Genomic DNA, 45,121 nt, shown 5'->3' with positions numbered 1-45,121 from the left:
AGCTGGGACACGAGAGGGTCTCACACGCCTGCGTGGCCGTTACCCGATCGTGTTCTGCGAATGTGACAGACCGCACATTACGGTCAGGTAAACTCGCTGAACCGGAGGGCGGCAACGGAGCCGCGGCCAAGGGGGGAGCGGCGATGAGTGCTCGAAAGTCCAGTGCGCTGGCCGAACTGATGCCACCGGGCCGCGCCATGACGGTCCGCGCCGCCGACGGAACCCCCTTGCACGCCCAAGTATTCGGTCCGCCGGACGGCTACCCGATCGTCCTGACGCACGGCTTCGTCTGCGCCATTCGCGCCTGGGCTTTCCAGATCGCCGATCTGGCAGGCGAATACCGGGTGATCGCCTTCGACCACCGTGGACACGGTCGCAGCGGCCTGCCGCGCCGCGGCGGTTACAGCCTCAAACACCTTGCGTCGGACCTGGATTGCGTGTTGGAGGCGACGCTGGCCCCGCACGAGCGCGCGTTGATCGCCGGGCACTCGATGGGCGGGATGACCATCCAAGCCTGGTCGCAGCGTTACCGCCACAAGGTCGCTCGACGCGCCGACGCCGTCGCGCTGATCAACACGGCCAGCGGTGACCTGCTGCGCCAGATCAAGCTGCTGTCGGTACCGCGGGGACTGTCCCCGGTCCGCGTGATCGCCGGTAGAACGCTGATCAACGCCATCGGCGGGTTGCCGCTGCCCAGCGCGGTCCGGATACCCAGCCAATACATGGTCGCGCTGATGGCGACCGGGGCCGAGGCGGACCCCGGCGTCGTCGAGTTGGTCTACGAGTTGTTCGCCCAGACGTTGCCCGCCGGGCGCGGCGGCTGCGCGCGGATGCTCATCGACGAGATGGGTTCGCGCCACCTGAGCCTGGACGGGCTCACGGTGCCGACGCTGGTCATCGGCAGCAAGCGCGACCGGCTGACACCGATCAGCCAGTCGCGCAAGATCGCCGGCGCCGCCCCCAACGTAGTGGGTCTCGTCGAGCTGCCCGGCGGGCACTGCTCGATGCTGGAACAGCCCGAAGCGGTGAATCAGCAGCTGCGCGGGCTCGCCGAGTCGGTGCGGGCCCGGCACGACCGGATCCGTCTGATCAGCTCATAGCAGCGCGGCCACCTCGGCGGCCGCACGCCGCCCGGACCGCACGGCTCCGTCGAAATAGCCGGTCCATTCGTCGGCCGTCTCGGTGCCCGCCCAGTGGATCGGGCCGACGGGCTTGCGCAGCACTCGACCGTACTTCGTCCAGGATCCCGGCGGCACCGCCGCGGTAGGGCCGCCCGGTGCGAATTCCTCGGTCCCCCAACGGAAATCGGTGTAGTCGATGGGTGTCAGAGCTTCGTCGCCGTACAGCGAGGCGAAGCACCGCAGCGCATCACCGCGACGCTGCTCGAAGGTGAGCGAGTCGAACGCGCGCGGGTCGACGAAGCCCAACAGGATGCCGGGCCCGTCTTGCGGGCTGACATCGAAGGTGATGAACACCGGGCCCTTGTCGAGCAGCGCCGAACCGGAAAATCCCCTGGCCCGCCAGAACGGCGTCTCGTAGGCCGCATACGCCTTGCTGAGTCGGCCCTGCGGCCAATGCTCGGCGAGCTCGGTGTATTCGGGGGGCAGCGGGGGAGTGAATTCGATCGCGGCGCGATGGGCGGGTGGGATCGCGACGATGACGAACCCTGCCTCGGCCTGACCCTGGTCGCTGGTGACGGTCACACCCGAGCCGTGCCGTTCGATGCGCCGCACCGGTGCGTCCAGCACCACTCGATCGCCGAGTTCGGCGGCCGCCCGGTCGGCGATCTGCTGCGTGCCGCCGGGGATGAGGTCCTGCTGTGCGCCGTTTTCGGTGTCCAGCAGTCGGTTCAGGCCGCCGGCCGCGCGTACGTACCGGGCCGCGTGCAGCATGGATACGTCGTCGGGTTCACAGCCCCAGGTGACCCGGGTCATGATCGCCATCAGATCCTGCGAGGATTCGGTGGCACGTACCGCGCGTAGCCACTGACCGAGGGACACACTGTCCAACTGCCCGGCCTGTCTTGCCGTCCACGGCGACGTGACGGGAACCGTGCGGGAGATCCGCTCGAACTGCCATTGCAGGCGGGCGATATCGAGCAGGCCGATCAGCGAGAGCCGGGGAATGGTTCCGCTGTATGCGCGCGCCGCGCCGCGCCAGTGGATCACGTTGTTGCCGTCGTGATAGGTCGGCACCGTCGGCAGCCCGAGTTCGTCGATCAACGCCAGCACGGCATCCTGGGTGGGGCCGACGAACGAACCGCCCCGGTCGATCGGCAGTCCCGCGACCGTGCCGGTGAACGAGCGGCCCCCGACGCGGTCTCGGCCCTCCAACACCAGCACGTCGTGCCCCTGCCGGGTCAGCTCGCGGCCTGCGGTCAACCCGGCGAAGCCGGCGCCCACCACGACAACGTCGACATTCCACGCCGGGTTCGTCACGTCTGTCAGTGAACCGCACGTCAGGGAGCGACCGTCAACCAGTCGGCGAATCCCGACGGGTCGTGGCGGCCCAGTGCCCCGTGCTCGTACAGACCCCAACCTTCCACCGGGTCCGCGTCGCCCTCCCGGCATACCGCGCGCCCCACGTGGTCGATGACGCCGAATCCGGACCGCCCGATGATGGCCGCGTCGGTCATGTCGTAGGTCAGGCGCTCGACGAACTTCTCGCCCTTCCAGGTGCCGTGCAGCCAGTCCGAGTCGCCGCCGTACCCGCCGCCGACGTGAATCGGCACCGGCAGTTTGGACTCGACGTCGAAATGGACGGGGGTGCCGTCGCAGGCGGTGGCGTCGATGGTCGCCCCGGTCGGGATGCGGGTGCCGGAACGGTAGTGGATCTTGACCCGCGGCCAGCCCAGCTGCTCGACCCGTCCGTCGCGCCAGACCCGGGTGCAGTCGTTGAGCGAGCGGAACCCGTTCGGCTCCTCCTGGATGATCAGCACGATCGCGAAGTCCTCGAACGCCATCGGGACATAGAGCCACCACATGCCCTCGAACGGCGGGTCGGCCGGCCGGCCGGCCGGCTCGGCCTCCCCGATCGGGCGGATACCCCAGGACCGGTCGCGGCTGCCGATCCAGGTCGCCGGGTCGACATCGATGGTTTCGCCGTCGATCGCCAGGTGCCCGCTCCAGCTGCCCAGCTGCGCGAACCGTTGGGCATGCAGCGTCACCCGGTTACCGGTCCGCAGGATGTGTGGCTGCTCCTGCACGACGTCGAACAGGCCTTCCCAGGTGAGATCGGCTGCGACGCCTTCTGTTTCGTCGAGCACGATCCGAATCTTGCGTAGCGGCTCGATGACCTCGACCCGGTAGCCGTTGACGTGCTGGTGCAGCCGGTCCTGATCGATGGCGTCCGAAACGTGCACCGCGGTTTGAGTGTCGCCGCGGCGGACGAGCAGGAAGGCGTCCTTGACCCCGAGGTTGGGGTAGTAGCCGATGCCGGTGATCACGAAGATATCGCCGGTGCGGTCGTGGGCGTTGAAGTAGGAACGGTCGTAGAAGTTGCGGTCCGAGGAGCCCGGCCACGCGATCGGCTGCGGGACCTGGTGTACCGGGTATTCGTCGAGTGGGCCGAGCATTATTGCTCCTCTCCGATAAGGCGTTTCATCAAACCGGCGTGATAGAACAGCGACTCCACCTCGTCGGGTTTCTCGGTTTCGCCGAAGTGAATGCGCCGCGCTCCGGTGCGCATGAAGACGCAGGCCCACATGATGCCGCAATACACGTAGAACCACTGCAGGTCGTCGAGTTGCACGCCGGTGAGCCCTCGATAGGTGTCGCGCACGTCTTCCTCGCGCATCACCTGCGGCAGTCCCGGCAGCGTCGCCAACCCGGCAAGTTCCTCGAACACCTTGTGCGCGAATATCATCCACGCCACGTCGAGTTCACGTGGACCCAACGTCACCATTTCCCAGTCCAGCACCGCCACCGGGGCGAAGTCGCGGTACAGCACGTTGCCCACCCGGGCGTCCCCCCACAGCAGGACGGGCTCGCGCTGGTCGGCTCCGGCGGGCCAATTGGCTTGCAGCCATTGGAGACTGCGCTCCACCAACGGCGAACGCCCGATGTCGGGGACGGCGAAGTCGTACCAGGACTTGACCCAGTTGAAATGCCTGCGCAGCGCGGTGTCACCGGTCAGTCCCTCGGCGAGGAAACCAAATGTCTTCTCCGCGTCGGGGATCGAGTGCAGGGTCGCCAGAATCCCTACCGACGCGTCCTGCAGCTTCCGTTGTTGCTCGACCGGCGCGTCGGCGAACCAGTTCCCGCCGAACGTATACGGCATCACATCGGGCGGGACCACGCCCTCGACGTAATCCATCAGAAAGAACGGCGCACCGAGCACCTCGCCGGTGTTCTCGATCCAGCGCACCTGCGGGACCGGCACGTCGGTCAGCTCGCCGACTTGGCGAATGACCTCGAATTGGTGATCGAGGCGATAGGTCGGAAACACCGGAACGTCTTCGTTGGTGGGGGCGACCCGGGCCACTAGCTTCTGTTCCTGCCCGTCCCAGCGGGCGGTCAGGATGATCGTCTCCGATGACATTCCGGTGGAGTCGACGCCGCTTTCTACGGTTATCTCCGGTGCCGTGGGCAATTTCGTCGACAGCCACTGCGACAGCAGCTGCGGAACGGTCGTGGTGTCGCGGCTCGAGCGTTGCATGCGGCCGACATCTTCGACCGCCGGTTCATTGGCCACGGAATGCTTCCTTCGCGAGATAATTACGATACGGTAGGTAGCGTTATGAAAGCAGACGTGCCATCCCTTGACAAGGCCTCCGGCGCCGGCCGGCCGCGGGATCCGCGCATCGACTCGGCCATCTTGGCGGCGACGTCGGAACTGCTTGTGCAGATCGGATATTCGAACCTGAGCCTGGCCGCGGTCGCCGAGCGGGCCGGGACCACCAAGTCGGCACTCTATCGGCGGTGGTCGAGTAAAGCCGAGTTGGTTCACGAGGCCGCCTTCCCGGTCGCGCCGACAGCGTTGGAAACCCCGGCCGGCGACTTCGCCGCCGACATCCGGATGATGATCGAGGCGACGCGCGACATTTTCACGACTCCTGTCGTGCGCGCCGCATTGCCGGGACTTCTTGCGGACATGACCGCCGACCCGTCGTTGAACGCCCGCGTGATGGCACGTTTCGCCGGCCTGTTCGACGCGGTCCGGGTCCGGCTGCGTGAGGCGGTTGAGCGTGGAGAGGCGCACCCGGACGTCGAACCGGGCCGTCTCATCGAGTTGATAGGGGGAGCCACGATGCTGCGAATGTTGTTGTACCCCGAACTCGACGACGCCTGGGTGGACCAGACGACCGCCATCGTCGTGCACGGAGTCAACAGGTGACGGCGATCGTCACGGGCGCCAGCCGCGGGCTGGGCCGGGCGATAGCCGTGGCCCTGGCGGCCGACGGCGCTGCGGTGGCCGTCGTCGGTCGCACCGAGGAGGTCTGGGACGAGCGCCTGCCCGGAACGATCGGCGAGACGGTCGCCGAGATCGAGTCGTCCGGCGGCCGTGCGGTGGCCGTGCGCGCCGACCTGACCGACCGCGACGATGTCGCCCGCCTGGTCTCCGAGGCGCGGGAAGCCTTGGGGCCCATCACCACGCTGGTCAACAACGCGGCCTTCACCGCACCGGGGCGACCGGGTGCGCAGCGTCGCGCCAAAGCACCCAACACCAAGCCCGACTGGCCGGGCTTCGTCAGTGTCCCGTTGGCGGCCTATCGCCGGCACTTCGAGATCTCGATCTTTGCGGCGTACGAACTGATGCAATTGGTCAGCCCGGACATGATCAACGCCGGCGGCGGCTCGATCGTCAACATCACCTCGATCGCGTCGCGGCTGCCCGGCGATGGCCCCTATTCCGACCGCGGCGTCGGAGTGCTCCCTGGATACGGCGGGTCCAAGGCTGCGCTCGAACACCTGACCCAGTGTGCGGCTTTCGACCTCGCCGACTACAACATCGCGGTCAACGCGCTGGCGCCGTCCAAACCGATCATGACCCCCGGCCTGTCCTACTACGCGCGCGACTTCGACGACGTCAGCTCGGCTGACGAATTCGCCCAGGCCGCAGTGCAATTGACGCATGTCGACCCGCGCGTGATCACCGGACGCACCATCGGTCACCACCAGGTGCTCGACGGCAGCTTCACCCCGTTCAAGGTCTGACGTGTTAGGCGGCATGTCGGTCGATCAGTGTGACGGTGATGGCGGCTTCGATTTCGCTGCAGGCTGCGAGCCACCGCGGCCGGGATCGGCCCATAGCCGTCCAGGTGCGCCGCCGCGGCGCCGTCGCCGAGCAATGTCTCGGCGGACATCACCAGGTTGACGGCGACCGGGGCCGGTACCTCGGCAGGACTTCCGGTGACGCGCTCCATGAGAGTGTCGGCCATGACCTGACCTCGGGACCGGCCGTCGAAGGTGGTGTCGGCGGCGCGGCGCAGTGCGGCATAGACCCCGACGCCCTTGGCGACCGGCAAGAGAGCGCTGACGCAGACCATGGTGTCGGGTGCGGGCCGGATCGTCACGGTGCGGTCGGCCTCGGCGTTTGCGGCGCGGTCGACCACCGCACGCGGGTCGAGCCGATAGGCGATGGCTTTGGCCGCCGCCACTATCTTCCGATCACCCAGACCGTCCAAACCGGCCTGATCGGAGCACATTTCGCGGTCCAGGGTGCGCCGCTCCTCGACGTCCAGGCAGGCTGATTCGCGCACGATCAGAGTGGCCCGCCACTCCGAGAGCGCCCCAGCCTCCAGGGCGGCCAGGGTATGGGGCATTTCGTGCACCAACGCGTTGGCAAAACCCAGATGCCGGCTGCCCCGGGCCGGTGAGTCGTGGCGAGCCAGCGCGATCTCGCTGGCCAGCCCGCGGCCCTGTTTGCGGGCAGGTACACCGGCGGCGGCCTCGGCGCTGCGGCGACACGTCGCCAGCGCGGCGGTGAGGCGGGCCTGTTCGGCGGCCGCAGCGCTCTTGCCGAGTTCAAGCGCAGTGATCCGCGCGATCAGCTCGGCCTCCAAGACCTGCTGGTCGCCATCACTTAAACCGGTGCTTCGAACATATGTTCGACTATACCACCGATGTCTGCGGCCGGCACCCCACCAGGAACTCTGGTCGGCGACCGCTCTGGACCCCGGCGTCTCGTCGCGGTTAGCCTTCGGGCTATGGGGCGAGTCGACAAGCCCACGGGACGCGTCCTCACGGTGATCGCCCTGCTGATCGTGGTCGCCGCGGCACTGCGCGGATACCTGCCCGCCCAGCACGGAACGCGCCTGAGGGAAGCCGGCGGAAGTCCCGCGGCGCTGATGTTCCTCGCGGCGGCAATCGCAGCCACGGTCGGCCTGCTGGCGTTCTCGATCATCGCCCGCCTGCGCGACCCGCGCACCGCCGCACCCAGCACCGTCGACCTGTCGGAAATGCTGGGCAAGGACACCGCCCGGCCCAGTTGGCGAATAGTGCTGATCGCACTCGCGGTGATCGTGGCCTGGTTAGTGCTCGCGATCGTGCTTTCCCGCCTCTTCACCCCGCCCGATGTGGGACTGGAAGTGACGCAACCGAAGAATGTCCCGACGACGGGCAGTCCGGGCACCAACCCGCCGGTCAAGCAACATCCACAGCACAAGAACAGCGGCGACATGCTCGGCATCCTGCTTGCGACCGTGCCGGTGCTGCTGATGTTGTTCGTCGGCAGTGCGGTCGCTTCCCGACGGCGAGGAGTCGCACCGGTTGACACCGTCCGCGACGGCGACGCCGCCGAACCCCGGCCGCCGGAGAATGCCTCCGAAACATTGTTGCGCGCAGCAGAAGTCGGACTGGCCGAGATGGCAGATCTCAGCCGCGAACCACGCGAAGCGATCATCGCCTGCTACGCGGCAATGGAACGCGAATTGGCCAACGTGCCCGGCGCAGTCCCCCAGGCGTTCGACACTCCGACCGAAGTGCTGGCTCGTGCCGTCGAACACCATGCGCTGCGTGCCGACAACGCGATGCAACTGGTGAACCTGTTCGAGGAAGCGCGGTTCAGTCCGCACGTGATGGACGAAGGGCACCGTGAGACCGCGGTCCGGCTACTGGAGTTGGTGCTCGACGAGATAACACCTCGATCGGGTCTGCGGGCATGAAAAGGCTTGTGGTAACCGGCGTTTTACTCATCCTGGGAATCGAGGCACTCGCCCTGATCGTGCGCGATCGTGGTTTCGTGCTCGCCGCGACGGGAATTGGCGCGGCCTTGGTCCTGCTCAACATCCGCAGGGTCCTCGGGCACCCGAACGAGCCTGTCGCCGAACCGGACTCCGACGATCCCGGGGACGGGCTGCGCCGCTGGTTGTCCAACACCGAGACGACGATCCGCTGGTCGGAGTCCACCCGCGCAGACTGGGACCGCCACCTGCGCCCGATGCTCGCCCGTCGCTACCAAATGGCCACCGGCCAACGACACGCCAAGGATCCCACGGCGTATAGCGCAACCGGCGAGATGCTGTTCGGCCCGCAGCTTTGGGAATGGGTCGATCCCAACAACGTCGGGAATGCCGACAGCCACCGACAATCGGGACCCGGTCGCGAGGCGCTCGAAGAGATCCTGCGAAGGTTGGAGCAAGTATGACGATGCCCGCGGCGACAACCACCGCCAATTGCGAGGCGGTACTCGACGAGATCGAACGCGTCGTGGTAGGCAAGCGGCCGGCGTTGACGCTCATCTTGACCGCAGTCCTGGCCGGCGGTCACGTCCTGATCGAAGACCTACCCGGGCTGGGCAAGACGTTGATCGCGCGTTCGTTCGCCTCGGCGCTGGGGCTGGAGTTCACCCGCGTGCAGTTCACCCCGGATCTGCTGCCGGCCGACCTGCTCGGCTCGACCATCTACGACATGCAGTCCGGCCGTTTCGATTTCCGCCGCGGACCGATCTTCACCAACCTGCTGCTCGCCGACGAGATCAACCGCACCCCGCCCAAGACGCAGGCCGCCCTGCTCGAGGCGATGGCCGAGGGACAGGTCAGCATCGACGGCCAAACCCACCGGCTGCCCACGCCGTTCATCGTCCTGGCCACCGACAATCCGATCGAGTACGAAGGCACCTATCCGTTGCCGGAAGCGCAACTGGACCGGTTCTCGATCCGGCTGGAACTGCGTTACCTCTCCGAGCAGGACGAGGCGGCGATGCTGCGCCGACGGCTGGATCGCGGTTCGGCGCAGCCGACGGTGAACCAAGTGGTCGACGCACACGATCTGCTGGCGATGCGCGAATCGGTCGAGCAGGTCACGGTGCACGAGGACGTTCTGCGCTACGTCGTCTCGCTGGCCACCGCGACCCGGCACCACCCGCAGGTTTCCGTCGGGGCCAGCCCGCGTGCCGAACTGGACCTGGTTCAACTCGCCCGCGCCCGTGCGCTGCTGCTCGGTCGCGACTACGTGATCCCCGAAGACGTCAAGGCTCTCGCCACCGCCGCTGTCGCACACCGCATCACGCTGCGTCCGGAGATGTGGGTGCGCAAGATCCAGGGCGCTGACGTGGTAGGCGAACTACTGCGGCGGTTGCCGGTTCCGCGGGCCAACGGTGGATCGGTGTGATCCAGACTCGGGAAGTCGAGTTGCGCTGGCGTGCTTCGCAATTGACCCTTGCGATCGCCACCGGCGCCGGAGTGGCGCTGGCGGCCGCCGTGATCAGCGGGCGCTGGCAGTTGATCGCTTTCGTCGCACCGCTGCTCGGGGTGCTGTGCTCGCTGGGTTGGCAGCGGCCGGCCCCGAACGTGCAGGTACACGCGGACCCGGATACCCAACGGTGCTTCGAGGACGAAGACGCAAAGATAACGGTCTGGAGCACAACGGATTCCGAGGACGCGGTCATCGACCTGACGGTATCGGCGCTACCTGGCATGCAACTCGATGTGGTGGATGGCAGCCAGGGAAAATCGGTGACCGCGGTCGCCCATCGGTGGGGGCGCTATCCGATCACGGTTCGCGTGGACATGGTGGCGCGCGGTGGTCTGGTGCGGGGGACCGGGACCGCTGACGTCTCCGCCGTCATCGTATTCCCGCTGACACCACCGCAATCGACGTCGATTCCGCAGACCGAGCTGCTCGATCGGTTGGGTGCCCATCTCACCCGGCATGTCGGTCCGGGCGTCGAATACGCCGACATCCGCCCTTACGTCCCCGGAGACCAACTGCGCGCGGTGAATTGGGCGGTCAGCGCACGCCGGGGCCGACTGCATGTCACGCAACGGCTGACCGACCGCGCGGCTGACGTGGTAGTGCTCATCGACACGTATCGCCAGCCGGCGGGACCCGCGACCGAGGCCACCGAGCGCGTGGTGCGCGGCGCCGCCCAAGTGGTGCAGACGGCGCTGCGTAACGGAGACCGGGCCGGGATCGTTGCGCTGGGCGGCAATCGCCCGCGCTGGCTGGGCGCCGACATCGGGCAACGGCAGTTCTACCGGGTGCTGGATACCGTGCTCGGTGCCGGTGAGCAGTTCGACAACGCCACGGGCACATTGGCGCCCCGCGCCGCCGTCCCGGCGGGTGCGATCGTGTTTGCGTTCTCCACCTTGCTCGACACCGAATTCGCTTTGGCGCTCATCGATCTGCGCCGGCGCGGTCATGTGGTGGTGGCCGTGGACGTCCTCGACGGCTCACCGTTCGAAGGTGAACTCGACCCGCTGGTGGTCAAGATGTGGACGTTGCAACGTTCGGCGATGTACCGCGACATGGCCACCGTGGGTGTGGATGTGCTGTCCTGGCCCGGGGATCGCTCGCTGGAACAGTCGTTGGGCGGGCTGCCCGACCGCCGCCGCCGGATCCGGCGTCAACTGCAGGGCAGGCACTGAAGATGCCGTCGCGCGCACAGAGCATTGTTTCCGCGGCGTTCGGCTTGCTGATGGTGGGATTGGCCGCCGCCGGCTCGCACGGACCGGTGCTGGTGTTGGCGGCTACGGCAGTGCTGGCAGTGGGAGCAGGAACGATAAATCGCTCGGCCGCAACGATTTCCGTGCTGCTGACGGTAGCGGTCATCGTCGGCGCCGATACCCCGCAGGTATTCGCCGCGCTGTCCGGGCTGTGTGCGGCGGGTTACCTGCTGAGCCGTCATCTGGCCACATCGCCGGCGACGCTCGTCGGTGCAGTCGGGTTCACCTTCGTCGGCTTGGTCGCGACGTCGTTCCCGCTGCAACTGCCGTGGTTGCCGCTATTGGCTCCGCTCGCGGTTTTGGCGATCTACGTGGTGGCTACCCGGCCATTTCTGAATTGAGACCGGCCGGGGGCAGGATGTTGGCGCCAGACAGGCGGCGCCGATGTTCAGCCAGCGCCGGTGCGCCGGCACCTCATGCGGAGTAATTTGCTAGCCGCCTTTCCCTGCTCCAGATCCTGTTTGGACACACCGCTGGTATCAAATAATCGCAATTACAAAGGTTCTAGTACGCTCCACCGCGGAACAAAAGGCGGTCGCCCACAACCGAACATCAACTTCAAGGGTCCGGTTCGTTTGACGCCGGTCAGGCGGCAGGCATTGTGCACTCGTCCATGAAGCGAAGCGGTGTGGACGTACCCGGACGACGAGATTCCATTGATTCGCGTGCGGAAACAATTTGCCGAATTCCCGATATCCCGCCTTCGACTTTCCTAGAGTCTTCATGGTGTTCGCGTTAACCGCGATCACTTCGCTCGCCTGCTGCATTCGCCCGTTGAAGGGGGACATCGGTCATGAGTTTCTTCGTATTGCCGCCGGAGATCAATTCGTTGCGGATTTTCGCCGGTGCGGGATCCGCGCCGATGTTGGAGGCCGCAGCGGCCTGGAACGGCTTGGCTGAGGAGTTGGCAACGGCGGCACAATCTTTCGCGTCGGTGACCTCGAGTCTGGCTGGACAGGCGTGGCAGGGTGCGGCGGCGGCGCAGATGGCTGCCGCGGCGGCTCCGTACGCGAGTTGGCTCTCCGCGGCGGCGGCACGAGCGGTGGGAGCGGCCGGTTCGGCCCAGGCCGTGGTGAGCGCATTCGAGGCCGCGCAGGCGGCGACCGTGCATCCATTGGCGGTGTCGGCGAACCGAAATGCGTTCGTGCAGTTGGTGGTCTCGAATCTATTCGGCCAGAATGCGCCGGCAATTGCGGCCGCCGAGAGCATCTACGAGGAGTTCTGGGCCGCCGACGTGGCGGCGATGGTGGGCTACTACAGCGGGGCGGCTGCGGCGGCGTCGCAGTTGGCTTCGTGGGTAACGAGCTTGCCGGGTCTGGGTCAGGTCGCATCCGGAGCCGCGGCCGCGGTGGCGGCGGCGATTCCGGCGATCAACACGGGCTTGGGCAATATCGGTGCGTGGAACCTGGGCGGCGGCAACCTGGGCGACTTCAACCTGGGGAGCGGCAACTTCGGCAGTGTCAACCTGGGCAGCGGAAACATTGGCAACCTGAACTTCGGCAGCGGAAATTTCGGTTCGTACAACTTCGGTTTCGGAAATAGCGGTTACATCAACCTGGGCCTCGGAAATATTGGCCAGTCCAACCTTGGTTTTGGAAATAACGGTTTCGGCAACGTTTTCGGCTTCGGGAACTCCGGCAACGGCAATATCCTTGGCGGGAACCTCGGTAGCACGAATTACGGTAGTGGGAATTTGGGTTCTTTCAACCTGGGTAGCGGCAACCTGGGATTCAACAATATCGGGTTCGGCAACAACGGAAACCTGAACTTCGGCTTCGGCAACAACGGAAACAACAACATCGGCTTCGGGCTCACCGGCGACAACCTGATCGGCATCGGCGCGCTCAACTCGGGTGTCGCCAACTTCGGGTTCGGGAACTCGGGCAACAACAATGTCGGCTTCTTCAATTCTGGTGACGGCAACTTCGGCTTCTTCAACTCCGGTGACGGCAACTTCGGCATCGGCAACTCGGGAAACATCAATACGGGCTTCTGGAATGCGGGCAGCTTAAACACCAGTTTCGGCAATGCCGGCTTCCAAAACTTCGGTCCGGGTAACGCGGGCGACTTCAACATGGGTCTCGGTAATGCCGGCGGTGGAAACGTGGGACTCGGCAACGCGGGATCATCGAATACCGGCATGTTCAACACCGGTAACGCAAATACGGGCAGCGCCAACTCGGGCTACTTCAACACCGGGTACGGCAATTCGGGTTGGACCAATACCGGGTTGCTCAACTCGGGTGACCTGAACACCGGCCTAGGTAGCTCGATCACGCCGGCGGGCGTCACCTCGTCCGGCTTCGGCAACACCGGGTCTGGAACCTCAGGCTTCTACAACAGCGGTGATCTTTCGTCTGGCTTTCAGAACGTCGGTGCCAGCAACAACTCCGGGTTCCATAACTTCGGTGACGGCAACGTCGGCATCAACAATGCGGGCACCAACAATGTCGGTGTCTTCAACACTGGCTCGGCCTCGAGCGGCATCCTGATTTCCGGTACCGGAGGTTCGGGTGTCGGCCACGCCGGCAGCTTCAGCAGCGGCCTGTCGAACTGGGGCAACGGCAGCGCCGGAGCCTTCAACCGCGGCGACGGCCAGGCGGGGATCTTCGGTCCGGCCAGTACGCCCGCGTTCCTGCTCGACCTGGGACCGCTGGCCCCGATCGTCAGTGCAGTGTCCGCACCGGCCGCATTCGGGCTGCCCGCCATCAACACCGGCCTGGGCAATCTCGGCGACTGGAACCTCGGTGGTGGCAACATCGGCAACTTCAACCTGGGCAGCGGCAACTTCGGCAATGTCAACCTCGGTAGCGGCAACATCGGCAACCTGAACCTGGGCAGCGGCAACTTCGGTTTCTACAACCTGGGTAGCGGCAATATCGGTCACACGAATTTCGGCAGCGGCAATAGTTTCGGCATCTTCAACTTGGGCAGCGGTAACTCCTTCGGTGACGGCAACTTCGGCATGGGTAACCGTTTCGGAAGCAACAACCTGGGCAGCGGCAACTCCGGCTCCTCCAACTTCGGCAACGGCAACCTCGGCGGTTCCAACCTCGGCAGCGGCAATCTCGGCTTCGGCAATGTCGGATTCGGAAACAACGGAAACTTCAACTTCGGTTTCGGCAATTTCGGCGATAACAACATCGGCATAGGGCTCACCGGTAATAACCAGTTCGGCATCGGTGCTTTGAACACGGGGCTCGGCAACCTCGGCTTCGGAAACTCGGGCAACAACAACATCGGCTTCTTCAACTCCGGTGACGGCAACTTCGGGTTCTTCAACTCCGGCAACGGCAACACCGGTTTCGGCAACGCGGGCGACGTCAACACCGGCTTCTGGAACGGTGGCTCGGTCAACACCGGCGTCGGCAACGGGGGCAGCTACAACTTCGGTGTCGGCAATGGTGGCAACCAGAACATGGGCATCGGAAACGGCGGCCATTACAACGCAGGCTCGGGCAACTCCGGCACCAGCAACACCGGCGACTTCAACGCCGGCGGAAACGCCGGACTCGGCGGCGGCAACACCGGCTCGTTCAACTCGGGCAGCCTCAACACCGGCTACGGCAACGCGGGCAACCTCAATACCGGTCTGTTCAATGCCGGCGACGTCAACACCGCCGTCGGCAGTAACCTGAACCAGCCCGGAACGACCTCCGGGTTCGGCAATACCGGCACCGGCAGTTCGGGATTCTTCAACACCGGTGACAACGTGACCGGATTCCAGAACGCCAACGGGATCGCCGCATTGCCGTCGTCCGGGTTCATGAACGCCGGCACCGCGCTGGTCGGGTATTTCAACACAGGTACTTACAACGTCGGTTTCACCAACAGCGGCGACAACAACACCGGTATCAACCTGTCGGGCCTCACGTTCAGTTCCGGCATCGGAAATTCCGGTTCGCTCTCATCGGGATTCTTCAACCTGGGCCAAGACAGTTCCGGGGTCGGCAACCGCGGCGACAACCAAGCGGGATTCTTCGGTCAGCCGTAGTCAGTTGCGCTGCGCCGCAACGAATATCACCAAAGCCCGGAAATCCGCCGACGTGCACCCTAGAGTCTGTGGGTACAGGCCGTGGGGGCGATCGCCCGAGCTCACGAGTTCAGGCGATCGGGGTCCGGCCTGGCCTACGTGAATCAGTGCAGCAACTGGCCCGCCTGCGCGGCCAGGTCGAGCACCGGCTGCGGGAAGACGCCCAAGGCGACGGTCACCAGAGCACATGCCGCGATGGCGATCTTGCTCAGAATGCCGGGCTCCGCGACCTGAGGAGTGTGGTCGGTCGGCTCGGTGAAGAACATCGACACGATGACCCGCACGTAGAAGTAGGCGGCCACGCCGCTGGAGATCACACCGATGATCACCAACGGCACCGCGCCACCCTCTGCGGCCGCCCGGAACACCGCGAACTTGCTGATGAACCCGCTCGTCAACGGGATACCGGCGAACGCCAGCAGGAACATCGAAAGCATCACGCCCACAATGGGACTGCGTTGACCGAGGCCGGCCCAGCTGGCGAGCGAAGCGTCCTCCATCCCGTCGGCGTCCCGGATCAGCCCGACGATCGCGAACGCACCGACCGTGCTGAAGCTGTAGGCGACCAGATAGAACAACGTCGCCGACAGGCCGGCGGAGTTGTCGGCGATCACACCGGTGAGGATGAAACCCACGTGTGCGACCGAGGAATAGGCCAGCATCCGCTTGACGTCGGTCTGGTTCACCGCGGTGACGGTGCCGACGGCCATGGTCAGGATCGAGATGCCCCACAGCACCGGCCGCCAGTCGGCGTGCAGCGGCGGCAGCGCGACGTACACGACCCGCACCAGCGCGCCGAACGCGGCGACCTTGGTGGCCGCCGCCATGAACCCGGTGATCGGGGTGGGGGCGCCCTGGTACACGTCGGGAATCCAGGAATGGAACGGGACGGCACCGACCTTGAACAGCAGGCCCACCGCCAACAGCGCGACGCCGGCCAACGCCATCGTCGTATCGCTCTGCGCGGCAAGCGAATCGCGGATACCGGTCAGGGTCAGCGTGCCGGTGGCGCCGTACAGCAACGCCACCCCGTAGAGGAAGAATGCCGACGAGAACGCCCCGAGCAGGAAGTATTTCAGCGCCGATTCCTGGGACAGCAGCCGGCGGTGCCGGGCCAACCCGCACATCAGGTACAGCGGCAGCGACAGGACTTCCAGCGCGACGAACATCGTCAGCAGGTCGTTGGAGGCGGGGAACACCATCATGCCGCCGACCGACAGCATTGCCAGGGGGAACAGCTCGGTCTGCGCGGCCCCGGCCCGCTCCGCTTCGCGTTCGGTGTCGCTGCCGGGAACCGACGATGCCTGCGGGGTAAAGGAATCCAGCCCGGCGGCCACCGCGACCTTGGTTCTGGATGCGACGTGAGCGCTGCGTTCGGCCATGAAGATGACGGCCAACACCGCGACCAACAGCACGGTGCCTTGCAGGAACAGTGCCGGTCGATCCACGGCGATCGAGTCGACCACCGCACTGAGGCCGGACGCGGGGATCGACCTGGCCACCGCGACGACGGCGACGAGAGCCGCGACGAGCCCGCCGAGGGTGAGCGCCACCTGGGCGCCGTATCGGATGCGCCGTGGCAGGAACGCCTCTACCAACACACCGGCGATCGCCACACCGAAGACGATGAACATCGGTGACAGCAGGAAGTATTCGACGTGCGGGGCCTTGATCATCGGTGCGGTCCTTCGGCTCGCCGGGTTGCGCCGGTCATGGGCACCGTGGGCGCGGGATCATGCTGGCCGATGGTGCGCATGGTGTTGTCGACGGCGGGGTTGACGACGTCCAGTACCGGCTTGGGGTAGACCCCGAGCACCAGTAGCAGGGCGATAAGCGGTGCGACGACGATCATTTCGCGGCCCGCCAGGTCGCGGATCTTGTCGTTGCCCGCGGCCACCGGGCCGGTCATCACCCGCTGATACAGCCACAGCATGTAGATGGCCGCCAGCACCAACGCCGTCACGCCGAACGCCGCGGCCAGCCAGTAACGGTTGAAAGTGCCCAGCAGGACCAGGAATTCGCTGACGAACGGGGCCAGGCCGGGTAGCGAGAGGGTGGCCATGCAGGACACCAGGAACGTGCCCGCCAGGATCGGGGCCACCTTCTGCACGCCGCCGTAGTCGGCGATCAACCGGCTGCCGCGACGGGAGACCAGGAAGCCGGCGATCAGGAACACCGCCGCGGTGGAGATGCCGTGGTTGAGCATGTAGAGCGTGGACCCGCTCTGGCCTTGGCTGGTCATCACGAAGATGCCGGCGATGATGAACCCGAAGTGTGAGATCGAGGTGTAGGCGATCAGGCGCATCATGTCGGTCTGACCGATCGCCGCGATGGCGCCGTAGATCACCCCGATGATGGCCAGCGTCACGATCACCGGCCGGAAATATGTTGAGGCGTCCGGGAACAACTGCAGGCAGTAGCGCAGCATTCCGAAGGTGCCGACCTTGTCCATCACCGCCGTGATCAACACCGCGGTCGCCGGGGTCGACTCGACCGCGGCGTCGGGCAGCCAGCGGTGGAACGGCCACAGCGGCGCCTTGACCGCGAACGCGAACATGAATCCCAGGAACAGCGCCTTGAAGACCGCGGGGTCGACGTTGCTGTAGCGGCCCCACTGCACGCCGGTGACGATCTCGCGGAAGTCGAAGGTGCCGCCGCCCCCGTGCTGCGCGGTCACGATGTACAACCCGATCACCGCGGCCAGCATGATCAGCCCGCCGAACAGGTTGTACAGCAAGAACTTCACCGCGGCGCGGGAGCGTCCGGCGCCCTGGCCGAACCCGCCGATCAGGAAGTACATCGGGATGAGCATCGCCTCGAAGAAGACGTAGAACAGCAACACGTCCAGCGCCACCACCGAGATCAGCACCATCGATTCGATGGCCAATGTCAGCGCGGCGTAGGCGTGCACGCCGCGCGGGCTGTCACCCCCGTCATTCCAGCCCGCGATCAGCAGCAGCGGAATCAGCACCGTGGTCAGCAGCACCAGGATCAGCGCGATGCCGTCCACACCCAAGGTGTAGCCGGCGCCGAAAGCCGGTATCCACTCATGTGATTCGACGAACTGGTAGGTCTTGCCGCCCGGCTCGAAACCGATCACGACGACGAGCGACAGCGCCAGCGTCGCAATGCTGACCACCAAACCCGTCCACTTGGCCAGCCGCCGCAGACCCGGGGGGAGCAGGATGATCAGCACCGAACCGGCCAGCGGCAGCAGCCACAGTGCGCTCAGCCAAGGAAAGTTCACCACAGGTTCACCGCCAACAACGCTCCGGCCAACACGGCCGCGCCCAACAGCATCGACAACGCGTAGTTACGGGCGAAGCCGGTTTGCATGCCGCGCAGGCGATTCGACGTTCGGCCCACCAACGCGGCCAGCGCGTTGACCGACCCGTCCACACCGGCATTGTCGACGGCGACCGTCGCGTGCGTCAGTTGCGCACCGGGGCGCATGAAGACCTCCTCGTTGAAGGCGTCGCCGTAACCGTCGGCCCGCGCGGCCGTCGTCAACACCGACACCTGAGCCGGAGCCACCCGCGGGATCTCGGCCTTGCCGCCGTACCTCCGGTAAGCCACCGCGATGCCGACCACCACGACACCGAGGGCCAGTGATGTGCTGACCCAAGCCGGTATCGCGTGCCCGGCCTCTTCGTGCGCGCCGACCACCGGCTCGAGCCAGTGCTTGAGCGTGCCGCCGATGGCGAACAAGGCGCCGGAGAACACCGAACCGAACGCCAGCAGGATCATCGGCCCCGTCATCAACGCCGGCGCTTCGTGCGGGTGCGACCCAGGCGCCCAACGCTTCTTGCCGAAGAAGGTCATCAGCATCACCCGCGTCATGTAGAACGCGGTGATGCCGGCGCCCAGCAGGGCCGCCCCGCCGAGGACATAACCGCGGACGCCACCGGAACCCAGCGCGGCCTCGATAATCGCGTCCTTGGAGAAGAAGCCCGCGAACGGCGGCACACCGATGATGGCCAGGTATCCGAGCCCGAAGGTGATGAACGTGACCGGGAGAGCCGAACGCAGCGCGCCGTAGCGACGCATGTCCTGCTCTTCGTGCATGGCGTGAATGATGGAGCCGGATCCGAGGAACAGCCCGGCCTTGAAGAAGCCGTGGGTGAGCAGGTGCATGATCGCGAACGCGTAACCCGCCGGGCCGAGGCCGGCGGCCAGCACCATGTAGCCGATCTGGCTCATCGTCGACGCGGCCAGGGCACGCTTGATGTCGTCCTTGGCGCAGCCGATGAATGCGCCCAGCATCAGGGTGACGGCGCCGACGATGACGACGGCGAGTTGCGCGCCGGGAGCCAGGTTGAACACCGGGTTGGACCGCACGATCAGGTAGACACCGGCGGTCACCATGGTGGCGGCGTGGATCAGCGCCGACACCGGGGTGGGGCCTTCCATCGCGTCGCCCAGCCAGGCCTGCAGCGGAACCTGGGCGGATTTGGCGCAGGCACCCAGCAGCAACAGCAACCCCATCGCGTTCAGCACCCCGGTGCTAGCCGAGTGAGCGTCGGCGAACACGCCGCTGTAGGACACCGTGCCGAAGGTGGCGAACATCAAGAACATGGCCAGCGCCAGGCCGGCATCCCCGACCCGGTTCATCACGAACGCCTTCTTGGCCGCCGTGGCCGCCGACGGCTTGTGGTACCAGAAGCCGATCAGCAGATACGACGCCAGGCCGACGCCTTCCCAGCCGACGTAGAGCAACATGTAGTTGTCCGCCACCACCAGCAGCAGCATCGAAGCCAGGAACAGGTTGAGGTAGCCGAAGAATCTGCGACGATCGGGATCTTCGGCCATGTAGGCGACCGAATAGATGTGGATCAGCGATCCGACGCCGGAGATCAGCAGTACGAAACACATTGACAGCTGGTCGATCTGCAGCCCGAAGTCGACTTGCAGACCACCCACGGGAATCCAGCTGAACACGGTCTGGTGGATGGTGCGGTCTTCGGCGGCACGACCCAGCAGGTCGGTCAGCAGCGCCACGCCGACACCGAACGAGGAAAGCGCGGCCAGGGTGCCCAGCCAATGTCCCCAGGCGTCGGTGCGCCTACCGCCGAACAGCAGAATGGTGGCACCTGCCAGGGGGAGCGCCACCAGCAGCCAGGTGTAGTGAATCATCTTGGCGTGTCAGCCTTTGAGTAGATTCGCGTCGTCGACCGACGCCGATTTGCGGGCACGGAAAATCGTCATGATGATGGCCAGGCCGATCACCACCTCGCACGCGGCGACCACCATCGTGAAGAACGCGATCATCTGCCCGTCCAGCTTGCCGTGCATGCGCGCGAAGGTGACGAACGCGAGATTGACCGCGTTGAGCATCAGCTCGACGCACATGAACATGACGATCGCGTTGCGCCGCAGCAGCACACCGGAAGCCCCGATGGTGAACAGCAGTGCCGAAAGGTAAAGGTAGTTGGCCGGATTCACGATCGGGTTCCCTTGACGGATTCGGGGGACGGGGTTTCGAGTCCGTCGGCACCGCGGGTGCGCAGGATCTTCGAGACCGACAACTCCGAGTAGGAGCCGTCGGGTAGCAGCGCGGCCACGTCGACGGCGTTGTGCCGCGCGTAGACGCCCGGGTTGGGCAGCGGAGTCGCGCGACCGCCGGGACGGAAGCGTTCCTCGGCGAGTTCGCGCTGGGTCTTGCGGCGCTCGAACCGCTCGCGGTGCGCCAGGATCATGGCCCCGACCGCGGCGGTGATCAGCAACGCGCTGGTGAGCTCGAACGCCCACAGGTAGCGGGAAAAGATCAGTGCGGCAAGGCCTTCGACGTTGCCGCCGGAATTTGCAGCGCTCAGACCGGAAAAGCCGCCGGTCGCCACGTTGCCGATCGCCGCGATCAGCAGGACGCCGAATCCGACGCCGGTCGCCACGCCGGCGATCCGCTGTCCGCGCAGTGTCTCCTTCAGCGACTCGGCTGAGTCGACGCCGATCAGCATCAGCACGAACAGGAACAACATCATCACCGCGCCGGTGTACACCACGACTTGAACGACGCCGAGGAACAGCGCGTCCTGGGCGATGTAGAACACCGCCAGGATCAGCATCGTCATCGCCAGATACATCGCCGAGTACACGGCGTTGACGGCCAGCACCACGCCGAGTGCGCCGATCAACGCCACGGTGCCCAGCACCCAGAACATCACCGCTTCGCCGGTGGAGGTGCGAACAAGCGCGTCGGCCGCCAGATAGCTGATCACCGGGCATCCCCGACTTCCTGGTTCTGCCGCAGACCGTTCGCGGTCACGTTGCCCAGGTAGTAGTCCTTGTCGGTGGCGCCTTCGGTCCTGGGATGCGGCGGGGCCAGCATGTCCTGCAACAGCGGGGCCAGCAGGCGGTCTTTTTCGTAGATCAGGTCGGCGCGATTGTCGTCGGCCAGCTCGTAGTCGTTGGTCATGGTCAGCGCCCGGGTGGGGCAGGCTTCGATGCACAGGCCGCAGCCGATGCACCGCAGATAGTTGATCTGATACACCCGCCCGTAGCGTTCACCCGGCGAGAACCGCGCCTCCTCGGTGTTGTCGGCCCCCTCGACGTAGATCGCGTCGGCCGGGCAGGACCAGGCGCACAACTCGCAGCCGATGCATTTCTCCAGCCCGTCGGGATAGCGGTTGAGCTGATGACGGCCGTGGTAGCGCGGCGCGACCGGGCCGGGCTTCTCCGGATATTCCTCGGTGATGTTCTTCTTGAACATCGAGGTGAACGTCACCTTGAATCCGGCCAGGGCGTCCAGAATTTTAGCCACGTGCCGTCTCCTTGCTCGCACCAACTGGCTGTTCGAGTTTCTTCAAGGGCAGCGGCGGAACGGGGAACGCCGGTTCGGCCGGGCTCTCGTCGAGTTCCCTGCGGCGGCGCCGCTCTCGTGCCCGCGGACTGGGCGCGCTGAACGGCTTACGCAGCGTCAGCAGCAACACCACCCCGACGACCAGGCTGCTGACCACCAGCAGCGTGGTCCAATGCTCGAATCCCTGATTACGCGACCAGCGGATGACGGCTGCGATCATGATCCAGCCCAGCGAGACCGGGATCAGCAGCTTCCAGCCCAGCGCCATGAACTGGTCGTACCGGAATCGGGGCAGCGTGGCCCGCAGCCAGAAGTAGATGAACAGGAACAACCACACCTTGGCGGTGAACCACAGCAGCGGCCACCAACCGTGGTTGGCCCCGTCCCAGAGATTGATCGGCCACGGGGCGTGCCAGCCGCCCAGGAACATGGTGGCGGCCAGCGCAGAGACCGTCGTCATGTTCACGTACTCGGCGAGCATGAAGATCGCGAACTTCAGCGACGAATACTCGGTGTGGAAACCCGCGACGAGTTCACCCTCGGCTTCGGGCAGGTCGAACGGCGCCCGGTTGGTCTCGCCCACCATCGAGATCAGGTAGGTCAAAAACGACGGCAGCAGCAGGAAGATGTACCAGACCCGGTCCTGGGCGGCGACGATCTGTGACGTCGACATGGTGCCGGCGAACAGGAACACCGCCGCGAAGGACAACCCCATCGCCACCTCGTAGGAGATGACCTGGGCGGTCGAGCGGACACCACCGAGCAGGGGATAGGTCGACCCAGACGCCCAACCGCCCAGCACGATCCCGTACACCCCGATCGCCGACAGGCCCAGGATGAACAGCACCGCGACCGGAAGATCGGTCAGCTGCAACGGAGTCCAGTGGCCGAAGACCGACACCTCGGGACCCATCGGAATGAAAGCGAACGCGGTGAACGCCGGAATCGCCGAGATGGCCGGTGCCGCGAAATACACGAACCAGTCGATGCCCTTGGGGGTGATGCTTTCCTTCAGTGCCAGCTTGACGCCGTCGGCCAGGCTCTGCAGCGTGCCCCACGGTCCCGCCCGGTTCGGCCCGGGCCGCAACTGCATATAGCCCAGGATCTTGCGTTCCAGCAGGATGCCCACCAGCACCGTCAACACCAGGTACGCGAAGATGAAAAGCGCCTTGCCCAGCACCAGCCACCAGGTGTCGTGTCCGAAGGCGCCCAGTCCGGTCATTCTCCCGCTCCGATCTTGACGACGCTGCCGATCGTCACGCCCAGCTCTCGGTGCACCGCCGAACCGGGTGAGTTCAGTGGCAGCCACACCACCCGGTCGGGCATGTCGGTGACGTTGAGCGGCAACGTGATCGAGCCGCGTGCGGTACTGACGGTGACGGATTCGCCGGCGGCGGCACCGATCTCGGCCGCGGTGGCCGGCGACAACCGAACCTCGGGTTTGCGCGCGGTTCCGGCCAGATGCGGCTCGCCGTCTTGGCCTCGACCGGCGTCCAGCAGCAACCGCCAACCGGTCAGCACCGCTTCCCCCGCGCCGGGTTGTGCGGGTTCGCCGGCCTCGACGCGCGGCGCGGCGGCGTGCTTACCGTCCCAGCTGCCCAGTGCCGCCAGTTCTTCGCGGGCCGACTCGACGCTGGCGCAGCCGAGGTAGATGCCCATCTCGTCGGCCAGGGTGTCGAGCACCCGGTGGTCGGATTGCCCGGCCTGCAGGGTGGTGCCGCGGAAGACGGGTTCGAAGCCGCGGTAGCGACCTTCCCAGTTGACGAATGCGCCGGCTTTCTGCGTGGTGGGCGCGACCGGGAACACCACGTCGGCCCGCTCGGTGACCTCGCTGTGCCGCAATTCGAGGCTGACGACGAACGGCGCCGCGTCGAGTGCGTTCAAAACCGCGGCCGGGTCGGCGAAGTCGCCGGGTTCGATGCCGCCGACGAGCAGGGCACCCAGTGTCCCGTCGGACGCGGCCGCCAGGATGCCGTCGACGTCTCGCCCTGGGGTGGAAGGCAATTCGTCCACGTGCCAGGCAGCGCGGACCTGGTCGCGGGCGGCGTCGTCGGCGACGGGACGTCCTCCGGGCAGCAGTCCTGGCAGGGCCCCGGCTTCCAGCGCGCCGCGTTCCCCGGCGCGCCGCGGCACCCAGGCCAGCCGGGCGCCGGTGGCGTCGGCCAGTCGGGCCGCGGCAGACAATCCGCCCGGCACGGTGGCCAGACGTTCCCCGACCATGATGACCGCGCCGGGCGTGCTGAGCAGGTCACCCAACTCTCCGGTCGCCAGGCCGTCCAGCGCCTGCGGTTCGGCGCCCGGCGCGGTCTGCAGCAACCGGCCCGACATCTTCTTCAGCGACCGGGTGGCGAACGGTGCGATGGCGTACACCGGGACGTTGTTCTTGCGCGCGCCCTTGCGCAGCCGCAGGAATACCGAGGGCGACTCGTCTTCGGGCTCGAATCCGACCAGCAGAACCACCGGCGCCGACTCCAGGTCGGAGAAGCTGACCGTGATCGGGCGCCCGGCGATGCGCGCTGCCAGGAAATCGGTCTCCTCGGCCGAGTAGGGCCGGGCGCGGAAGTCGATGTCGTTGGTATTCAATACAATTCGCGCGAACTTGGCATAGCCGTAGGCGTCCTCCCAGGTCACCCGTCCGCCGACCAGCACGCCGGTGTTACCGCGCGCGGCTTGCAGTCCCTGTACCGCCGCGACGATCGCGTGCGACCACGACGCCGGCACCAGCTCCCCGGAGGAGTCCCGGATCAGCGGCGTGGTGAGCACGTCGCGTTGGGTGGCGTAGGTGAAGGCCCAGCGGCCCTTGTCGCAGATCCATTCCTCGTTGACCTCGGGGTCGTCGCCGGCCAGCCGGCGCATCACCTTGTTGCGGCGGTGGTCGGTGCGCTCGGCGCAGCCCCCCGCGCAGTGCTCGCACACGCTGGGGCTGGAGACCAGGTCGAACGGCCGGGCCCGGAACCGGTAGGAGGTCCCGGTCAGCGCGCCCACCGGGCAGATCTGCACGGTGTTGCCGGAGAAGTAGGAGTCGAACGGTTCGTTGGCGTAGATGCCGACCTGCTGCAGCGCGCCGCGCTCCTGCATGTCGATGAACGGGTCGCCGGCGATCTGGCTGGAGAACCGCGTGCAGCGCGCGCACAGGATGCAACGTTCGCGGTCCAGCAGTACCTGGGAAGAGATGTTGATCGGTTTGGCGAAGGTGCGTTTGGGGTCGGTGAACCGAGATTCCGCGCGGCCGTTGGACATTGCCTGGTTTTGCAGCGGGCACTCGCCGCCCTTGTCGCACATCGGGCAGTCCAGGGGATGGTTGATCAGCAGCAGTTCCATCACGCCGTGCTGGGCCTTGTCGGCGGCCGGCGAGGTCAGCTGGGTGCGCACCACCATGTCGTCGGTGCACACGGTGGTGCACGACGCCAGCGGTTTGCGTTGACCTTCCACCTCGACCAGGCACTGGCGGCACGCGCCGACCGGGTCGAGCAGCGGGTGGTCGCAGAACCGGGGGATCTGGATGCCCATCAGTTCGGCGGCGCGAATCACCAAAGTGCCCTTGGGGACGCTGATTTCGACGTCGTCGATGGTCAGGGACACCATCTCCGGCTGAGCCAGGCCGTCGCCGGTCTTGTTGGTCGCATCAGAGGTCGTGGTCATCGGGAGCTCATGCCTTTCCGTCCAGCGAGAGCATCGAGTCTCGGGGGTCGAACGGGCATCCGCCTCTTTCGACGTGTGCGACGTACTCGTCGCGGAAGTGCTGCAGCGACGACATCACCGGGCTGGCGGCGCCATCGCCCAACGCGCAGAACGACTTTCCCAAGATCGCGTCGGAGATATCGAGAAGTTTGTCGAGGTCTTCACGGGTGCCCTGCCCGTTTTCGAGCCTCGCGTAGATCTTGTCCAGCCAGAAGGTGCCCTCCCGGCACGGGGTGCACTTTCCGCACGACTCGTGCTTGTAGAACTCGGTCCAGCGCCGCACTGCCCTTACCACACAAGTGGTTTCGTCGAATATCTCCAGCGCCTTGGTGCCCAGCATCGAGCCCACCGCGCCGACACCCTCGTAATCCAATGGCACATCGAGGTGTTCGTCGGTGAGCAGCGGGGTGGACGAGCCGCCCGGCGTCCAGAATTTGAGTCGGTGCCCGGCGCGGACCCCGCCGGCATAGTCGAGCAGCTCACGCAGCGTGATACCCAGCGGCGCCTCGTACTGGCCCGGGTTGGTCACATGGCCGGACAGCGAATACAGCGTGAAGCCAGGCGATTTCTCGCTGCCCATGGACCGGAACCAGTCGACACCGTTGAGGATGATGGCCGGGACACTGGCGATGGTCTCGACGTTGTTGATCACCGTCGGGCAGCCGTAGAGGCCGGCGACGGCGGGAAAGGGTGGCCGCAGCCTCGGCTGGCCGCGGCGACCTTCCAGCGAGTCGAGCAGCGCGGTCTCCTCGCCGCAGATGTAGGCGCCCGCGCCGGCGTGCACCACCAGCTCCAGGTCGAAACCGGATCCGCCGATGTCGCGGCCCAGGTATCCGGCGGCGTAAGCCTCGGCCACCGCGTTCTGCAGGCGCCGCAACACCGGGACCACTTCGCCGCGCACGTAGATGAACGCGTGGCTGGCGCGGATCGCGTAGGAGGCGATGATGACACCCTCGATGAGCACGTGCGGGGTCGCCAGCATCAGCGGAATGTCTTTGCACGTACCGGGTTCGGACTCGTCGGCGTTCACCACCAGGTAGTGCGGCTTGGCGGCGGCACCGGTGTCGCCCTGCGGGATGAACGACCATTTGGTGCCGGTGGAGAAGCCCGCGCCACCACGACCGCGCAGCCCGGAGTCCTTGACCGTCCCGATCACGTCGTCGGGATCCATGGACAGGGCTTTCTTCATGGCTGTGTAGCCGTCGTGACGTTCGTACGTCGCAAGCGAAAACGATTCGGGGTCATCCCAATACCGGCTGATGACCGGCGTCAGCGGAGTGGTCACGACTCGGCTCCCGGGGCCGCGGGCGCCTGCATGTCGTTCTCGCGCGCCACCCGCAGACCGGCCAGGGTGGCCGCACCGGCGCCGCCCTGTCCTTCGTCGGGGCGTTCGTCGCGCAGGCCCGCCAGGATGCGCGAGGTCTCGCGGAACTTGCACAGCGGCGCCCCTCGGGTGGGCGCTACCGGCTCACCGGAGCGCAGCGAATCCACCAGCCCGCGCGCAGATTCGACGGTCTGGTTGTCGTAGAACTCCCAGTTGACCATCACCACCGGCGCGAAATCGCAGGCGGCGTTGCACTCGATGTGCTGCAGGGTGACCGATCCGTCGGAGGTGGTCTCGTCGTTGCCGATGCCCAGGTGTTCCTTGAGGTCCTCGAAGATCGCGTCACCCCCCATCACCGCGCACAGCGTGTTGGTGCAGACACCGACCAGGTAGTCACCGGTGGGGCCGCGTCGGTACATCGTGTAGAAGCTGGCCACCGCGGAAACCTCGGCGCCGGTGAGGTCGAGTTGCCGCGCGCAGAACTCCAGCCCGGCCGGTGTCAGGTAGGAATCCTCACCCTGCACCAGGTGCAGCAACGGCAGCAGCGCCGAACGCTGGTTCGGGTACTTGCCGATGATCTCCTTGGCTTCGAGCTCCAGCCGGGACTCGACCTCCGGGGGATACGACTGCGGCGCGCCTTCCACGACGAACTGGTTGGGTTCTTCGGGAGGCGGTCCGAGTCTGATGAAAACCCGTTCGCCACTGCCGGATACGTTGGGTTCGCTCAACGGTCCACTCCGCCCATAACCGGGTCGATGCTGGCGACGGCGGTGATCAGGTCCGCGACCATGCCGCCCTCACACATCGCCGCCACTGCCTGCAGGTTGGTGAAAGACGGGTCCCGGTAGTGCACCCGGTAGGGGCGGGTGCCGCCGTCGCTGACCATGTGCACGCCGAGTTCCCCGCGCGGTGACTCCACGGCCACGTAGACCTGGCCGGCGGGCACCCGGATGCCCTCGGTGACCAGCTTGAAATGGTGGATCAACGCTTCCATCGAACCGCCCATGATCTTGGCGATGTGCTCGGGTGAGTTGCCCATTCCGTCGGGGCCGACGTAAAGGTCTGCGGGCCAAGCGATCTTGCGGTCCTCGACCATGGTCGGGCCGGGCTTGAGCTTGTCCAGGCACTGTTCGACGATCTTGATCGACTCCCACATCTCTTTGACGCGAATGATGTAGCGCCCGTACGCATCACAGGTGTCGGCGGTGATGACGTCGAAGTCGTAGTCTTCGTAGCCGCAGTACGGCTCACTCTTGCGCAGGTCGTGCGGCAACCCGGTGGAACGCAGGATCGGGCCGGTGATACCGAGTGCCATGCACCCGGTCAGGTCCAGGTATCCGACGTCCTCGGTGCGGGCTTTCCAGATCGCGTTCTCGTTGAGCAGGTCGCCCATTTCGCGCAGCGGTTGCCGGAGCTGCCGAAGCGCTTCGGCGATGTCGTCCACCCCGTTGGGCGGCAGATCCTGGGCCAGGCCGCCGGGACGGATGTAGGCGCTGTTCATCCGCAGCCCGGTGATCTGCTCGAACAGGGTGAGGATGATTTCGCGGCCCCGGAATCCGACGAACATCGGTGTCATGGCGCCCAGCTCCATGCCGCCGGTCGCCAACGCCACCAGGTGCGAGGAGATCCGGTTGAGTTCCATCATCATCACCCGGATGACGTTGACCCGCTCCGGGATCTCGTCGGTGATGCCGAGGAGTTTCTCCACGCCCAGGCAGTAGGCCGTTTCGTTGAAAAACGGTGACAGGTAATCCATTCGGGTCACGAAGGTGACGCCCTGCGTCCAGTAGCGGTACTCGAGGTTCTTCTCGATCCCGGTGTGCAGGTAGCCGATTCCGCAGCGTGCCTCGGTGACCGTCTCGCCCTCGATCTCGAGGATCAGCCGCAACACACCGTGGGTGGACGGATGCTGGGGACCCATGTTGACGACGATGCGTTCGCCGGGATCCGCGTTACGGGCGGCGTCGACGACCTTGTCCCAGTCCTGCCCGCCGGCGACCACGAGCGTTTCGGTTGTACTCATCAGTTGTAACCCCTGCGCTCGTCGGGCGGAGGTATCTGCGCGCCCTTGTACTCGACCGGGATTCCGCCTAGCGGGTAGTCCTTGCGCTGCGGATGCCCATGCCAGTCGTCGGGCATCTCGATGCGGGTCAGCGACGGATGTCCGTCGAAGATGATCCCGAAGAAGTCGTAGGTTTCGCGCTCGTGCCAGTCGTTGGTCGGGTAGACGTCGAACAGCGACGGGATATGCGGATCACTGTCCGGCGCAGACACTTCCAGCCGCAGCCGCCGGTTGTGGGTGATCGACTTCAACGGGTAGACGGCGTGCAGTTCCCGCCCGGTCTCGTTCGGGTAGTGCACCCCGTTGACACCCAGACACAGTTCGAACCGCAACTCCGGTTCGTCGCGCAGCCGCCGGGCCACCTGCGGCAGCAGATCCCGGCGTACGTTCAGGGTCAGCTCGTCGCGGTAGACGACGACTTTCTCTATTGCGTCGTCGAACTCGATGCCGTCGCGTGCCAGGGCCTCGCCCAGTCGGTCGGCGATGTCGTCGAAGTAGCCACCGTACGGGCGGGGGGTGTCGCCGGGCAGGGCGATCTCGCGCACCAGCCGGCCGTATCCGGAGGTGTCACCGGTGCCGCGAACACCGAACATGCCGTGGCGAACTGCGATGACTTCCTGCCCGTCGGCCGGGAAATCGGTCTTCGGGGCGCCGGGCGTCAACGCCGCACCCTGCGGGTCTTTTTCCGGTGAGCTCATCGCAGCAGTCCGCGCATTTCGATGGTCGGGCGCGCCGACATGGCCGCCTCTTCGGCTTCGGCGATTGCGCGTTCCCGGTTGACGCCGAGCGGCATCTCCTGAATCTTCTCGTGCAGCTTCAGGATTGCGTACAACAGCATCTCGGGCCGCGGCGGGCACCCGGGCAGGTAGATGTCCACCGGCACGATGTGGTCGACGCCCTGAACCACCGCGTAGTTGTTGAACATTCCTCCCGACGAGGCGCACACGCCCATTGCCAGAACCCATTTGGGCTCGGCCATCTGGTCATAGATCTGCCGCAGCACCGGCGCCATCTTCTGGCTCACCCGTCCCGCGACGATCATCAGGTCGGCCTGGCGCGGCGTCGCGGAGAACCGTTCCATCCCGAACCGGGCGATGTCGAAACGGGGGCCGGCCGTCGCCATCATCTCGATCGCGCAGCAGGCCAGTCCGAACGTCGCCGGCCACAGCGAGTTCTTGCGGACGTAGCCCGCCACCTTCTCGACTGTCGACAGCAGAATCCCGCCGGGCAGCTGTTCTTCCAGTCCCACTTTGCTACCTCAATCCCACGTCAGGCCGCCGCGGCGCCACACGTACGCGTAGGCCACGAACACCGTCAGCATGAACACCACCATCTCGACCAGCGCGAAAGTCCCCAGCGAGTCGAAGCTGACCGCCCACGGATAGAGGAACACGATCTCGATGTCGAAGACGATGAACAACATCGCGGTCAGGTAGTACTTGATCGGAAACCGTTGACCGCTGGCGTTCGGGCCGCCCGCGGAGGTGTCCGTGGGCTCGATCCCGCACTCGTAGGCCTCCAGCTTCGACCTGTTGAAGCGGGTCGGGCCGGTGATGCTGGCCAGGAATACCGAGCCGACGGCGAAGGCTGCGGCGATGGCCGCCAGCACCAGGATGGGTATGTAGACGTTCAACTCGCTCCACGATCCGTCGTATGGGCCGCCCGCAGCGGCCAGGGCGGTGGCTGGGCTGGTTGTGACGGACCGGGCATGTGGGCCGTCACAGTGACCTTCAACATAGTCTCGCGACGGCCGAAGCTCGTGGCCGGGGTCAAGCTCTTGGACAAGTCATGGGCGTCCGGCGGCCGCGGTGGCCGGGGTCGATACCGAGCCACGTGGTCCCATGGCCCCGAAATGAGCCGCACGGTCCTGCCGACGCTCTTAACCAGGCAAAATATGGCTGATTCTTTCGACCGGCAGACTCGGCGGAGCGCTAGTTGTTACCCTTACCACTGGACTGCTGCGGGGTTCTTGCGGGTCAGCAGCAACCGCTGACGGCCGATCTGGGAGGACGGGAACTGTGAGCTTTTTCACGCTGCCGCCGGAGTTGAACTCCTTGCGGATGTTCCTCGGGGCGGGTAGCGCGCCGATGCTGGAGGCGGCTGCGGCGTGGGACGGGCTGGCCGCGGAGTTGAGCACGGCCGCCGAATCGTTCGGCTCGGTGATCTCCAACCTGGCGGGACAGGCCTGGCAGGGTCCGGCAGCGGCGGCGATGGCGGCCGCGGCCGCACCGTACGCGGGCTGGCTGGCCGCGGCGGCATCGCAGTCGCTGGGCGCGGCCGGTCAGGCGAGATCGGTCGTCAGCGCTTTCGAGGCGGCTCGGGCCGCCACCATTCATCCCTCGGCCGTGGAGCAGAACCGGAACGCGTTCGTGCAGCTGGTGATGTCGAATCTGTTCGGCCAGAACGCACCGCTGATCGCGCTGGCCGAGAGCATCTACGAGGAGATGTGGGCTCAGGATGTGAGCGCGATGACGGGGTATTACGCCGGCGCCGCGGCGGCGGCCGCGCAGGTGGTGCCGTGGCAGACGGTGCTGCAGAGCTTCCCGGCGCTGACCGCTGGTCTGGCGGGCGGACTCAGCGCAGCCGCGCACGCGGGTTCGGGGACCGGAGCCGCGGCGGGCGCGGCCGGGGGCGCCCCGGCCGCTGCCGGCCCGGTGGGCGCCGCCGGTGCCGCCGCGGCGGCGGGCGGCGGTGGCGGTGGGAGCGCTGCTGGGGGCGTCGGAAGCGCCGACGCGGGCCTGGCGCCGGCCAGCTACACCGCCGGTGACCCGTCGGCATACACCGGCGGCGGCGCGGCAGCACCCGCGGCCGCAACCAGTGCCGCGGCCACCACCGCGAATACCGGCGTCACGAGTCCGGGGTTTGCCGGCATGGGCATGATGCCGATGGCGATGGGCGGCCTCGCCATGGCCGGGTTGCTCGGCGACAGTCCGTCGGTGCCGGTTCTCGCCAAGTACGGGGACCCCGAAGAGTCCGAGAAGAAGGCCGTCGAGCAGACCTCGGAAGAAGTGCCGGCGGAGGCACCGGACGCCGCCGAAACGCCGGCGGCCGAGGTGCCGGCGATGACCGTGCTGCCGACGGCGGCACCTGGCATCGCCGCGCAGGCGGCCCCGGGCGCGGCACCGGCGCAAACCGCTCCCGCGACGGCATCCGGGATTCCGCTCGCGGGTCTACGCGCGGCAGCCAAGCCGGCCGGGGAAGCTGCGTCGCAGGACGAGGAAGCCGTCGAGAACGTGGCCACGTTGCGGCCGGCGATCGCCCCCGGTGAGTTTCACGCTCAGGCAGAAGAAGAGGAAGAAGCCCCGCGGGTTCAGCTTCGCGGCTAGTGCGTGAGCGCTCGCAGCAGGCTGAGCACCGTGCGACCCAGCACGATCGGGTCGAGGGGATGCGGCACCGCCGCCTCGGCGCGTGACCAGTTGGCCAACCAGGCGTCGTCCGGCCGTCCGGTGAGGACCAGGATCGGCGGGCAGCTGGACAGCTCGTCCTTCAGCTGCTTGGCGATGCCCATGCCGCCCGTCGGCGTCGCTTCCCCGTCGAGAATGGCGAGGTCGATGCCGCCTTCGTCCATCGTCCGGATCACCATCGGGCCGGTTGCGATCTCGATGTAGCTCAACTCGGGCAGGTCGGGGTGCAGCCGTTTACCCAGGGCTTGCATCACCTGCTCCCGGGTCTGGACGTTGTCGCTGTAGACGAGAATCTTCAGGGGGCTGCTGGAGTCGGGCACGGTCCAGATGGTAGATCACGCGATTCCGGCGGACCGCACGAAGACGGCTTCTGACGACACGGTGACGGTGTTGGCCATGACGCCGAGTTTGTTCCAGTCCACGTCGAAACGGGTCCGGTCGAGCTGGGTTTCACCGTGTATCCGCACTGACCCGTCGTCCAGCTCGGTGATCCGGACCGGCAACAGCACCGGCTCGCTGACGCCTTTGATGGTGAAATTCGTCTGCAGTTCGGCGGACTTCCCGGTCGTCGGTTGCAAGCCGATGACCAGGATCGTGATGTGCGGGAAGCGCTGGGCGTCGAAGAAGTCGGCGGACAGCAGGTGCCGGTCCCGACGGCGGATGCCGGTGCGCAACGAGGCGACCACGATGGTGAGCCGGCCCGAAATGGTGCCTTCGTCGGTGAGGCGTCCGTCGCCGCTGATCTTGGTGAACTCGCCCTTGACGGGCAGCACGCCCCACATGTTCTTGATCTTGAATCCGACCGACGACCGGTCGGGTGCCAGGTTCCAGGTCCCGGTGGTCTCGGGATCGGTGAGCAGCGTCTCCAGCGTCGTCATCGTCGGTCCTCGTGCCGGTCCAGTAGCGGGGCGAGTTCTTCGGGGTTGAAGTACTCGTCGATACGGTCGATAAGACCGTTGTTGTCCAACTTGATCACAATGCAAACCCGCAGCGAGATCGACTGTCCGGCGTGCCCGGTGGCGCGCAGGATGTGCTGTTGGACGAATCCGGCGTCGAAGACCTGCCGATCGAGGATTTCGTAGCTGCGCTCGGTGGTGGCCGAGATGAACCAGTTGATCACCCGCAGCGCGCGGGCCTTGTCATCGCACTTTCTGGTGTCGCGGTGTCCGTCCGTCCGCCATACCGCGATGTCGTCGCTCCACATGTCGGCCACCGCGTCGCGGTCGCCGCGTTCAATGGCGGCGAACAGTCGATCGGCGGCCTCGAGAACGGCATGGCTCATGGGGCGGGCTCCTCTGGTGCGTCGTATCCGGGATGGGCGGCGGCCAGCCGATGGCGGACCAGGGTGCGCAGCACGGCGGTGACGTCTTGGGCATGATCGTCGAAGTCTCCGCGCCGGATGGCGGCGGCCAGGGCGGCTTCGTCCGTGAACCCCAGGTCCGTCAGCGCCGCCCGGACGTCGGATTCGCCGGGTTCGAGCAGTTCGCGTTCGACCATGCGCAACGCGTTGGCGGCCACCCGGGCGTGGAAGTTGACCGGTCCGCTGGTCGCCTCGCGGACCTCGCTCTCCAGGAATTCGGCGACGGCGGCGACGAGTTCGGCGGCCGTCGGCCGGCCGTGCAGACTCACGACGCTTCCTCGAGTAGGTCCAGCAGGTCCCACTCGTTCTCGCAGACGCGCCGCCCGATGGTGGCCAGTTCGACCGAGCGGGTCTGCCCGCTCAGGTGTCGCTCGGCCTGGTAACGGCAGATGATCCCCCAGCGCAGGGTGGCCAATACCAGCCACCACCGGAACGTCGGGCGATCGACGGTCGAACCGGCGGCGTCCTCGTAGCTGCGCAGGAAGCTTTCGATGCTGCCCAGCCCGCCCGCCGCGCGGCTGGGGGGCGCGCCGAACCGCCAGGCGCGCACACAGAACCAGGCCAGGTCTTCGTAGCTCTCTCCGGCGTGCACCAGCTCCCAGTCCAGCACGGCGGCCAGCTCGGATCCATCGACGATCAGGTTGCCCATCCGGAAATCGCCGTGCACCAGCACGGTGGGGGAAGGCGTCGGCGGCCGGTTGGCTTCCAGCCAGCGGAACGCCCATTCGAAGGTGGCGGTGGTGTCACCCATCTCGTCGAGCCGTTCGCGCCACTGGCCGACGGGATCTTCCTCGGTGAGCCCGGGTATGTCGGGGTCGGCCCGGTGAATGGCGGCGATGGCCTGCGCGCACTGGTGCAACAGCCGCTGTGGGTCGCTGAGTTGCCGGTAGATGCGCCGAACGATGGTCTCGCCCTTGATCTCTTCGCAGATGAGGAACGGATTGCCCAGGGCGCCAACCGAATCGTCGGCGATCAGCACGTGCGGAACCGGTGCGCCGGCGGCTCTGGCGGCGGCTTGGGTGCGGGCTTCCAGCTCCATGCCCGCGTGGACGTCATCGGGCGGGCCGCTGCGCAGGATCAGCGCGCGCCTCTCGGCGTCGGTGACGGCGTCGAACGCGTAGGTGGTGCGGCTGGCGCCGCCGGTGAGCACGCGCAGGTTCTCGACGGTCACCGGCTGGCCGGTTGCTTCCGCCAGCAGCGCGGCCAGGTCCTCGGCGAGGGTCACTTCTTGCCGAACTTGAACAGCCGCTGGGCGACTCGGCGGATCTGGATCTCCTCGGCGCCCTCGGTGATCCGGTAGCGGCGGTGGTGGCGGTAGATGTGTTCGAGTTGCTCGTGGCGGCTGTAGCCGATGCCGCCGAGCACCTGCATGGCCCGGTCGGCGGCGTCGCACACCAGGCGGTTGGCGCGGTAGTTGGCCATCGACACCTTGTCGGAGACCTCCATGTGGTGGTTGTCGTCCAGCTGGGTGGCCGCGTAGTACACCAGCAGCCGCACCATCTGCGCTTCGGTCTGCAACTCCACCAGCGGCCACTGCACGGCCTGGTTCACTGCCAGCGGCTTGCCGAACACGATGCGTTCGCCGGCGTAGGCCACCGCGCGGTCGATGCAGTACTGCGCGGCGCCCAGGCTGCTGGCTGCCTGCCGAATCCTGTTCTCGTGCAAGAAGGTCTGGCCGACCTCCAAACCGCGGTCCACCTCGCCGAGCACCGCGTCGGCGGGCACCCGGACATCTTTGAGTTCGACCTCGGCGTGGTCGGTGGGCATGTTGAACGTCCACCAGTAGTACGGGATGGTGAAGCCGGGGGAGTCGCACGGCACCAGGAACGCGCTGATGCCACGGGCCTGGCCGGGCTCGCCCGAGGTGCGGGCGAACACCAGATCGTGGGTGGCGCGGTGCACGCCGGTGTTGAATCGCTTGGCGCCGTTGATGACCCAGTCGTCACCGTCCTTGACCGCGGTGGTCTCCAACCAGGTGGCGTCGGATCCGTGGCTGGGTTCGGTCAGCCCGAACGCCATCGAGCGCTCGCCGGTGATCAGCGCCTCGGTCCACTCCTGTTTCTGTGCGTCGGTGCCGAACCGGTCCATCATGATGACCTGCGGGAAGTTGCCGACGATCGACGACTCGTCCTGCAGGTCGTTGTGCAGCCCGAGACCCTTGTGCGCCAGGTGTTCCCGGATGACGGCCATGTCGATGTTGCTGCCGTCGCGGCCGCCGAACTGGGCGGGCAGGCCGTAGCGCAGCCAGCCTGCCCGGTCCGCGCGTCTGCGCATCTCGCCGAGCAGGTCCTCCCATTCGCGACGGGGGATGCCACCGTTGTCCCAGTCGGTGCGGGCGTTCTCGCGGCGATGGTCGAAGTACTGGATGTTCTCGCGTTCCAGCGGTTTGATCTCGATCTCGATGAACTCGTCCATCTCCGCGAGCAGTCCCGGAAGATGTTCTGGCAGAGCGAAATCCACGTTGCAATCCTTACTTTCCGTACAGGGTTTTCTTCCAGATCCGCGACAGCAGGGCGATGGCGTCTTCGTCGGTGATCGTGACGCCGAGTCCTTTTCGGGGGTCTGGCTTGCCGACGAACACCGTGGTGAAGTTCTCGAACAGCAGGGCAATGGCCGCCGCGGTGTGTTCCGGGTTCAGTTCGGTGCCGTACCCCTGCTCCTGGGCGCGGTGGACCGATGCCGCCACGATATCCATGCCGAACCGGCGGAAGTCGTTCTGCACCTTGGCAAATCGCTGCTGAGTCGCGGCCAGCTGGGCCACCGCGATCATGATGCCGATGTTCTGTTTGAACATGTTCCAGTAGCCGGTGACGGTCGTGGTGAAGAACGTGTCGTCGTCGGGGGAGGAGGGCAGGTCGACGCTGGATCCCGATGGTTCGACGACGTCGTGCAAAAACGACTCCGCCAGCGCGGCCAGCAGGTCTTCCTTGTCGGTGAAATACCGGTAGAACACCGCCGAGGACCTGCCCGCCGCCGAGGTGATGTCAGCCAGCGTGGTGCCGTGAAAACCACGCTCGGCGAACAGCTTCCGGGCCGCCAGCTCGATGGCCTGACGGGTCTGTCGCCCCTTGGCGCTCACCAGCTCGGCGGGCATCAGCCGCGGATCCGGTCTCCGGCGCGCAACAATGCGCTGGGCAGGTCATGCCCCACAGCCGATCTCGCGACCTCCGCCGCCGCGATGGCGGCCGCCAGGTCCACGTCGACCTCGAATCCGCTGTCGGTCAACAGGTACACCAGGTCCTCGGTCGCGATGTTGCCGGTGGCTCCCGGCGCGAACGGGCAACCGCCCAGGCCGCCAACAGACGCGTCCAGGCGGGTGACGCCGGCGGTGACCGCGGCGTACGCGCTGGCCAGCCCGGAACCGCGGGTGTTGTGGAAGTGCCCGCCCAGCGGCAGGTCGGCGATGACCGGACTCAGTTGCGCGACCAGCGAACTCACCCGGCCCGGCGTGGCGGTGCCGATGGTGTCGGCGATGCAGAATCGGTCCACGCCGTGCGAGACCGCGGCAGCGCCGATGTCCAGGACGCGCTGCGCCGGGGTGGGCCCGTCGAACGGGCAGTCCCACGCGGTGGCGACGATGACCTCGACGGCCGCGCCGCCGTCGTGGGCGATGGCGACGATGTCGCCGATCTGGTCGGTGGCCTCGGCGCTGGAGCGCCCGACGTTGGCCCGGCTGAACGCGTCGCTGGCGGCCACCACATACTCGATCGAGCGCAGTCCGGCCGCGATCGCGCGTTTGGCGCCGTTGGGACTGGCCACCAGGGCGGAGAATTCGATGCCGGGGAAGTTGTGCAGTTCGGCGGCCAACTCCGCGGCATCGGCCATCGACGGCACCTTCGTCGGAGAGACGAACGCGGTAGCTTCCACCTCACGTACCCCGGTGGCCGCCACGGCGGCCAGCAGTTCCAGCTTGGCCGACAACGGGATCGGCTGTTCGATCTGCAGGCCGTCGCGCAGTGCCACTTCGCGAATCTCTATGTGGGCGTTCACAACACCTCCTCGGCGACCCATTGGGCGATGTCGTCGGCGCTCTTGCCCAGCAGGCCGGCGTAGACGTCTTCGTTGTGTTGCCCCGGCCGCGCCGGACCGGCGTTGCGGACCGCACCCGGGGATTCCGAGAGCACCGGCACGATTCCCGGGCCCAGCACTTCCCGGCCGACCCGCTCGTCGTAGTGCGGCACCAGCATGCCGCGCGCCCGCAGTTGCGGGTCGTCGACCACCTCGGCGACCGTGTTGATCGGTCCGGCGATCACCCCTGCGGCGGAAAGGGTTTCGATGATGTCAGCCGGCTGGCGCTCGGCAGCCCAGGCGCCGATGATCTCGTCGAGTTCGTCCTGGTTGCGGCCACGGGCGCGGTGGGTGTCGAATCGTTCGTCGGTGACGAGTTCGGGGCGTCCCATCGCCTTGCACAACCGGGCGAACACGGTGTCCTGGTTGGCCGCGATCACCACCCACGAGCCGTCGGCGCTGCGGTAGATGTTGGACGGGGCGATCCCTTCCAGCCGGGTGCCCGACGGCCCTCGCACCACGCCGCCGACGTCGTAGTCGGGAATCGTGGATTCCTGTACGGCCAAACAGGATTCGGTCAGCGCGACATCGACGACCTGACCCTTACCGGTGACGCCGCGGCGGTGCAGCGCAGCCAGGGCGCCCTGCGCGCCGAACATGCCGGCCAGGGTGTCGCCCAGGGACAGCGCGAGCCGGGGCGGGGGACCGCCGGGGAAGCCGTTGAGGTGCCGCAGCCCGCTGGCGGCCTCGGCGACCGAGGCATAGCCCGCCTTGTGGGCGTCCGGTCCGGTCTGGCCGTAACCCGACACCCGGACCAGGATGATGCCCGGATTGCGTTCGCTGAGCACGTCGTAGCCCAGGTTCCATTTTTCCAGCGTGCCCGGACGGAAGTTCTCGACGATGATGTCGGACTTGTCGACGAGGTCCAGGAACAACTCGCGTCCGCGGGGCTTGCGCAGGTCGAGGGTGATGGCACGTTTGTTGCGGGCGTGCACGGTCCAGAAGACGCGGTGTCCGTCGACTTCGGCCTGGCCCCAGGTGCGCAACGGGTCGGGGGCGCCGGGTGGTTCCACCTTGATGACGTCGGCGCCCATGTCGCCGAGCAGGCGGCCGGTGAACGGGCCGGCGATCAAGGTGCCGAGTTCGAGCACCCGGATGCCGTCCAGCGGACCGGTGGAGGTCATCCGGCGCTCGCGAAGTCGTGCCGGTTCAGCCAGTCGGTGACGATGTCGACGGCTTGGCGGAGTTTGTCACGCTGGTCGGGTCCCACGTAATAGTGTGTCGCGCCGGGGATTTCGTACATCTCCTTGTCCGGGTGCCCGATCGCCTCGAAAAGCCGCCGGGTGTGGCTGGGTGTGCACGCGTCGTCGCCCAGGTTACCGATCACCAATGCGGGGATCGCCAGGTCCTTGCCGCACGCCACGCCGTCGCCCCGGGCGTCGTCGTAGCTCCACTGCGACAGCCAGCCGCGCAGGGTGGAAAACCGGGCCAGCCCGACCGGGCTCATGTTCACCACCTGCGGATCACCCAGGTAGCAGGTGCCCGGTGTGCGTTCGTTGGGGTCGACGGTGGGATCCAGCCAGCGCGGGTCGGCCATGGTGCCGTGCACAACGAAAGCGAACTCGTCATCCGGGCGGCCCGCCGCCTTCAACTCCTGCAGCTTGTCTTTCGCCCACGCGGTGATGCGCCGGTTGCGTTCGATCTGCGCGTTGCGGTAGCGGACCAGGAACTCCTCGCTGTAGGGCGGTTGGTTCGGGTTGTCCGGGTTGTACAGGTCCAGCTCGGGGTCGCGGTTGCTGGGATCGGATTCGTCCAGGATCGACGCATCCAGCCATTCGGTCAGCGTGCCGTGGCGGCTGATGTGCGCGGCCAGCAACATGATTCCGTCGGCGGGCGGCAGGTCGAGCTTGGTCAGGTCGGGGCCGTCCCCGGACGGGCTGGAGGTGATCGTCGGGTGCTGCGCCTGCTGCTGGTAGAACACCGACAGGGAGCCGCCGCCGCTCCAGCCGGCCAGGACCACTTTCTGGTAACCCAACCGGTTCTTGGCGTCCTTGATGCATTCGCCGAGGTCCTCGACCACCTTCTCCATCAGTAGCGCGGAGTCGGTGCCGCGGAACCGGCTGTTGCAGTAGATGACATGGTGACCGGCCCGGGCCAGGGCGTTGATCATCGGCAGGTAGGCCCCGCCGCCGATCGGGTGCATGAAGACCAGCACGGTGTCCGACGGGCGGTCCTTCGGCTTGAGCAGGTAGCTCTCCAGGACGGTCAGCTCGGCCACCCCGCCGTAGACGTCTCGTACCGCCGAATGGTTCTGGAAAGCAACGAGATAGGGGATTCGCTCGTAGTCGTACTTCACTGGTGCTGTCCTAGGTCGTTGGCGAGTATTTCGGGTGACGGGGTCAGCCGGCGCCGGGTGTCGATGGCGATCACCTGCCAGTCCACCCGTTGATAGTCGTCGAACTTGCGGCGCGCCCGTTCGCGAGCTTTCTCCGGCGCCCCGTGGTGAACCCCTTGCGGCGCATGGGAGATCAGGCCCGGCGGCATCGGGATGCCGTACAGCGAGCCGCCGTGGAAGAACGCGATCTCGTCGTAGTCGACGTTGCGGTGATACCACGGGGTTCGTTCGGTGCCGGGGATGCCCTCGGCGGGTTTGGGCAGGAAGTTCATCACGTACACGCCGGTGGCCTGCATGAACAGATGCACGGTCGGGGGCAGGTGCACGCTGTCGGAGGTGACGACGTTGTAGTCGGCGATGTTGAAGGTGAACGCGAAGTTGTCGCCGCGCCAGCCTTCGACGTCGATCGGATTGTGTTGGTAATAAAGAGTGGTTGTCGACCCGGCATCCGGCATGTCCCGATGGATCAGCCGCACTTCGTACTCGTCCCGGCCGTCGTCGTCGAGCGCCACCGGGTCCGGGATCACGGCCTGCGACGGGTCGAACGGGAAGTGCCGGCCCAGCGCACCGGGTGGCGGCACCCGGAACTCGTCGGTCGCCTCGATCATCAGCAAGGTGGTTTCGCCGTCGGGTATCTGGCGCCAGGTGGTCGCTTTCGGGAGGTACACCCAGTCGCCCGGCCGGTAGCGCAGCGGGCCGAACTCGGTTTCCAGCAGTCCGGCGCCGTCGTGCACGAAGCACAGCAGGTCGCCGTCGACGTGGCGGGTGTAGAACGGCATCTCCTCCTGCCGGCGGCTCAGCAGCACCCGGCAGTCGGGGTTGCTGAACATCAGCAGCGGTCCACCGCCTGCATCGGTGGCGTCGCTGGGTTTGAGCTGGTCGGCCAGCACGTCCACCGGTCGCAACGGTCCCACCGCGCGGTAGGCGGTGGGGTCGTGGCGGCGGTAGATGTTGGCGGTGCGACCGGTGAATCCGCCGCGGCCGAGTTCGTCGTCCTTGAGGCCGTCGAGGTCGGCGTGTACGCGTTTCGGTGTCCTGCCTTTGCGCAGGTGAATGAAGGATTCCACGGCGGCCTCCAAGACTCTGTCGAGCAGACGCAAACTCGCATGGTTGCGGACCAAATTGTGCGATTTTGCGTCTGCTCGCGCGGGGACGGGCTCATAAAACTAAAAGTGACATTAGTTTCTCTTTTGCCGGGATGCAAGCACAGGCGGTGCCGCCGGGACTTCTCGGTCACGAGGGTCCCCAAAATGCCAGAAAACCGGTGCTGCGCCGTACATTTGCGGACGCTCGCGGGATCAATCGCGTCGCGAACTGCGCACGCTCTAGTCGCGGATGCGCAGTACGACTTTCCCCTTGGCCGAGCGGTTCTCCAGTGACGCCACCGCGGCGGCGGCCTCGGCCAACGGGTACACGTCGGGTTCCGGCGGTGCCAGCTTGCCCGAGGCGAACAGTTCCTCCAACGCAGCCCACTGTTCGTCGAGTGCACCCGGATGCTTGCCTGCCCACGCGCCCCAACCGACCCCGACCACGTCGATGTTGTTGAGCAGCAACCGGTTTACCTTCACCGTGGGGATCTCGCCACCGGTGAAGCCGATCACCAGCAACCGTCCCGCCGGGGCCAGGGAACGCAGTGAATCGGTGAACCGGTCGCCGCCCACCGGGTCCACCACGATGTCGACGCCGCGGCCGTCGGTGAGCTCTTTGACCGCGTCTTTGAACCCGTCGGCCAGCACCACATCGGTGGCACCGGCCGCCGTCGCGATCTGTCCTTTCTCTTCCGAGCTGACCACCGCGATGACGCGGGAGGCGCCCAACACCGGCGCCAGGCGCAGCGCCGACGTGCCGATGCCACCGGCGGCCCCGTGCACCAGCACCGTCTCACCGGTCTGCAACCGGCCGCGGGTACTCAGCGCGAAGTACACCGTCAGGTCGTTGAACAGCACCCCGGCGCCCGCCTCGAAGCTGACGTTGTCGGGCAGCTTGAACACCCGGTCCGGGCCCAGCACCGCGACCTCGGCCATCGCCCCGGTCAGCATGGTCAGTCCGAGGACCCGGTCGCCGGCTTGCACGTGCGCCCCGTCGGGCGCCGAGCGGACCACTCCGGCGATCTCGGCACCCAGCACGAACGGGGGATCCGGCCGGTACTGGTAGAGACCGCGGGTGAGCAGCGCGTCGGGGAAGGCCACTCCGGCGGCGTGCACGTCGACCACCACGCCGTCGCCGGTGGGTTCGTCGACGTCTGTCACCTCGATCGCGTCCGGACCGTCCAGTCGAGTCACCTGTGCCGCGCGCATGCCAACCTCCAAGTCGATTCCCGCCTGCCTCAATCTAGAACTCCGCATCGTGGTGGCGCCGGGCGGTAGGCCGGTCTCGGGCTAACCTCGAGCGGTGGATCGCTTCCCTTTTGGTCGCTGCGGCGTTGTGCGACTGGCCGGCTGATGTCGTTGGTTCGCACCGCCACCGTTGCTGATGCTGCGGCGTGTGCCGAGATTTACCGGCCCTATGTGCTCGATACTCCGATTACCTTCGAAACCGAAGTGCCGACGGTGCAGGACATGGCCGATCGCATCGAAGCCGCTGTCGACGGCTACGAATGGCTGGTGCTCGAGGTCGACGGGATTGTCACCGGCTATGCCTATGCGAGCCAGTTTCATCCACGTTCGGCCTACCGGTGGGTGGTGGAGACCAGCGTCTATCTGGCGCAGGATCGCCAGCGATCGGGCGGCGGGCGGCTGCTGTACACCGAACTGCTCAAACGTCTTCCCGGACATGGGTTCCGCAGAGCATTCGCCTGCATCGCCCAGCCCAACGAGGCCAGCAACGCGTTTCACGAAGCCTTCGGGTTCCAGCCGGTCGGGCTTTTTCGTCGGGTCGGATGGAAGCTCGACACCTGGCACGACGTGCAGTGGTGGGAACTGGATCTGGTGGACCCCGACGACGAAGTCGACCCGCCGGCGGAGATCGGCTGAGTCCGCTACTTCAGTTCGGCCGAGGACAGGCCCAGCAGGCGCCGGGCGACCACCAGCTGCTGAATCTGTTGGGTGCCTTCGAAGATGTCCAGGATCTTGGAGTCGCGACCCCACTTCTCCAGCAGTGTCTGCTCGGAATAGCCGGTGGTGCCGGCTAATTCGACCGTCTTCAAGGTGACGTCGGTGGCCATTCGGCCGGCCTTGGCCTTACTCATCGACGCTTCCTTGGAGTTGGGGATGCTGTTGTCGGCCTGCCAGGCTGCCCGCAGCGACAGAAGATAGCTTGCCTCCCAGTCCGATTCCATGCGCAGGAACTCCGCAGCGGCCGCACTCTGGGCGTGCGCCGGCCGGTCGTAGTCGATGTCGACGCCGGCATTGGAGAGGATCTTGCGGATTTCCTCCAGTGCGGCCCGGCCGACGCCGACGGCCATCGCGGCGACGATCGGCCGGGTGTTGTCGAAGGTCTCCATCACACCGGAAAAGCCCTTGCCCACTTCGATTTCCGGATTGCCCAGGATGTTGTCCTTGGGGATGCGCGCGTTGTCGAACCGGATCACCGCGGTGTCCGAACCCTTGATACCCAGCTTGTGCTCGAGGCGTTCAACGGTGACGCCGGGATGCTCGCGCGGCACGACGAACGATTTGATGGCCGCGCGTCCGACCGACTTGTCCAGCGTCGCCCACACCACGATGTGGGTAGCGCGGGAACCGGCGGTGACGAAGATCTTCTCGCCGTTGATCACGTACTCGTCGCCGTCGAGGCGGGCGGTGGTGGACACCGCGGCCGAGTCCGAGCCGAACCCCGGCTCGGTGATGGCCATCGCGGCCCACACCTTGCCGAAGCGTTCCAGTTGTTCCTCGGTGGCGACGGCGGAGATGGCCGCGTTGCCCAGGCCCTGGTAGGGGATGGACAGCATCATCGCCAGGTCACCCCAGCTGGCTTCGAGGGTCTGCACCAGCGCGGCCATGTTGGCGCCGTTGTGGTTGTCGTCCTTGCTCTCCGCACCGCGCAATTCACCGGCGCCGGCGAAACTGAACGACTCGGACGCCCCCTCGAAGAGGTTGATCAGGGTGTCGAGCTCGACCGGGTAGGCGTGCTCTTTCAGGTCGTATTTGCGGGCGATCGGCCGGACCAACTCCGCGACGCCCTGGTGGGTCTTGGTGATGACGGCCTGCAGCTTGCCCGGTAGCTCGAGATTGATTGCCATGATTGATCTTTCGATTCAGAAGTTCAGGTGGCCACTCAGATGACGACGACGCCCTCGGCGACGCCGATGGCGCGTAGGTCGCGGTACCAACGTTCGACCGGGTGCTCCTTGGTGTAGCCGTGCCCGCCGAGCAGCTGCACGCCGTCCAGGCCGATCTGCATGCCCTTGTCGGCGCCGAACCGCTTGGCCAGCGCGGCTTCCCGGGCGAACGGCAGGCCCTGCTCGGCGCGCGATGCGCCGCGCCAGGTGATCAGCCGCAGCCCGTCCAACTCGATGGCGATGTTGGCGCACATGAACGCGACGGCTTGACGACGCGCGACCGGTTCGCCGAAGGCTTCCCGTTCCTTGACGTAGGGGATGACGTAGTCCAGCACCGCGTGCGAGGTGCCGACCGCCAGCGCCGCCCAGCCCAGCCGGGACAGCGCGATCGCCTCGGAATAGTCGGCGTCGCTCGCCTCGTCCTCGCCGAGTCGGGCGTGCAGCGGCACCGAAACCCCGGACAGCTCAATCTGTCCCAGTGCCGCGGCGCGGATTCCCATGCTCGGGTCGGGGCGGACGGTAAGTCCGTTGGCGGACGATTCGACGATGAACAGCGCGGGCTTGCCGTCGAGTTGGGCGCCGACGATGAACAGTTCGGCGTCGGCCGCGGCCGGCACCAACGACTTCACGCCGTCCAGGCGGTACCCGGACGGGGTTCGGACCGCGGTGGTCTTGAGCCGGGTCGGGTCGAACAGCGGCTGCGGTTCGGCGATGGCCACACAGGCCTGCGGGACGTTCTCGCCGGCGAACTCGTTCAGGTAGGTCGCCTGCTGATCGGCGCTGCCCCAGTGGGTCAGCGCGGAGGCCACGCCGCCGGGCGCCAGGATCGGCAGCGCCTGCCCCATGTCGCCATACGCCAACGCCTCGGCCACCAGCACGTTGGTGACGGCCGAGCGGTGCTCGGCGATGCCGTCGAAGTCCTCGGGGATGTTGATCGCGGTGATGCCCAGTTCG

The 45,121-nt window shown here is 66.5% G+C and carries 41 protein-coding genes and 4 pseudogenes (1 of these 45 running past the window's edge); 13 read left to right on the top strand and 32 right to left on the bottom strand.

Annotated elements, in window-relative coordinates; all coding sequences use genetic code 11:
• Positions 1 to 143: 143 nt before the first annotated feature.
• Complete coding sequence (locus AC5Y4D_RS05615; RefSeq protein WP_499946958.1) at positions 144 to 1,100, top strand: alpha/beta fold hydrolase; 957 nt, start codon at positions 144 to 146, stop codon at positions 1,098 to 1,100.
• On the opposite strand, the gene AC5Y4D_RS05610 is transcribed toward AC5Y4D_RS05615, so the two are convergent.
• From AC5Y4D_RS05610 to AC5Y4D_RS05600, 3 genes are read right to left on the bottom strand one after another with little or no spacing between them, the layout of a single operon-like run.
• Complete coding sequence (locus AC5Y4D_RS05610) at positions 1,095 to 2,438, bottom strand: flavin monoamine oxidase family protein (RefSeq protein ID WP_499946959.1); 1,344 nt, start codon at positions 2,436 to 2,438, stop codon at positions 1,095 to 1,097. The genes AC5Y4D_RS05615 and AC5Y4D_RS05610 overlap by 6 nt on opposite strands.
• Positions 2,439 to 2,458: 20 nt before the next feature.
• Positions 2,459 to 3,574, bottom strand: a complete 1,116-nt coding sequence (locus AC5Y4D_RS05605; RefSeq protein ID WP_499946960.1) for an Rv3169 family protein — start codon at positions 3,572 to 3,574, stop codon at positions 2,459 to 2,461.
• Positions 3,574 to 4,692, bottom strand: coding sequence for a phosphotransferase family protein (locus AC5Y4D_RS05600; RefSeq protein ID WP_499946961.1), 1,119 nt, complete (start codon positions 4,690 to 4,692; stop codon positions 3,574 to 3,576). The genes AC5Y4D_RS05605 and AC5Y4D_RS05600 overlap by 1 nt, the downstream gene beginning before the upstream one ends.
• Positions 4,693 to 4,737: 45 nt before the next feature.
• Between AC5Y4D_RS05600 and AC5Y4D_RS05595 the strand changes: the two genes are divergently transcribed.
• Both AC5Y4D_RS05595 and AC5Y4D_RS05590 read left to right on the top strand, forming a co-directional pair.
• Complete coding sequence (locus AC5Y4D_RS05595) at positions 4,738 to 5,334, top strand: TetR/AcrR family transcriptional regulator (RefSeq protein WP_499946962.1); 597 nt, start codon at positions 4,738 to 4,740, stop codon at positions 5,332 to 5,334.
• Positions 5,331 to 6,155, top strand: coding sequence for an SDR family NAD(P)-dependent oxidoreductase (locus AC5Y4D_RS05590; protein ID WP_499946963.1), 825 nt, complete (start codon positions 5,331 to 5,333; stop codon positions 6,153 to 6,155). Before AC5Y4D_RS05595 ends, AC5Y4D_RS05590 begins: the two co-directional genes overlap by 4 nt.
• A 59-nt stretch (positions 6,156 to 6,214) precedes the next feature.
• Here the strand turns inward: AC5Y4D_RS05590 and AC5Y4D_RS05585 are convergent.
• Positions 6,215 to 7,003: pseudogene (locus tag AC5Y4D_RS05585) on the bottom strand (DUF222 domain-containing protein); the annotation flags it as partial.
• 144 nt (positions 7,004 to 7,147) lie between these two features.
• Between AC5Y4D_RS05585 and AC5Y4D_RS05580 the strand changes: the two are divergent.
• The 8 genes and pseudogenes from AC5Y4D_RS05580 to AC5Y4D_RS05545 all read left to right on the top strand — a co-directional run bounded on the left by AC5Y4D_RS05580 (position 7,148) and on the right by AC5Y4D_RS05545 (position 14,879).
• Complete coding sequence (locus AC5Y4D_RS05580) at positions 7,148 to 8,104, top strand: DUF4129 domain-containing protein (RefSeq protein WP_499946964.1); 957 nt, start codon at positions 7,148 to 7,150, stop codon at positions 8,102 to 8,104.
• The gene (locus AC5Y4D_RS05575) at positions 8,101 to 8,586 is read left to right on the top strand and encodes a hypothetical protein (RefSeq protein ID WP_499946966.1); all 486 of its coding nucleotides are present in this window, start codon (positions 8,101 to 8,103) and stop codon (positions 8,584 to 8,586) included. Before AC5Y4D_RS05580 ends, AC5Y4D_RS05575 begins: the two co-directional genes overlap by 4 nt.
• A complete protein-coding gene (locus AC5Y4D_RS05570; RefSeq protein WP_499946967.1) occupies positions 8,583 to 9,551 on the top strand; it encodes an AAA family ATPase in 969 nt (322 codons plus the stop codon). Before AC5Y4D_RS05575 ends, AC5Y4D_RS05570 begins: the two co-directional genes overlap by 4 nt.
• A complete protein-coding gene (locus tag AC5Y4D_RS05565) occupies positions 9,548 to 10,807 on the top strand; it encodes a DUF58 domain-containing protein (protein WP_500036606.1) in 1,260 nt (419 codons plus the stop codon). The genes AC5Y4D_RS05570 and AC5Y4D_RS05565 overlap by 4 nt, the downstream gene beginning before the upstream one ends.
• Positions 10,808 to 10,809: 2 nt before the next feature.
• Complete coding sequence (locus AC5Y4D_RS05560) at positions 10,810 to 11,226, top strand: hypothetical protein (protein WP_499946969.1); 417 nt, start codon at positions 10,810 to 10,812, stop codon at positions 11,224 to 11,226.
• A 452-nt stretch (positions 11,227 to 11,678) separates the two neighbouring features.
• Positions 11,679 to 12,225 (top strand): annotated as a pseudogene (locus AC5Y4D_RS05555) (PPE family protein); the annotation flags it as partial.
• Positions 12,226 to 12,233: 8 nt separating this feature from the next.
• Positions 12,234 to 13,133 (top strand): annotated as a pseudogene (locus tag AC5Y4D_RS05550) (hypothetical protein); the annotation flags it as partial.
• Positions 13,134 to 13,490: 357 nt separating this feature from the next.
• Positions 13,491 to 14,879, top strand: a complete 1,389-nt coding sequence (locus AC5Y4D_RS05545) for a beta strand repeat-containing protein (RefSeq protein ID WP_500036621.1) — start codon at positions 13,491 to 13,493, stop codon at positions 14,877 to 14,879.
• Between the two features lie 143 nt (positions 14,880 to 15,022).
• Here AC5Y4D_RS05545 and nuoN read toward each other — a convergent pair whose 3' ends face one another.
• From nuoN to AC5Y4D_RS05475, 14 genes and pseudogenes are all read right to left on the bottom strand, one after another.
• On the bottom strand, positions 15,023 to 16,594 hold the full coding sequence (nuoN, locus tag AC5Y4D_RS05540) for an NADH-quinone oxidoreductase subunit NuoN (RefSeq protein WP_500036605.1): 1,572 nt from the start codon (positions 16,592 to 16,594) through the stop codon (positions 15,023 to 15,025).
• The gene (locus AC5Y4D_RS05535) at positions 16,591 to 18,168 is read right to left on the bottom strand and encodes an NADH-quinone oxidoreductase subunit M (RefSeq protein WP_499992741.1); all 1,578 of its coding nucleotides are present in this window, start codon (positions 18,166 to 18,168) and stop codon (positions 16,591 to 16,593) included. Before AC5Y4D_RS05535 ends, nuoN begins: the two co-directional genes overlap by 4 nt.
• Positions 18,162 to 20,051, bottom strand: a complete 1,890-nt coding sequence (gene nuoL, locus AC5Y4D_RS05530) for an NADH-quinone oxidoreductase subunit L (protein ID WP_499946393.1) — start codon at positions 20,049 to 20,051, stop codon at positions 18,162 to 18,164. Before nuoL ends, AC5Y4D_RS05535 begins: the two co-directional genes overlap by 7 nt.
• 9 nt (positions 20,052 to 20,060) lie before the next feature.
• Positions 20,061 to 20,360 carry an NADH-quinone oxidoreductase subunit NuoK gene (nuoK, locus tag AC5Y4D_RS05525; RefSeq protein ID WP_055580875.1) on the bottom strand — a complete coding sequence of 100 codons (300 nt, stop codon included), beginning with the start codon at positions 20,358 to 20,360 and terminating at the stop codon, positions 20,061 to 20,063.
• Positions 20,357 to 21,133 (bottom strand): NADH-quinone oxidoreductase subunit J, encoded by a 777-nt coding sequence (locus AC5Y4D_RS05520; RefSeq protein ID WP_499946392.1) that lies wholly within the window; start codon positions 21,131 to 21,133, stop codon positions 20,357 to 20,359. Before AC5Y4D_RS05520 ends, nuoK begins: the two co-directional genes overlap by 4 nt.
• Positions 21,130 to 21,684, bottom strand: a pseudogene (gene nuoI / locus AC5Y4D_RS05515) (NADH-quinone oxidoreductase subunit NuoI); the annotation flags it as partial. The gene AC5Y4D_RS05520 and the pseudogene nuoI, both read right to left, overlap by 4 nt.
• The gene (nuoH, locus tag AC5Y4D_RS05510) at positions 21,668 to 22,927 is read right to left on the bottom strand and encodes an NADH-quinone oxidoreductase subunit NuoH (RefSeq protein WP_500036620.1); all 1,260 of its coding nucleotides are present in this window, start codon (positions 22,925 to 22,927) and stop codon (positions 21,668 to 21,670) included. The pseudogene nuoI and the gene nuoH, both read right to left, overlap by 17 nt.
• Before the next feature lie 5 nt (positions 22,928 to 22,932).
• Positions 22,933 to 25,356: an NADH-quinone oxidoreductase subunit G gene (locus tag AC5Y4D_RS05505; protein ID WP_500036604.1), complete on the bottom strand. Its 2,424-nt coding sequence runs from the start codon at positions 25,354 to 25,356 to the stop codon at positions 22,933 to 22,935.
• 7 nt (positions 25,357 to 25,363) lie between these two features.
• Positions 25,364 to 26,680: an NADH-quinone oxidoreductase subunit NuoF gene (gene nuoF, locus AC5Y4D_RS05500; RefSeq protein WP_500036603.1), complete on the bottom strand. Its 1,317-nt coding sequence runs from the start codon at positions 26,678 to 26,680 to the stop codon at positions 25,364 to 25,366.
• Positions 26,677 to 27,447: an NADH-quinone oxidoreductase subunit NuoE gene (gene nuoE, locus AC5Y4D_RS05495; protein WP_500036602.1), complete on the bottom strand. Its 771-nt coding sequence runs from the start codon at positions 27,445 to 27,447 to the stop codon at positions 26,677 to 26,679. The genes nuoF and nuoE overlap by 4 nt, the downstream gene beginning before the upstream one ends.
• Positions 27,444 to 28,742, bottom strand: coding sequence for an NADH dehydrogenase (quinone) subunit D (gene nuoD / locus AC5Y4D_RS05490; protein WP_499946388.1), 1,299 nt, complete (start codon positions 28,740 to 28,742; stop codon positions 27,444 to 27,446). Before nuoD ends, nuoE begins: the two co-directional genes overlap by 4 nt.
• Positions 28,742 to 29,479 carry an NADH-quinone oxidoreductase subunit C gene (locus AC5Y4D_RS05485; protein WP_499946387.1) on the bottom strand — a complete coding sequence of 246 codons (738 nt, stop codon included), beginning with the start codon at positions 29,477 to 29,479 and terminating at the stop codon, positions 28,742 to 28,744. The genes nuoD and AC5Y4D_RS05485 overlap by 1 nt, the downstream gene beginning before the upstream one ends.
• Positions 29,476 to 30,030 carry a NuoB/complex I 20 kDa subunit family protein gene (locus AC5Y4D_RS05480; protein WP_499946386.1) on the bottom strand — a complete coding sequence of 185 codons (555 nt, stop codon included), beginning with the start codon at positions 30,028 to 30,030 and terminating at the stop codon, positions 29,476 to 29,478. The genes AC5Y4D_RS05485 and AC5Y4D_RS05480 overlap by 4 nt, the downstream gene beginning before the upstream one ends.
• 9 nt (positions 30,031 to 30,039) lie before the next feature.
• On the bottom strand, positions 30,040 to 30,414 hold the full coding sequence (locus tag AC5Y4D_RS05475) for an NADH-quinone oxidoreductase subunit A (RefSeq protein ID WP_499946385.1): 375 nt from the start codon (positions 30,412 to 30,414) through the stop codon (positions 30,040 to 30,042).
• Positions 30,415 to 30,799: 385 nt separating this feature from the next.
• Between AC5Y4D_RS05475 and AC5Y4D_RS05470 the strand changes: the two genes are divergently transcribed.
• Positions 30,800 to 32,107, top strand: coding sequence for a PPE family protein (locus AC5Y4D_RS05470; RefSeq protein ID WP_500036601.1), 1,308 nt, complete (start codon positions 30,800 to 30,802; stop codon positions 32,105 to 32,107).
• On the opposite strand, the gene AC5Y4D_RS05465 is transcribed toward AC5Y4D_RS05470, so the two are convergent.
• From AC5Y4D_RS05465 to AC5Y4D_RS05410, 12 genes are all read right to left on the bottom strand, one after another.
• Positions 32,104 to 32,505, bottom strand: a complete 402-nt coding sequence (locus AC5Y4D_RS05465) for an Rv3143 family two-component system response regulator (RefSeq protein ID WP_500036600.1) — start codon at positions 32,503 to 32,505, stop codon at positions 32,104 to 32,106. The genes AC5Y4D_RS05470 and AC5Y4D_RS05465 overlap by 4 nt on opposite strands.
• Positions 32,506 to 32,520: 15 nt before the next feature.
• Entirely contained in the window at positions 32,521 to 33,063 is a 543-nt protein-coding gene (locus tag AC5Y4D_RS05460) for a YceI family protein (protein WP_500036599.1), read from the bottom strand.
• Positions 33,060 to 33,467, bottom strand: a complete 408-nt coding sequence (locus AC5Y4D_RS05455; RefSeq protein WP_500036598.1) for a nuclear transport factor 2 family protein — start codon at positions 33,465 to 33,467, stop codon at positions 33,060 to 33,062. Before AC5Y4D_RS05455 ends, AC5Y4D_RS05460 begins: the two co-directional genes overlap by 4 nt.
• On the bottom strand, positions 33,464 to 33,814 hold the full coding sequence (locus AC5Y4D_RS05450; protein WP_500036597.1) for a DUF6285 domain-containing protein: 351 nt from the start codon (positions 33,812 to 33,814) through the stop codon (positions 33,464 to 33,466). The genes AC5Y4D_RS05455 and AC5Y4D_RS05450 overlap by 4 nt, the downstream gene beginning before the upstream one ends.
• Positions 33,811 to 34,770, bottom strand: a complete 960-nt coding sequence (locus tag AC5Y4D_RS05445) for a phosphotransferase family protein (RefSeq protein WP_500036596.1) — start codon at positions 34,768 to 34,770, stop codon at positions 33,811 to 33,813. The genes AC5Y4D_RS05450 and AC5Y4D_RS05445 overlap by 4 nt, the downstream gene beginning before the upstream one ends.
• Positions 34,767 to 36,005, bottom strand: a complete 1,239-nt coding sequence (locus tag AC5Y4D_RS05440; protein ID WP_500036595.1) for an acyl-CoA dehydrogenase family protein — start codon at positions 36,003 to 36,005, stop codon at positions 34,767 to 34,769. Before AC5Y4D_RS05440 ends, AC5Y4D_RS05445 begins: the two co-directional genes overlap by 4 nt.
• Before the next feature lie 10 nt (positions 36,006 to 36,015).
• On the bottom strand, positions 36,016 to 36,639 hold the full coding sequence (locus AC5Y4D_RS05435) for a TetR/AcrR family transcriptional regulator (protein WP_500036594.1): 624 nt from the start codon (positions 36,637 to 36,639) through the stop codon (positions 36,016 to 36,018).
• Positions 36,639 to 37,535 carry a hydroxymethylglutaryl-CoA lyase gene (locus tag AC5Y4D_RS05430; RefSeq protein WP_500036593.1) on the bottom strand — a complete coding sequence of 299 codons (897 nt, stop codon included), beginning with the start codon at positions 37,533 to 37,535 and terminating at the stop codon, positions 36,639 to 36,641. The genes AC5Y4D_RS05435 and AC5Y4D_RS05430 overlap by 1 nt, the downstream gene beginning before the upstream one ends.
• Positions 37,532 to 38,737, bottom strand: coding sequence for a CaiB/BaiF CoA transferase family protein (locus tag AC5Y4D_RS05425; protein WP_500036592.1), 1,206 nt, complete (start codon positions 38,735 to 38,737; stop codon positions 37,532 to 37,534). Before AC5Y4D_RS05425 ends, AC5Y4D_RS05430 begins: the two co-directional genes overlap by 4 nt.
• Positions 38,734 to 39,909 carry an alpha/beta hydrolase family protein gene (locus AC5Y4D_RS05420; RefSeq protein ID WP_499946374.1) on the bottom strand — a complete coding sequence of 392 codons (1,176 nt, stop codon included), beginning with the start codon at positions 39,907 to 39,909 and terminating at the stop codon, positions 38,734 to 38,736. The genes AC5Y4D_RS05425 and AC5Y4D_RS05420 overlap by 4 nt, the downstream gene beginning before the upstream one ends.
• Positions 39,906 to 41,015 carry a homogentisate 1,2-dioxygenase gene (locus AC5Y4D_RS05415; protein WP_499946396.1) on the bottom strand — a complete coding sequence of 370 codons (1,110 nt, stop codon included), beginning with the start codon at positions 41,013 to 41,015 and terminating at the stop codon, positions 39,906 to 39,908. The genes AC5Y4D_RS05420 and AC5Y4D_RS05415 overlap by 4 nt, the downstream gene beginning before the upstream one ends.
• A 258-nt stretch (positions 41,016 to 41,273) precedes the next feature.
• On the bottom strand, positions 41,274 to 42,245 hold the full coding sequence (locus tag AC5Y4D_RS05410; RefSeq protein WP_499946373.1) for an NADPH:quinone oxidoreductase family protein: 972 nt from the start codon (positions 42,243 to 42,245) through the stop codon (positions 41,274 to 41,276).
• 144 nt (positions 42,246 to 42,389) lie between these two features.
• On the opposite strand from AC5Y4D_RS05410, the gene AC5Y4D_RS05405 reads away from it, so the two are divergent.
• Positions 42,390 to 42,920: a GNAT family N-acetyltransferase gene (locus AC5Y4D_RS05405; protein WP_499946372.1), complete on the top strand. Its 531-nt coding sequence runs from the start codon at positions 42,390 to 42,392 to the stop codon at positions 42,918 to 42,920.
• 5 nt (positions 42,921 to 42,925) lie between these two features.
• On the opposite strand, the gene AC5Y4D_RS05400 is transcribed toward AC5Y4D_RS05405, so the two are convergent.
• Together AC5Y4D_RS05400 and AC5Y4D_RS05395 are read right to left on the bottom strand one after the other, a co-directional pair.
• Positions 42,926 to 44,128 (bottom strand): acyl-CoA dehydrogenase family protein, encoded by a 1,203-nt coding sequence (locus AC5Y4D_RS05400; protein ID WP_499946371.1) that lies wholly within the window; start codon positions 44,126 to 44,128, stop codon positions 42,926 to 42,928.
• A 35-nt stretch (positions 44,129 to 44,163) separates the two neighbouring features.
• A protein-coding gene (locus AC5Y4D_RS05395; protein ID WP_500036591.1) for an acyl-CoA dehydrogenase family protein crosses the window boundary here: on the bottom strand, positions 44,164 to 45,121 show its 3' portion. 434 nt of this gene lie beyond the right edge of the window; the window shows 958 of its 1,392 coding nt (coding positions 435-1,392); the start codon falls outside the window, past its right edge; it ends in the stop codon at positions 44,164 to 44,166.

This window comes from Mycobacterium sp. NGS67 (genome assembly GCF_059812185.1).
This window is presented reverse-complemented; position numbering and strand designations above follow the sequence as displayed.

Excerpts from the sequence above, each read along its gene's own strand:
- AC5Y4D_RS05615 (WP_499946958.1), top strand. The coding sequence starts at position 144 with ATGAGTGCTCGAAAGTCCAGTGCGCTGGCCGAACTGATGCCACCGGGC.
- AC5Y4D_RS05605 (WP_499946960.1), bottom strand. The coding sequence starts at position 3,574 with ATGCTCGGCCCACTCGACGAATACCCGGTACACCAGGTCCCGCAGCCG.
- AC5Y4D_RS05595 (WP_499946962.1), top strand. The coding sequence starts at position 4,738 with ATGAAAGCAGACGTGCCATCCCTTGACAAGGCCTCCGGCGCCGGCCGG.
- AC5Y4D_RS05580 (WP_499946964.1), top strand. The coding sequence starts at position 7,148 with ATGGGGCGAGTCGACAAGCCCACGGGACGCGTCCTCACGGTGATCGCC.
- AC5Y4D_RS05575 (WP_499946966.1), top strand. The coding sequence starts at position 8,101 with ATGAAAAGGCTTGTGGTAACCGGCGTTTTACTCATCCTGGGAATCGAG.
- AC5Y4D_RS05570 (WP_499946967.1), top strand. The coding sequence starts at position 8,583 with ATGACGATGCCCGCGGCGACAACCACCGCCAATTGCGAGGCGGTACTC.
- AC5Y4D_RS05560 (WP_499946969.1), top strand. The coding sequence starts at position 10,810 with ATGCCGTCGCGCGCACAGAGCATTGTTTCCGCGGCGTTCGGCTTGCTG.
- nuoN (WP_500036605.1), bottom strand. The coding sequence starts at position 16,594 with ATGATCAAGGCCCCGCACGTCGAATACTTCCTGCTGTCACCGATGTTC.
- nuoL (WP_499946393.1), bottom strand. The coding sequence starts at position 20,051 with ATGATTCACTACACCTGGCTGCTGGTGGCGCTCCCCCTGGCAGGTGCC.
- AC5Y4D_RS05505 (WP_500036604.1), bottom strand. The coding sequence starts at position 25,356 with ATGACCACGACCTCTGATGCGACCAACAAGACCGGCGACGGCCTGGCT.
- nuoD (WP_499946388.1), bottom strand. The coding sequence starts at position 28,742 with ATGAGTACAACCGAAACGCTCGTGGTCGCCGGCGGGCAGGACTGGGAC.
- AC5Y4D_RS05485 (WP_499946387.1), bottom strand. The coding sequence starts at position 29,479 with ATGAGCTCACCGGAAAAAGACCCGCAGGGTGCGGCGTTGACGCCCGGC.
- AC5Y4D_RS05460 (WP_500036599.1), bottom strand. The coding sequence starts at position 33,063 with ATGACGACGCTGGAGACGCTGCTCACCGATCCCGAGACCACCGGGACC.
- AC5Y4D_RS05455 (WP_500036598.1), bottom strand. The coding sequence starts at position 33,467 with ATGAGCCATGCCGTTCTCGAGGCCGCCGATCGACTGTTCGCCGCCATT.
- AC5Y4D_RS05435 (WP_500036594.1), bottom strand. The coding sequence starts at position 36,639 with ATGCCCGCCGAGCTGGTGAGCGCCAAGGGGCGACAGACCCGTCAGGCC.
- AC5Y4D_RS05425 (WP_500036592.1), bottom strand. The coding sequence starts at position 38,737 with ATGACCTCCACCGGTCCGCTGGACGGCATCCGGGTGCTCGAACTCGGC.
- AC5Y4D_RS05410 (WP_499946373.1), bottom strand. The coding sequence starts at position 42,245 with ATGCGCGCGGCACAGGTGACTCGACTGGACGGTCCGGACGCGATCGAG.
- AC5Y4D_RS05405 (WP_499946372.1), top strand. The coding sequence starts at position 42,390 with ATGTCGTTGGTTCGCACCGCCACCGTTGCTGATGCTGCGGCGTGTGCC.
- AC5Y4D_RS05400 (WP_499946371.1), bottom strand. The coding sequence starts at position 44,128 with ATGGCAATCAATCTCGAGCTACCGGGCAAGCTGCAGGCCGTCATCACC.